The following is a 55,688-nucleotide window of genomic DNA, read 5'->3' as shown; positions in this document are numbered from 1 at the left end:
GTACCCGCCGCCACCCCTACGGGTGCGCGAGATCAGGAGGGGACATGGCGAGGGGCACCACCCACCAGGTCGAACTGCTACGCGCAGAAGTCGGGACGGCCCTTCAGGCCGGCCTGGAGGAGATCCGCAACCACACCGACAACCTGCGAGCCGAACTCACCGCGACGCTGGCGGCCGGCCTGAGCGAACACCGCGACGAGTTCTTCGAGGCGATCGCCAGAGGGCAGCAGGAAACCAACCGCGCCCACCAGGACAACCGCAGCCTCCACCGCCAGTTGGGCAACCTGCGCAACGAACTCAGCACTCGGCAGAACAGTGGCCGCGCTCCCCTGGACGGCGGTCCCGCCGAGGCGCCCCGGCCCGCCGTCGACTCCCCCGAGGCCGTGGGCCAGTCGGTGGAAGTTGCTCCGGAGATCGAGGGCCCGGACGAAGCCGCTCACCTGCCCGGCAGTGATGCCGGCAACAGCAATTTCGCCGGTGTCAACGAACTTCCCGACGCCGAGCCCCCGGCATCCGAGCAGGCCGCACAGCGGGCCGCAGAGCCGGCCACCCCCTCCGTGGCCGGCGAGGCCGCGGAATCCGACAGCGAGGAGACAACCGTGTCCGAGACCACCCCTGCCGACGACGCGCCGACCGCCCCGCACGTCCTCGCCGAGGACCAGCTCAGCCAGATCGCGGCCGAGGTCGCCGCCCGACTCGCAGACCTGTTCCGCCCCTCCGGCCCCACGGAGCACGACACGAAGGTCGATCTGGAGGGCACGGAAGCAGTCGCGCCGGACCAAGCCGTCATCGACGACCTCCCGAGCGGCCGCGCCGACGACGTGTCCGGTCTCATCCCGGAGCCCTTCGTCTGGGAGAACCACGTCAACACCCTCCTCAAGGCCGCAGCCGTGAAGACCGTCGCGATCTCCTGCCACCCCGAGACCTGGGACTTCCTGGCCGCCCAGGCCGAGGGCGGCGACCACTTCTCGAAGCCGGTCAACGACGGCAACGAGGACACGATCCTGTCCGGCCCCAGCACCATCGCCCTCCTCAACGCCCTCCGGGAAACCGCCTACAGCGGAGTCGGCAACGGCAACGGCACCAGCATCGGAACGTGGGCCCTCGCCGTCACCAGCTACGAGCGCATCGCCGCCGTCATCAACAGCACCCGCCCCGCCGACGAACAGGCCGGCAACGACCGCCTGCACCAGCCGCACATCGTCCTCGACGACCGCAGCACCGACAACTCACCCCCCACCGGCTGACCCGCCGACACAGCGGCGGCCCCGGCCTCAGCGGACGGCGCTGGAGACCGATGCGGAGACGACGAGGGCACATCCACGGCGCATGAGGGCCGAGAACGCCGCTGACCAGCGTCAACCACCGAAGGCCAGTTCCGCTGGCCAGTTCCGCTTCGAGCGCCAAGAGCAGAAGGTCACGGGGCTCGCACGGAGGGATCAGCTCGCTGCGCACCCGGGCGCACGAGGCGTTGTCATAGGGGCTTGGCAGGATGCTCCCATGCTCGCCATCCGTCCTGACCAACACCGCGACGACCGGTCCGGTCCTCCCGACCTCCGGGGTGACTTCGAGGTGCACCTGACCGTGGAGCCCGGCGCCACCGAGGCGCTGGCCGGGTGGGCCGACGGTCATGGCCTGAAGTTCACCCACATCCTGCTGGCGCGCGGTGCGGCGCCATCGCAGCCGATGCTCACCCTGCGCGCCAACGGCTCGTTGGACGAGGTCGCTGCGGCGACGTCCCGCACCACGGGCCGGCTGGTTCGGGCCGGGTTCACGGTCCTGCGGACGAAGATCGAGGCCACGCCGTGGGCGGAGGGCGTTCCGGTCTCGGACGAGGACGCCGTGCCGCACGGGGCGCGCCGGTACTTCGAGCACCACGTCAAGCTGCTGCTTCCGGGCCCGCTTCCCACGGCCGGCCTCGCCGACCCCGCCCGCCTCGCGGACCTCGCCGAGTTGGCCGTCCGCCACGGTGCGCACCTGTCGCACAACCCGCGCCGGATACGCGACGACGGCCGGCGCGAGTGGTTCGTGACCCAGCGGTGCCGCCTGGTCGGCCTGAGCACCGCGGGCCGTCGGCTGGAGGCGCTGCTCCGCGGCCTTGCCGCCGGCGGTCGCGAGATGGTGTCGGTGGAGCGCGAGTTCGTCGCCGTGGACAGCGCCGAGGCCCTGGACGAGGGATGGATCAGCGAGCACGAGCAGAAGCACGAACGCGAACACGAACAGAGGCACGAGCACGAGCACCGTGCCGGACCGTACGGAGAGGGAGACCCGCGATGACCGAGGACCAGCCCCAGTCACCAGTGGCCTGGGAGGAACTGACATACGGGCCGTGGCAGGGCGTCCTGCTTCCCCGGCAGCCACCGCCGGAGGACGTCCGCGAGGACCGGGGCCTGCCCAGGAGCGTCCGGCCGATCGACGACGAGGCGGTGAGCCAGCAGCCGGTCTTCGACCCCGCCCTCGCCGGGTACACCCGGGCCCTGCGGCCCAGTGAACCCGCCTTCACCGACCCTCAGCTCGCCCAACCGTGGCTCGCCGCGCGGCGCGAGGCGCTCAACACCGTGCTGTCCGCCGTCGCCGGCTCGCAGTGGGCCGAGCACCTGGTCCTGCGCGGGAGCGTCCTGCTGCGGGCCTGGTACGGCGAGCAGGCGCGGGAGCCGGGAGACCTTGACTTCGTGGTCCGCCCGACGGACTGGCAGCTGGAGGACGAGCGCACGGACCGCATGTTCGAGGAGCTCGCCGCCGACGCAGAACGGCTCTCGGGCGCGGTGCGGCTGCACGCGGACCAGGCGGTCAGCGACGAGATCTGGACGTACAGCAGGATTCCCGGGCGTCGGCTCGTCCTGCCGTGGTCGGCACCCGGCGTCCCGGGTGGGACCGTCCAGTTGGACTTCGTCTTCACCGAACACCTGCCCGTCCCACCGGAGTCCTACCAGCTCCCCGGCGTCACGGGCCGGTTGTTCGCCGCCACGCCACAGCTCTCCCTCGCGTGGAAGATCCTCTGGCTGGCCTCGGACAACCACCCCCAGGGCAAGGACCTCTACGACGCGATCCTGCTCTCGCGCACCGACGAGGTGCCCTACGACCTGCTGCGGCAGGTCTTCACCCAGTCCGACGAGACCTGGTCGCGCTGCCCGCTCCTCCCGGAGCAGATCGCCGGACTCTACGTCGACTGGGACGAATTCGCCAAGGACTACCCGCAGTTCGCCGGACCCCTGGAGGAGTACCCTGCGCAGCTGCTCGCCGGGCTCCACGCGACCTTCGCCGACCACGGCGAGTACGCACTGCGCGCCCAGTGGCTGGCCCCGCTGATCGAGGAACTGCGGGAGGTGCTGGCGCGCGAGGGCATGGACGAGGTCCAGCAACGGATGTCCCGGCGGTACATGGCCCCGGACGACTCCCTGGTGATCATCCGCGAACTGCTCGGCGGCGGCCTCGGGGGCAACCTCGGCGGCAACCTCGAAGACGCCCGCCGCGCCGTCGCCGCCCGCCTCGGCGACAAACCGGACCGGATGACCCGCATGCTGGCGGAGGCCGCCGCCCGCTACGCCGCCGAGCTCGCCGACGACCAACCGGCGGACGGCACCCACAACTGACACCGACCCGGGCAGTACCCGGCGCCGGAAGAGGAACCCGACCACCGAAAACCCAACTCGCCGACCGACCGTGGCCCGGTCGGTCGGTCAGTCAGTCGGTCAGTCAGTCGGCCAATCGGCGAGCCGGGGAACGGGAGGTTCAACGCGCCAGCAGCTCCCGGATCGCCTCCGCGATCTCGTCGGGCGCCTCCTCGGCCATGAAGTGCCCCGCTCGGGTCAGCCGGTGGTCGAGGTCCGGCGCCCACGCCTTCCACACCGCGGCCGCGTCGTAGCCCAGCTGCGCGCCCCAGTCCTGCTGGACGACCGTCACGGGCATGGCCAGCTGCGACCCCGCGTCCAGGTCCGCTCGGTCGTGCGTGACGTCGATGCCCGCCGAGGCCCGGTAGTCCGCGACGATCGACGTCACCGCCGCCGCGCTCGCCCGCAGGTACTCGGCACGGACATCCTCGGGAACGGCGGTCGCGTCATTGGCCCAGGAGTCGAGGAACGAGCCGAAGAACGCGTCCGCGCTGTTGGCGATCATCGCCTCCGGCAGGCCCGGCGGCTGCGCCATCAGGAAGAGGTGGTAGCCGACCGCCGCCGGGACGCCGTGCAGGACGTTCCACATGTCGAGGGTCGGCACGACGTCGAGGATGCCCAGGTGCGTGACGGTCTCAGGGTGGTCCAGCCCCGCCCGGAAGGCGACTAGGGCGCCCCGGTCGTGGCCGACGAGGGCGAAGCGCTCGTGGCCGAGGGCGGCCGCCAAGTTCACGACGTCGGCGGCCATGGTGCGCTTGGCGTACACCTCGGGGTCGGTGGCCGCCGGCTTGTCGCTGGCGCCGTAGCCCCGCAGGTCAGGGCAGATCACCGTGTGTTCGTCGGCGAGCCGCTCGGCAACGTGCCGCCACATCAGGTGGGTCTGGGGGAAACCGTGCAACAGCACGACCGGGCTCCCGCTGCCGCCGACGGCGGCAGCCAGCTCCACCCCGTCCGCGCCGGGCAGGCGGACGTGATCGAAGCCGGGAATGGTGAGCGTCATGAAGGGCCATCCTTGTCGGTCGGGGGCTGACCGGACCAGCCTGGGCGACGGCGATCAGCAACGGATCAGTACCGGCCGCCAGTACCGGCCGCCAGTACGTGCCGGTCACTACGGACCGGTCGCTACAGACCGGTCGCTACGGCCCGATCAGCAGCCGATCAGTTCGGTCAAGCGCAGCCGACCCCCGACACGGAGGATGGGGGCATGCGAATCGACGTGCTCGGTGCCGTGCGGGCCCTCCCCGACGACGGCAGCCCGATCGACCTGGGCGGCCCCCGCCATCGTGAGGTGCTCGCCCGGCTCGTCGCCGCCGAGGGGCGGATGGTCACCACCGACACCCTCGTCGACGACCTGTGGACCGATCCACCGGCCCGCGCCGTGGGCGCTCTGCGTACGTTCGTCGCCGCGCTGCGCCGTGCCCTCGAACCCGACCGGCCGCCGCGCGATCCGCCGCGCGTCATCATCACCGAAGGGCCCGGCTACGCGTTGCGCCTGCCGCGCGAGGACGTGGACGTCCACCGGTTCCAGGACACCCTGGCCCGAGCCCGGCGTCGCCCTGACACGGTGACCGGCCCCGACGCGATGCCCGGTCTCGACACGGTGGCCCACCCTGACACGGTGGCCGACCTCAGCGCGGCGCTCAAGGACTGGCGCGGACCCGCGTACGCCGATGTGACCGGCGCCGCATGGGCGCAGCGCGAGCGGACCCGGCTGGAGGAATTGCGGCTGGAGGGGGTGGAACTGCGCGCCCGCCTCCTCCTCGACTCCGGTGAAGGGGCCGGACTCGTCGCCGAACTGGGCGCCCACGTCGCCGAACAGCCGTGGCGCGAGCCGGCCTGGGGGCTGCTGGCCCGCGCGCTGTACCGCGCGGGCCGCCAGGCCGACGCGCTGGCCACCCTCCGCCGAGCCCGCGCGATGCTCGTCGATCAACTCGGACTCGACCCTGGCGCCGAACTCCGGCGTCTGGAGACGGACATCCTCAACGGGGCCGCGCCCCTCGAAGGCGCCCGTACCGGGTGGAGCGGCCCCGGCGTCCGACTCGGCCCGCGCACCACCGTGGATCTGGCCCGCACCCTCGCACTGGCGGGTGGCGACGCGCTCGTCCACTCGCGACGCGACCGCCTCGCCGCCGTTCAGGCCGCGGAACGCACGGGAGACCTCTTCCTGACCGCCCGGATCATCGGCGCCTACGACGTGCCCGCCGTCTGGAGCCGGGCCGACGACCCCGAGCAGTCCCGCGCGGTCGTCGCGGCTGCCGAACGCACGCTCACCGCGCTCGGCCCCGACGGCCCCGCCGACTTGTCGGCCCGCCTCCTGGCCACGGTCGCCGTCGAGAGCCGCAGCGCCCACCTGTCCGCGGCCGAGTTGGGCCGCGCCCAGCAGGCGGCACAACAGGCGGAGGCGCTGGCGCGGGGCCTGGCCGATCCCGCCCTGCTGGTCTTCGCCCTCAACGGGGTGTTCCTGCAGTCCTTCACCCGCCCCGGGCTCGCGGCGGTACGGGACGGGATCGGCGCCGAGATCCTCGACCTGGCCGCCCGGCACGAGCTGCCGAACTTCGGCGTACTCGGCCGACTCGTCCGCCTCCAGTCCGCCTCGGCCCTCGGAGACCTCGACGCCGCGGCCTCGCACGCCGAAGCTGCCAACCGACTCGCCGCCACCACCGAGGCGCCCCTCGTCCCCGTCCTCACCGGGTGGTTCCGGGCCCGGGCCACGGCCGCCCGCAGCACCGAACCCGGCGGGCCGACCGCCGCCACGGCCGCAGCGCACTGCCGGGCCGCCGAGAACGCCCTCCAGTGGGCCGGAATGCCGGGGCTGCACCGCGGCCTGTTCGCGCTCGCCCTCCTCGGACTGCGCCTGCTGCACGACCGGCCCGCGCCCACCGACCCGCACCTCGACTGGGGCCCGTACCGGGCTTGGGCGCGCCCCCTCGTGCTGCTCGCCCAGGACCGGGTCGAGGAGGCCCGTACCGCGCTCGCCGCGGTGCCCGAGCCGGCGCGCGACCACATGCAGGAGGCCATGTGGTGCCTGACCGCCCGCGCCGCCGTTCGCCTCGGCGAGCCCGGTATCGCCGCACGCGCCGGGGCTTCCCTGCGCGGTGCCCGTGCGGAGCATGCCGGCGCCGCCAGTGGAATGCTGACGCTGGGCCCGGTGGCGCGGTACCTGGCGGAGGCGGAGGCTTGCGCCGGAGCGGGGTAGGCGATGGTGCCCGGGTACACCGCGCCCCCGGCCGGCACCTCGCCGTCTACCGGGCCGGGCCCGGCGCCGCCCGGCCTACCGCGCGGTCCTGATCACGCACAGGCGGCGGGTGGCACGGGTGAGGGCGACGTACAGGTCGCGTTCGCCGGCCGGGCGGGCGGCGGTGATCTGGTCGGGGTCGACGACGAGGACGGCGTCGAACTCCAGGCCGCGCGCCTCGGAGGCGGGGACGAGGCGGACGTGTCCGGGCAGGCCGGCGGCCTCCAGCTCCGGCAGGCGGGCGTCCGCGCAGACCACGGCGAGGAGGTCGCCCGGGTGGGCGGCCGTCTGGGCGCGCAGTTCGGCCAGGACGGCGGCGGCGAGGCCGTGGGCCGGGGCGGTGAGGGTGCGCGGGGGTTCGCCGTGGCGGATGGCGCGGGCGCGGGCCTGGCCGGGGGCGATGCGGGCGAGCAGGTCGGTGGTGGCGGCGAGGATCTCCTGCGTGGTGCGGTAGCTGACGGTCAGGGTGTGCAGGTCGAAGCGGCTCCCGGTGTGCGGGTGGAGGGCCTCGTGCCAGTCGCGGGCCTGGGCGGCGGGGCCGGCCTGGGCGAAGTCGCCGACGACGGTCATCGATCGGGTGGGGCAGCGGCGCAGCACGGCGCGCCACTGCATCGCGGTGAGTTCCTGGGCCTCGTCGACGACGACGTGGCCCCAACTGCGCTGCGGGGGGCCGTCGAGCAGGGCGGCGGCCTCGTCCAGCAGCGGCAGGTCGGCGTCGGTCCACGGGGCGTCGGGGGCGCGCAGCAGGCGGGCGCGCTGGTCGTCGGAGAGGTGGGGCAGGTGGGCGGTGAGGGCGGCGGGGTCGGTGAGCAGGGCGCGGACGGCGTCGTGCGGGGTGAGGGCGGGCCAGTGGGTGTCGAGGACGCGGTCGAGGTGCGGGTCGTCCAGCAGGGCCGCGCGGACGGCCTCGGCATCGAAGGTGCCGTCGGTACCCGCGGTGTCGCCGGTACCCACGGTGCCGCCGATACCCGGGGCGTCGCCGGTACCCGCGGCGTCGTGGGCACGTGAGCCGTCGAGACCGAGCCGGCGCAGATCGGCGGCGGCGACGCGGTCGAGGTTGAGGCCGGTGAGCTGGGCGACCTCGGCGTCGAGCTGGTCGAGGGTGTCGGCGGTGTCGCGTTCGAGGGCGCGGGTGAGGGCGTCGGCCAGCAGGTCCTTGAACAGGTCGCGGGCCCGGTTGTGGGCGAGGCCGTCGGCAGTGGCTGCGCGGGCGGCGGCGGCGAGGTCGGACTGCGGCAGGTGCACCTCCTCCTGGCCGACCCGTATGGCCAGGCCGTCCTCCGCCGGGGCCTGGTGGGCGCGGACCACGGCGGCCAGGGCGTCGGCGAGGGCGGGGTCGCCCTTGAGGCGGGCGGTCTGCGGCTCCTCGGGCGCCGCCGGGCCGGGGGTGGCGGGGGCGAGGTCGGCGCAGGTCGCCAGGGCGACGTCGTTCTCGCCGAGCGAGGGCAGCACCTGACAGATGTAGTCCAGGAAGCGGGTGTTGGGGCCCAGGACGAGGACACCGCGTTCGGCGGCGCGCGGGAAGGCGTACAGCACGTAGGCGGCGCGGTGCAGGGCCACCACCGTCTTGCCGGTGCCGGGGCCGCCCTGTACGACCGTCACCCCCCGGTGGCGGGAGCGGACGATCGCGTCCTGCTCGGCCTGGAGGGTGGCGACCGCGGCGCCCATGCGTCCGGTGCGCCGGGCCGACAGTGCCTCCAGCAGCGGGCCGTCGCCGATCACGTCCTCACGGGTGGGGTCGGAGCCGTCCAGCAGTTCGTCGCTGACGGCGGCGACGGTGCGGCCGTCCAGACGCAGGTGGCGCCGGCGTCGCAGGCCCATCGGGTGGACGGGCGTGGCCTCGTAGAAGGGCCTGGCGGCCTCGGCCCGCCAGTCCACCAGCAGCGGCAGTTCGTCCGCCTCGGTGTGCAGGCCCAGGCGCCCGATCCGCAGCGTGGTGCCGTCGGCGGTGTCGAGACGGCCGAACACCAGCCCGTGGCCGGCGCCTTCCAGGCGGCGTACTTCCCCGGCCCACCGCGCGGCCGCCACGTCCCGCTCGTACACGGCCCCGGCGCCGTCGGCGGGCGCGGCGAGGGTACGGGCCAGTTCGACGCGCGTCTGCTCCAGGCGCCGGTCGTACTCGGCGCACACGGCCCCCACCTGCACGTTTTCCGCCTGCACCTGGCACTCGGCACGGTCATCGCTGTACGGCACGACGGGCCTCCTCTCGGGTTCGGGCCGTCACTATGCGGGGGCGGGCGGGGGAAAGTAAAAGTTGACGAACGTACCGCCGTTGCGCCCTCCGCCTCACGCTTCCCCAACTCTCGTCCTGTGCACCGAATCTGACGAAACATCAGCCAGAGGCGTACGAGTGGTCGCTGAGGACGTCGAGGCCGCAGGTCAGCGGCCGGCGGCGGCGCACGACGGAACCGGCACGCCATAGGCCTTCCCTATAGCGTCTGCTGACACTTCGTCTTTGCCTCTCGCTCTTTTCCGGCCGTACCGTGAAACAGCTCGACGAGGCACCCACCACGATTTCCCTGAAGTATTCGCGCTCCCTGAGGAATTCGCACCCTGCGCGCCTGGTCGATTCCCATTCCGTCGAGCGGACGAACACCCGGACGAACACCCGGACGAACACGCGATCGAGAGGACCAAGGAAATGACCACGACCCAAAACGGACCAGGCACGCAGGAACTCGCAGGCAAGCGGGCCCTGGTCACGGGTGGTTCTCGCGGAATCGGAGCAGCCATCGTGCGCCAACTCCTGGACGCGGGCGCCAAGGTGCTCACGACCGCCAGGTCGGCGACGGGCACCGTCCCGGAGGAGGCCGCCTTCGTGGCGGCCGACGTGCGAACGCGGGCCGGCGCGGAGGCGCTCGCCACGGCCGCGCAGGAGGTGCTCGGCGGGGTGGACATCCTGGTCCACAACGTGGGCGGGGCGCAGCCGCACCACGGCGCCCTGGCCATCCCCGACGAGGAGTGGCAGAACGCGCTGGACCTGAACTTCCTGGCGTCGGTGCGGCTGGACGCGCTGCTGGCACCGGGGATGCGGGAACGGCGTTCGGGGGCGATCGTGCACGTCTCCTCGGCCGCCGTCCCCACCGTGGCACCGCCGTTCCTGCACTACGTGGCCGCGAAGGCGGCGCTGGAGGCCTACAGCCGGGGGCTGGCCGCCGAGCTGGCCCCGCACGGGATCCGGGTCAACACCGTGTCTCCCGGCCGAACCGCCACCCCCGGCGGCGAAGCGACGCGCGAGCAGTGGGCACGCCTGGACGCGGGGCCGGGCCAGGACACCACGACTCCCCCGCTGGGACGCGACGGCCGACCCGACGACATCGCCCACGCGGTCCTGTTCCTCCTGTCCGGCCGGGCGAGCTGGCTGACGGGGAGCAACCTCGTCGTGGACGGCGGCGAATTCCCCAGGGGCTGACGGCAACGCACAGCGGCCCCGGCTGGCGGCCTCGTCCGGCCGGCACGGCTACCTTGATCACATCGGCGGCCGACAGCAGGGCGTCCGATGCCGACCAGGTCGGCGAGCCCGGAAGAATCCAGATCCGAGACACCGAGGAACCAGAGATGCGTACCCTGATCAGCACCGCCTTCATCTCGCTCGACGGCGTTGTGGAAGGCCCGGGCGGGGAGCCCGGCTACCGGAACTCCGGCTGGACCTTCAAGGACATCGAGTTCCTTCCCGAGGCCTTCGAGATCAAGGGGCGGGAGCAGCAGGAGGCCACCGCGATGCTGCTGGGGCGGGTCAGCTACGAGGCGTTCAGCCAGGTGTGGCCCGACATGGCGGACTTCGCCGACTACAAGGTGATGCCGAAGTACGTCGTCTCCAGCACCCTCACCGAGGACGACCTGGTGTCGAACTGGGGCGAGACCACGATCCTGCGCTCACTCGACGAGGTTGCCGCGCTGAAGCGGACCGAGGGCGGCCCGATCATCGTGCACGGCAGTGCGACCCTGAACCAGGCCCTCTCCGACGCCGGTCTGGTCGACCGCTACCACCTGCTCGTCTTCCCGCTCCTGCTCGGCGCGGGCAAGCGCCTGTTCAGCACCACGGACAAGGACACCCAGAAGCTGACGCTCGTCGAGCACGAGGTCTACCCCAACGGTCTGCAGAAGCAGGTCTTCGACGTCGTCCGCTGACGTTCCCCGCAGACCCGGAAAGCCCTCGCGCCAACGACTGCGCGGGGGCTACAGGTCCGCGAGCCAGGGATGCCCCGGGTGTACGCAGGCGAGCAGTTCGGCCAGGGTCCCGCGCTGGGCCGGGGTCATCAGCGGAACGGTCGTGTCGAAGTCCGCCTGGTCCTTCCGGCGGAGGTGCTTGGCCTTGAACAGCAGGACCAGCTCGGGCGCCAGGTACGGGATGCCGCCTGCCGTGTGGCGGATGATGTCGCCGTAGGGAAAGCGGATCCTCTCATCGCGCCGGCAGATCCAGACGTCGCCGTCGTGCGGTTCGCGGAACACATCGAGCAGGTAGTCACCGGTGGCCGGATCGCGCAGCCAGGTCTGATGGGTGGCGGCCAGCACCCCCGGTGCGGCGTCCTCCCAGATCCGGCCGCTGCCCGCCGCGTCGAAGACGTACCCGGGGAAGCGACTGCGGACCTCGGGAAGGCTCGCGGCCGGAATCGCGATCTCGATGTCCCCGTGCGCACGCGCCTGCCCGCCCCGGAAGAGGTCCAGCGCCCATCCCGCGGCCACACACCACGGCGTGCCGACCCCCGCCAACCGCCGCGCGACCTCGTCCGGCCTCCAGCACGACGACCACCTGTCGTCGAGGGCCGCGACCTCGTCGGCCGACAGCTCGATCCCACCGCCGGGCAGTTGCTCGCTCACGCGAGGAATCTACCAACAGGCCCGCAGGGCCGTGGCCGAGATCGGTACGCCCGGGCACGCCTCAGGGGACGGCCTCCACGGACTCGCCCGGCGGGTGGTGCAACCGGTGCAGGCCGGCGTAGGCGGAGCTGCGGAGGAGGAGCTCGGTGTGGGTGCCGTGGGCGACGATCCGGCCCTGGTCGAGCAGGACGATCTGGTCGGCGTCGCGGACGGTCAGCAGATTGTGCGAAATGATGATCGTCGTGCGATCGGCCATGAGCAGGCGCAACGGGCCCATGATCCGTTGGCTCGACTCCGCGTCCAGGGCCGTGGTGGGCTCGTCGAGGATGAGGACGGGGGCGTCCCGGACCATCGCGCGGGCGATCGCGAGGCGCTGACGCTGGCCGCCGGAGAGCAGCCGGCCGCGCTGGCCGACCAGGGTGTCGTAGCCGTCCGGGAGCCGGGTGATGAACTCGTGGGCGTCCGCCGCCCGGGCCGCCGCCAGGATCTCGGCCTCACTCGCCTCGGGGCGCCCGTAGGCGATGTTCTCCCGGACGGTGCCGTGGAAGACCAGGGTCTCCTGGAGCACCACCGCGACGTTCTCGCGCAGGTCGGTGAGGGCGAGGTCGCGCAGGTCGAGGCCGTCGAGCCGCACCGCGCCGTCGTCCGGGTCGTAGAAGCGCAACAGCAGCTTGGCGACGGTGGACTTGCCCGCGCCGCTGGCGCCGACCAGGGCCAGCGTCTCCCCCGGCGCCACCTCGAAGGACACCTCCGACAGTGCGGGCGCCTCCACGTCCGGGTAACGGAAGGTGACGTCGTCGAACTCGATCCCGCCCCGGGCGCGGCCGAGCGGCCGGGGGGTGGCGGGATCGGTCACCTGTGGACGCTGGTCGAGCAGTTCGATGATCCGCTCGGCGGCGGCGGAGGCCGCGTAGAAGGTGTTGCCGAGCCCGGACATGCTCTGGATCGGGCCGTAGAGCCTGCTCAGCAGGGTGAGGAAGACGATGAGGCCACCGAAGGTGAGCCGGCCGTGCACGAGTTCCCAGGCCCCGAGGCCCATCACCACCAGGCCGCCGAGCAGTTCGACGAAGTCGACCGTCGGCCCGTAGAGCGCTCCGATCCTGGTCGAGGCCATCGCCGCGTGGTACCGGCCGATGCTCTCGCGCTGGAATCGGGCGTGCTCCCAGTCCTGGCGGTTGTACGCCTGGACGAGCGCGATGTTGCCGAGCGACTCCTCGGCGACCGCGCTGATCGAGCCGCTGCGCCGGCGGCGTTCGCGCGAGGCCGCCCGGATCAGCTTCGCGAAGCGGCGGGCGGTGAGGAAGAACAGCGGCGCGGCGACCAGCGCGACCAGGGTCAGGTCCCAGCGCAGCACCAGCAGCAGGCCGACGTAGATGCCGAGCCGCGCCACCTGGCCGAGCGCGTTGACGATGCCGGAGAGCAGGAAGGTCTCGACCGCGTCCACGTCGCCGGTCACCCGGGACAGCACGTCGCCGAGCCGCCGGCGCTCGAAGAAGCCCAGCGACAGGCCCTGGATGTGCCGGAACACGTCCGACCGCAGGATGAGCAGGAAGCGTTCGCTGACCCAGGTGGAGATCACCCGGCGGGCGAAGCCCAGTACTCCGGAGAGCAGGGTCAGCCCCGCATAGGCGAGGGCGATCGGCAGGAACAGGTTCAGCCGGTGCGGAATGAGCATGTCGTCGATGACGATCTTGAACAGCCAGATCTCCATCGCCTCGATCGCCGGGCCCACCGCGACCAGGGCCAGCAGCACCACCAGCCACCGGCGGCCACCCTTGGTGTAGGGCCAGAAGCGCCGGAAGATCGCCATGAGCGGGACCGGCGGTGCCGCGGCGACCACATCGGAGGTCTCGGCGACCGTGAGCAAGCGTCGCAGAGCCGACCGAAGGCTGTGTTTCCTCGTCATCTCACGGTCTTCTCGCTCGTCCCCGAGCCCAGATCACTTCCGGATTGAGAGGAACTCCCGATCAAAGAGGCCCTGCTCCGGGAATGGAAGGTCTCCACACGCACGGCCGGCGCGGGCCCGCGTGGGGTCGCTCCCGGCCGACACGGCAAAGCCGGGCACACGTGCCCGGCCCGCTCTCACAGGGAAGCGATCCTTACCACCGGCCTCCGTAGCCGCCTCCGTAGCCGCCGCGGTCGCCTCCGTAGCCGCCGTAGCCGCCACGGTCGCCGCCGAAGTCGTCACGGAAGTCGTCGTAGCCGCCACGGTCGTCACCGAAGTCGCCGTAGTCGCCACCGCGACCACCGCCGCCCCAGTCGTCACGGAACCGACCGAAGGACTGGAACTGTCCGAGGAATGACATGAGCAACCTTCTTTCGAAGTCCCCCTCGCTCCATCGTCATCCTCACCTCCGCAATGCACAAGCATCGAGTGCGCTAAATGTGAAAATTTGATGATTTTTCCGGATTGTCCAAATCGGCAGCCGCCTGCTTCGATTTCCTGGTCAAGAATCCCCCAAGAAACCGTGTGTGACGAGCCGCCACCCGATCTGCCGATTTCAGGGTGAACCATTGCTCCCGAGCAATCATTCACCTCAGGCAATAGCCATACAGCCATGCCGGGAGCGACCAGTTAGCGCAGCCCCAGGGCAGTAGCGGTACCACCGGTGTCGGACAGTCCGCGCCATAGCCTTCGCGCCACCCGAGGTACGCCTGCAGTACGGGCGGTTCGTCACGGTACTCGGTGAGGGACAGGGCACCGCCCCAGCGGCTGAACCCGCCATCGGCGACCTCGAGATAGATCCGTCTGAGCAAAGGCGGCATGGGGTGCCCCACAACTGCTTCGAGCCCGGACACAGCCTCCGGAAGCGCAGGCGAAGGACGCCCTCCGGCATTCTGCTCGATGAGCCGCTTGATGATCTCGTCCTCCGTCACAGGGCCTTCGTATCAGACACCACCGACACTGCGGTGCCCTGGCCCGAGCCCGCGGACGGATCGCTGACGGTACGGCTCGGGGCCCTCGAAGCTCGGTGGACGTCACCGTGACCGTGGCCGTGTTCGAGACCAGCGGCGGCCGCGTCAGCCGCATCTGGGCCGTCCGCGACCCGGAAACTCCGCGCGTGGACCGGGAACGAACAGACCTGACCGCACGCCACGGCGGAACGCACCAGCCGACACATCGTCAAATCGCCTTCCCCATGCGAACTTTCGGGCGGCCGAAACCATTCTCCGTCACCACCCGAGTCCGCGACGAGGCCTCCTCCGGGAGCACCGTCGTGGGTTATGGTCGGTCCCATGCTGACGGAGTGGGCCTGGATAGCAGCGAAGCTGGTGACGACTCCCGAGACGAAGATCAAGGTCGTCGACTACGGATACCGTCCGTTCGGAACGTACGCCGAGGCACGTCGCAACCTCCTGGAGCACCTTGAGGACGAGAAGTCCTGCCAGGACTTCAAGGACGCCGCGCGCCTCCTGCGGGCGAACCGGAAAGCGACCAGCGTGGTGTACAGCCCGCTCATCTGGCTGATCCACGATCTCCCCCAGGGAGATGACAGCAAGAGAGCGAGCTACCAACTCATCAAGCGGCTCGAGCCGAGCCTGACCGAGCAACTCCTGCCCGGTCTGGCGACCTCACAGGTCAGCCGGCACGCCCGCCTGGGCGTCGCCCTGCGGGTGCTCAGCGTCGAAGAGGTTTGCGTTCTGATGCGCTGCAAGCCGCAGAAGGCGAGGGCCCATACGGAGATCTGGCTGTCCGGTCGACTCAAGATGCGCACCCAGCACGTTGCCCGCGGCACGGTGTGCCGCAGCCACCGGGACGCCGCCTGCACCGCCTGCCGCGGTGGCACCCAGTGGGAGTGGGCGAAGCCGTTCCTGGCGAGCGACCTCGTACAGCACCTGCTGTCGTACCGCATGAGGTGCTATCTCCCGTACGACGGGACGCCTGTGCCGCCCGGGACGTACGAAGCCGGACTATGAGCGACGCCGTTCGGACGGCCGGGGAGGTCCACGTCTCCCTCCCGCACGCACCGGCGAGGGATGCCGATCCGGTGCCCGCCCCGTGCGAACGACGGGGCGGGCACCGGAGGTCGCGTCAGCTGTTGGTCGTCAGCAGACGGTTGGCCAGGGCGTCGGCGAGGCGGTAGGCCTCGTCGGCCGAGAGGGTGCGGCAGATGGCGTCGGCGAGTTCCTCGACGTCATGCCAGTCGACATCGCCGAGCTCCGCGGACGGCGTGGCCGACGGCTGCTCGGCCGGGGAGGCCTCGGCTCGCTGTTCCGGCATCGGAAGAGGCTCGGAATTTTCCGCGGAAAATCGCTCGGCGCTCGGAGCGGACTCCGCACTCGGAGCGGGCTCGGTGCTCGGAGCGGACTCGGTGCTCTCCCCCGTGCCGGCACTGGCGGGCTTCGACCGGGTAGCCGAAGCCGACGGTTCCACCGGCGACGGATCCACCGGCGACGGTTCCACCGGCGACGGCGTGACGGTGGCCGTGGACGCAGCCGTGGACGCAGCCGTGGTCGCGCTCTCCGCAGGCCCACTCGCGGATGCGACGGGTCGCTGCGGCGCGGCCTGAGGAGTCACCCCGTCAGCGGAGGCCTGAACCGCCGCCGCTCGGGCCCCCAGCTTCGCCGCCCGCTTGGCCGCGACGGCGTCGGCGTCGGCCTGGAGCAGCTGCTCCAGCTGCTCCGTCTGCTCGGCCAGGGCCATCGCCTCGATGCCCTTGACCGATCCCAGACGGCGGGCGACGTTGATGGAGATGCCCTCCTCGCCCCGCGCCTTGGCCCGCACCTGCCGCTGTAGCTCGGGGTGGAGCTTCAGCAGGTTCTTGCGGTGCGAGATCCAGCTCTGGGACCAGCCCTCCGACTCGGCGGCCTCCTTGGCGGTGGCGTACTGCGCCACGATGAGCAGGACCGCGTTGGCCTCCTCGATCGGGTCGAAGTCCTTGCGCGCCATGTTCTCGTCGAGCGCCGCGCGCAGCAGGGTCGCCTTGGAGTCCGCCACCGAGTCGTCGACGACGACGAGCAGTTGCTCGCGCCCGTACAGCGCGGCAGCGGCCCGGCGCCGGTTGCCGTTGACGATCACCACGTCCTGAGGGCCCGCACCGAGCAGGCCCTCGTCCTCCGGCCAGAGCCGGAGGTACGCGTCCGGGGTGACGGCGAGGCAGCTCTGCAGCTGGCGGTCCTTGATGCTCGCCAGGTCCGACAGGTCGCCCAGGTCATCGCGCGGGTTGCGCGGGTTGGGGAGGCAGTTGGCGGTGGGGACCCACCGGGCCGGAGAGTCCGGCCCCGTGGGGACCCACCGGGCCGGGGTCTCCTGGTTGCTGACCACCCCGGGGGCGTCGACGACCGGGTCGGCCGCCATCGAGGCGAAGGAAACACGACGGCCGGCCATCAGCGACCCCCGTACCCGAGTTCGAGGGACAGCCGGAAGAAGTCCTCGCGGGCCCGGTAGGCGGTGCCGCTCTCCTTGTACTGGGTGACGACCGTTCCCTCGGCCACCGCCCGGGAGTGGATCTTGTAACGCCTCAGGACCGTCTTGGCCCGCGGCCACCCCTTCGCGGCGATGTACGCCTCGGTGTCCTCCAGGTCGGCGCGGCCGTCCCGGGGGTCCCAGTTGTTGATGACGACCCGGAAGGGGATGTCCATCGGCTCGATGACCTTCTGGATCGTCCGCGCCGTCGGGTCGAAGCACAACGGCTCGGTGATCATCGGGACCAGGACGTCATCCGCTATCTCCAGAGCACTGCGCAGGATCTCCTCGTCGGCCAGGGTGCCCGGCGTGTCGATGAAGATGTGCTCGTACTCGTCCTTCTCGCCGAGGACGTCGAAGGTGCACGCCGCGAGGTTCACCGTGGTCGTGGTCTTGCCGACGCCGCCCTTCTGGTTGGCGATGACGTGGACCTTGGCACCGGTCTTCTTGAGGTGGAGCAGCTGATCGGCCTGGTCGTGCGCCGCCATGAAATCGAAGGGCAGGTTGTCCCCCACCCGCTCCGCCCAGACGACGGCCGATCCCTGAGGGTCAGTGGACACGACAAGTACAGATGGCTTCATGATGTTCCGTTCTCTCCGTGGGCTTCCCGGGCCGCTTGCCCGGTACTGCGGATGCCCGCCGATCAAAGCCGGTGACGGCGGACTGGAACAGCATTCCAGATGATCAGGCCTGATGCCGACACGACCCGCGTGTCATGAAGCACAATGTCCGTTTCGCTGAGCCCCTGATTTCCGAGAACCTCCCGGATATCCCCGGCGACCCGGCCCCGAATCCCGCCATCTCAAGAGAGCGTGACGCACGGACAGCGGCATCGGGACTGCGCCGCTGCCGGGGACGCATTCGCCTTCACCGGCCGCCCCGAACAGCCGTGCGCCCACGCGCAGCCCTGGCGCATTGGAACACCGCGCCGCCGTTTCCTGACAGTTCAACAGATCACCGCAGTTCACTATCCGGCACCGCGGGCCCTGGTCAAGAAACGGCAAAGGGCATCACCGCTCCGCCGCGGGCCGGAAAGAAGCTCCTCCCCCGCAAGCACGGGGTCAGTCGGAAGAGAGCGGTCAGTGGTCACAGCGGTCAGCATCCGACGCCTGCCGACGGGCGTTCGAGACGGGCCGGGCATCGATCGTCATGGCCGTGTACGCGGCGTCGACCTCACCGGTGGGGGTGGTGGGGCCGACGCGTGCCGTGGGGGCGCCCTGGGCGCCCGCCCCGTCCCGGTACGGGGCCAGGAACGCGGTCAGGGCGGTCAGCATCGCCTGCGGGGCCTCCTCGGCCGGGTAGTGGCCGCAGTCGGGGAGGACGAGGCCCTGCACGTCGTCGGCGGCGAGCTCCATCGTCTCGCTGACGGAGGCGCCCAGGTTCTCCGCTCCTCCGATCGCCAGGACGGGCAGGGTCAGCCGTCGAGTCCTGCGCTCCTGGTTCTGGGCGATGGTCGTGTCGAGTGCGCGGTAGAACTCGAAGCCGGCTCGCAGGGCTTCCGGCTCGGCGGCGAGGGTGTCGACGTAGTGCTGGACGGCGTAGTCGGGCAGTGCCTTCGCGGACTTCGTGGCGAACTGGTGGCCGAAGTAGAGGTGTTCGCGTCCGCTGACCAACTGTTCGTTGACGTCGGTGAGGCGGTTGAAGGCGAAGTGCCAGAGGCGGTCGTTGGCCTCCCGGCTGCCGAGGAGAGGCAGCGAGGGCGACAACCCCGGGATCGCGGCCTCGGCGACGGCCAGGCGGTCGAGCCGGTCAGGATGGTCCGCAGCCAGGGCGTAACCGGTCCACATCCCGACGTCGTGGCCGACCAGGGCGAACCGCCGGTGCCCGAGCGCGTCCATCAGCGCCACCAGGTCGCGGGCGAGCGTGCCGGTGTCGTACCCGCCCGGGGGTTTGTCGGACAGTCCGACGCCGCGCGGGTCGACCGCGACGACCCGGAAGTCCTGTGCCAGCGCCGGCATCAGGAGGCGCCAGGCGTACCACGTCTGGGGCCAGCCGGCGACCAGCAGCAGCGCAGGCCCTTCGCCGCCGGTGACGGCGTGCAGGCGCAGTTCGCCGGTGTCGACGTAGCGGCTGGTGAAGGTGTCGGCGAAGCCGGCCGGGAGGTTCGGCACCTGGGAGACGGAACCGCGGCCTTCGGGCGTGGGCGGGCGGGTCGGCGACAGACTCATGATCATCCTTCGGAGGCACGGGGTTGACGGGTTCGCCGAGACGGCGGGAACCGCCCGGTCCGGCCGGCGGCTGACGGCCGGTGGCCAGCGGCTGGCCCCGGCAAGTCTTCGGATCCGGGAACCGCCTGCCTGCACGCTAGCCATCTTGGACTGATCAGTCAAAGATGACTGACCGATCGGTCCAAGATGCGGGTAGGCTCGTCGCGACGACGTGGGACAGCGGAGAAGCAGGAGAGGTGCACACCGTGTCCGGCCGGAAGCAGTTCGACATCAACGCGGCACTGGACCAGGCCATGCAGGTGTTCTGGCAGCGCGGGTACGCCGACGCCTCACTCGATGCCCTCGGTTCGGCCACCGGCCTGGGCCGCGGCTCCCTCTACGGCGCCTTCGGCAACAAGGACGCCCTGTTCGGCCAGTGCCTCGACCGCTACGCGTCGATCTACGGCACGCAGTACGAGCAGGCGCTCGCGGCGCACCCCGGTGATCCGGTGCGCGCGGTCGAGGCGTTCTTCGGCGTCGTCCTGGGCCGCATCGCCGACCCGTCGGTCCCCTCCGGGTGCCTCATCGCCCAGTCCGCCGCGCAGTCGCCGACGCTCAAGGAGGAGAACGGCGCACAGGTGCGCGGCCTGCTCGACGTACAGCGTCAACGGGTACGCACGGCCCTGGCGGACTCCTCGGCCGACATCCGGACGCTCGACGAGCTCGCCGTATTCGTCGTCGCCGTCAACCAGTCGCTGGCCGTACTGAGCCGGGCCGGCACCTCCGACGCCGAGCTGCGCTCCGTGGCCCGGCTCGCCTGCACAACGGTGGCCGACACCCTCGCCCGGGCAGTGCCCGAGGACCTCACCCGCGACTGACGAGCGCGCAGGACGAATGCAACAGCCACCCCGCCATCGACTTCCCGACGCTACGACGGCCCGGGCACGGACCGGACCGCAGGCAAGCACGACGTCGAACTGACCGAGCTCTACCGGGCATTGGAGAAGCACCATGCACCCCTGCGCAACGCCTGAGGCCCGGACGAGGCAGGCGGTGTGGGCGGCGTGGGCGGCCCCGGTGCTGGTCAACGTCGCGCTGGGGTTCGCCGCCATGGTCCCGCTGATGTTCACGCTGGTGTTCTTCCTCAACTACCCGCTGGTCTGGCTCGGGCTCGGGCAGCGCGAACCCACCGAGAACGACGGCCCGATGGTGTGGGTGGTGGCCGGCGTCGTCGTCTGGACGGTCTTCGGCCTGCTGTGGTGGCTGGTCAACCTCGGGCTCCGCAAGCTGGCCGGCCTACGGGGCCGCCGTTACTGGTGGGTGAGTGCCGGACTGCTCCTGGTGCCCACGCTCGTCTTCTCACCGTTGCCCGCCGGCCCCTGGACCGTGCTGCGCTGGCTGGCCTGACCGAGCCGTCCCCGGCCCCTCCCCCAACCGCACCGGTACCCGTGCCCGTACCCGGGCCCGTGCCGCAGCCGACGGCCCGTAACACCCGGACGTCCGCTGGCAGCCGATAGCGGACACCGTCGATGACAGCGGCGCGATCTGAACCAAGCCGGTGCCCTGCACCACCCCCCGCCCCCGTCCGCGTCGGCCGGATCGAGAGCGTCCGGATCCAGGCCGCGCGGCGCTTCCACTACGACATCGCCGCATGCTCTACCGGCTGCTGTACGCCGCGGGCGCCGCGACCGCCTCCAGCTCGCCGAACAGGTCGACGCGGCCCCGTCGTTGGTCAGCTACCACCTGCGCAAGCTGGCCGAGCACGGCTTCGTGTCCGAGGCGAGCGGCCGCAGTGCGGACGGCCGCGAGCCGTGGTGGCAGATGGCTTCCGAGGAGGGCTGGGGCTTTGGGGACTCGGACTTCGCGGGCACGCCCGAGGGGGCCGCCGCAGTCGGCGCGGTCACCCGCGGCATCGTCGAGACCCGGACCTCCCCGTACCGCGCGTACCTGGACCAGGGCGCCGCCTGGGGCAAGGTGTGGACGGACTCCACGTTCAGCTCCGAGTGGGATGATCGACCCGACCCCGGCCGAACTCGCCGAGCTGAACGGCGAACTCGAGGCGCTGGGACGACGCTGGCGGAAGCGCGGCAAGGCCGCCAAGGCAGACGGCGACACCGAGGGCCGCGAGCACGTGTCCGTGCACCTCTACGGCTTCCCCTTCCGCCCCTGACGCCACTGTCGTGTCGCGCCCGATGCCCAGACACCCGCAACTGGCCGTCACGGCGGGCCTCGTGCGAGATGTGATGACACACCGCATCGGGGCTCTTCAACCAGATCATGGGCAACACCGAAGACCAGCCTGCCCAGTTCAGGTGTTGCGTCCCCGATGCCCGAACAGGACTCCCGCAAAGGGCTTGCCACTCAACCGAGTTCCGCTCTTTCGGTGAGATCTATCATTCAACTACCTTGACACAAAAGCGAATTGGCGACTTAGCCGGCTCGACGTGGTCGCGGCCACCGTGGTGCAGCATCGCCTGGGCGACGGCATGGAGCCAGGGTGGCCAGGCTCGGCCAGCCGGCGGAGTAGGCCGAGCCGTCATGGGCAGCCCTCCCGAGGTGGTTGTGCCACAGGCCGGGCCCGGCGTCGATGAAGTGCTCGTCGCCGTAACGGCCGGCGAACGGGGCCCACCGCGCTCCCCACCACGGGGCGTCCCGCTGGTCCGGATCATCGGCGTCCCAGATCCTCATCCGCATGGTGCGGATCTCGACGATCCTTTCCGTGGAGTACAGGGGGCCGCGCGGAAGGACAGCGAGGTAGGCGTCGTCTCCGCCATGGCACAGCAGCGACTCGCACAGATCAGCGGGGATCTCGAACCCGAGCCGCTCCTCGGTGCGCCCGACGGCTTCGGGCGATGCGGGCGGGTGACGCTCGGCCAGGCTGGCCGATGCGTTCTTCGCCGGCCAGACGTCAATGAGGTTCCAGGGCTCGGTCACCGAATCCCAGAGTCTCATGCCACCACGGCGGGCGGGAGTCATCCCCGCGCACCGGGCTCCCCTCCCCGCGAGGCGCCCAGCTCTGGTGGACGACGCTCCGCTACGCCCCCAGGCCACGTCCCGCCCTCTCCCCCACATCCGGAACTTCGGGTCGATCACCCGACACGTCGCGAAGGCTCGACCGTCGACGTGGCTCACCTCGGCCACCGAATCCGAACCGCCTCATCTCTTATTCATACGAACTAAATACCGAAGGGCCCGGCCGCTGCGGGAAGGCTACGGGGGGACGTGCCCAGCACCACGTCATCCGAAAACAGCGCCGTACCGAGATTTGTTTATTACTGGTCTTCCGATGTCTTTTGTGTTCAGTCCCTTGAACGTGAAGTGGCCTGCGACGTGCAAATCGCCTCTGACCGCTGAGGAGTCGGCTCCCGAGGCCTCGAAGAAGCCACTCGCGCTCACACCCACGCCGGACGGGTGCCGAACATCGCACCCGCTTCTCCTTCCGCCGGAAGCTCGTCCCCGGCTCCGCCACCTCCTGGCCGGCCAGCTCGACCTCAGGCGTACCGCAGCTCGCTGCGGCCGCTTGGCAAGTTGGACCTTCACCCGCCGCTCCCCTTCCCCTCCGGTCCTCTGCCTCATGGTCGGCCCGGGTTCGTGGCAGCGCCGAGGTACCGACCGTCGGCGCCACCGCCAGACTGACCGCGGCTGCGGCCGCCGTCGGAAAGCCCGTCACGAGACATCGCTTCAGCGACTACGACGATGACGAGCACTACTTCGTCGAGGAGCTGACCTTCGCCGATGCGGATGCGATCCTCGCCATGCTGAGGGCGCTGTGCCCGCGGCCAGCTGACGGGGCTGCCTGCCGATGCAGATACGGAGCCTGGCGTACCGGCTCGTGCCTCTGCCACGACCGGGCGAGCCGGCACTGATGCGGGAAGGCGGTACAGAACCTGTGGCTGCACGGCCCGGATTGGGACGACGTCGAGACGAACCTGACCGGACGAGGCGGCGCCCGGGAATCGAACCGACCCACGACCTGGGCCGCAGTCGGATCGAGGACGCCGAGCCGATTTGACCGCGCGCTCGACCTCGTTCCGACGCTTGTACATCTTCATGTCGGAGCCCGCAGGCCGGCCTCCTCGGCTGACTCGTCGCCGACGGTTGGCCCGCTGATCCTTCTCCTCCGGGACGGTGTGCTTGAATCTGGCGCCTTCGCAGGTAACGACAGTTGCGGCGGAAGCCGTACGCCCTTGGCGCCGCCAAGGCAGTCCGAGGTGTGCGCGAACGACCACACCGGAGCCCTTGACCCCGATGCGTTGGAGGACCGACATCAGCTGTGGCATGCCGCCCCACTGGCCGGGTCCTCTCCGAGGTATGAGCCGTACGGTCGAGATCGGGAGGTGGCGGTCCTGCCCCGGTGAGCACTTTCGGGGGGCCATCGGTCCGGTCGGATACGAGCTGCTGGTTCGATCGTGAAAGCAGAGGCGCCGTAAAGCAGGTCAAGCGGCGGACGTAGTGATGGCGAACTCGACGCCGCTGTGGATGTCCAGAGCATCGCTTTGGCCGATGGCGCATCGGATTTTCCGCGGAAAATTCAGAGTCCCTCGACGAAGCCCACGGATCGGCCGTCCCCTGCATCGTCCGTTGCTGGCATCGTCCATTGCCGTTGCCGTGGGCACGATGGATGTCCGTCGAGAACTCTGACCGGCCTCCGCGGAGAAGCTCGGAGAGAGCCAACCCGGACGGCATGGGTCAGTGGTACGGAAGCCCCTTGAATGAGCCGGAACCCGAGTCCGAGCCGTGGCTGTGCAGCGCGTGAGCGTGCGCTTGCCAGTCGGCTGGTCCGGATGCTGATGCTGCTCCCCCATCGAAGCCCTCGCATTTTCTGCGGAAAATTCCTCGACTGAGCGGTAGACAGATCGGGCTCCGCGATCGCTGTGTCCCGGTTCCCAGCAATCGGCCCACCCTCGCGACACAGGAATTGCCGACGGCTTCGACTCCCCTGCGGCCTCCTACGGGGGAGCGCCTATCACGACAAGTGGGGGTCCTCTCCCCCACTGAGGCACGCTGTGAAAGTGATCAAGCCGATCGCCTGATACGTCACAACCCCTGGATGGCTTCGCCCAAGTCGGAACCGTAGGCGGCCCAACAGATGACCGAGCCGTCGAAGTCGAGCTCGCCCATGTACCAGTCGTCGTCCGCTCGTACGAGACACAGGCCGTGGAAGGCCAGGATGACGTCGGGCCGGAGTGAGACGTAGTCCGCGCGGCCGTGCTCCTCCACCACGACCAGTCGTTCGAGGGTGAGCAGGGCGGCTTCAGGATCCCCTGATGCGGAACACACTCGCTCGATCGTCCAGCCGTCCGGCAGTCCATCGTTCACCGCCACATGATCGCAGCGGGTGGCGTTTCGCAGCTACTCGTATGAGGCGGCGATCACCACGGTTGCCTCGTAGCGGACAGCCGACTCGTGGTACCCCGTCGCCACCGCACGCGGTGTTGCTTGAGCGCGGTAATCATCCTCGTCGGACCTGGGCGACGTCCGTCGCCGGCGCCGAGCTTCGTTCGGCTACAGATCCGGTAGGTCTCCTCCAGGATGGTGCGACGGATGCCGCGCCTACACAGGTAGGCGCGGTTCGCCCGGGAGCCACAGAGCCTGTCGACGCGGGCCGTGACAGGACGCGTACGCGGTCATCCGTCACCGAGGCGAAGACCAACAGCGGCTTTGCCCCTGCCCGACCGCCGACGAATTTTCTGCGGAAAATCGCCGGGCCGCGCCCCCTGGCCCCGGACGCAGTCGTGCTGTCCGGAGCTCACCGCGCGACGACTACCCATCTGCTTATGCCGGTCGCAGGAGCGCCCACCGCACCGGTTCTGGTAGGCGACGCCGATGGACACTGCCACGATGACGAACATTCATCGTGGGCCACACCCATCCAGTCCGAGGTAGACGCGCCGTTTCCTCCATGCTGGATCAGCCACCTCAACGGCTCCCCCACATAAAACTGAGCTCCCGTCACAACCGCAGGCCAATGATGCGGCTCCGCTGGCCCGCCCCCACGGTCCGGCCGGGCAAGCCCACAGGGTCGTTCGCCAGCCGGCCGAGTGCCGCTCTCTTCGGATCGCGGTGGACCAGGAAGCCAGGCTGCTGAACCGAGTCGCGAAATTTTCCGCAGAAAATTCGGGGGCCTCAAGGGAACACCGGGACGGCTCGGGGGATTGATCGGCTCCCCTAGATGACGTCACACGCCGTCCGGACCCGCTCCAACGGCGTGCGTTCGCCATGCTGTGCCAGCGGCAGATCGCGCGAATCCATGAGCCCGATGCCAGCCAGCGCACACAGCTGCACTGCCGACCATCCCCCGGCGCGGCAAGAAGTGGCAGACGCTGCTGCCCCATAGCTGTCCTGCGCGTGGAGAATTTTCTGCGGAAAATCGCTCAGCCGCGGTCCCTTGGCCGGGACACCATTGTGCCCGTGCCGAACACAGGAGCGCCCACCGCACTGGTTCTGGTAGGCGACGACGGCGGGCGCTGCCAGGATGACGACCATCCATCCTCAACCACGCCCGTCCAGGTCGGGACAGAATCCCGCTTCCTCCCCCCCGCCAAACCGACAGCTTCGACAGCTCCCCCACCCACCGCTGAGCCCCACCACAACCGCAAGCCGATGCTGGAGCCCTCAGCCGGAATGGACCGACGCGTTCTGCCCGAGCTCGCCCGCAGGATCGTTCGCCAGTCGGCTGAGTGACGATCCCTTCAGACCGCCATGGACCAGACAGCCGGAGTGCTGAACCACGCCGCGAAATTTTCCGCAGAAAATTCGATGGCCCTCAGAAAGCACACCGGGACGGCCCGCCGGTTGCTCAGCTGACATACCGCCTGCGCCGGTAGCAAGCGACGGCACAGCGCGGCCCGAACCGGGGGAGGATCGCGGGGGAGTCGCGGAGAACCCGGCTCACCGCGAGCCCCCGCCTCGCCCGCGACGTCGAGAACGACCGCCCCAGGCCGTGTCAGTCGACCTGATCCACTGCGGCCCAAGCACGACCGAAGGTCCGCCAGCGGGCCGCCGCTTCCGCAGCGCCCAGTCCGAAGGCGCAGAATTTTCTGCGGAAAATTCAGAGGGATAGCTGAGCCAGCGGGGGAGCGGCAGCCCGATCCAGATGACGCGTCGGCCCCACTCGCTCACTGCCTCCTGAATTTTCCGCAGAAAATTCAGGAGGCAGCAAATGGTCGATCAAAGTCGGCAGCTTCGGTTCGGTGGGCCGTCAGGTTCGACGAACCCTGTCGACGCGGCGTCGTATCCACTGCCACGATGTCCCGATGTCCTCCTCTCTTCTCGCGGAACCGTGGCTGCGAGGCGTCGCGGCCAACCGGGCTGCGCCGTCCGAGGTTCTGCTGCGTCTACTGGCCCCGCAGGGGCGCGTTGCCTGGACGGCCCTCTGCCAGGAACGCGCTCTTCCCCCCGAGGTCGTCGAGGCGGTGCTCGCACACCCTGAGCAGACGGTCCGCCGCGCCTTCGCCCGCAACCGGCACGCCGTTCCCGAACAGCGCGGCCGACTGGTCGACGACCCCGATGCCTTCGTCCGCGCAAGCCTTGCCGCAGGTCCGCGCCCACGTCTGAACAGGGCCGAGCCGCTGCCCGACGACGTCCTGGAAATCCTGCTGACCACCCGCGACGAACACCGCCGGGAGCAGTTGCTCAGCGCGGACGAGATCCGGCAGGAGCTGGCGTTCTCCGGGCAGATCCGTGCATCGTTCCGCCGTAGGATGCTCGACCACCCGAACCCCGTGCTTCGGGCCCAGGCCGCCAGCCTGTGGCTGTGGCTGACTCCCGGCCAGCGCGACGCGCTCCTGGCCGACCCGGATCCCACCGTCTCGGAGACCGCCCGTGACCGCCGCCGGATCCTGGACCCGGCGGCGATGGAAGCGGAGCTGCCGGAACGCGCCTGTCACTCCCGGAATCTTCTGCTCATCAGCTACGCCGTCTCCCACGCCGTGGCCGAGCAGTGCCTCGCCGAACGGCGCGACCTGTGGTCGCTTGCCCGCAACCCCCATACGCCCGGCGACATCGTCGCCCGCCTCGCCCACGACCCCGATCCGGACGTGCGCAAGCAGGTGGCCGCCAGAGCCGACCTGGACCCGCCGCTCCTGACGGAACTGGCCCAGGACCCGGACAGCGCCGTACGGGCCCGGGCCCTGCTGCACCCGTTGCCGCGGACCTGGCCGCAGCGCGCCGCCATCGACCGGGTCTTCGGGCACGCCGTCGAGGACATCGGCGCTGTCGGCGAGATGTTCGTCGAGCCGGGGACGAGCTGGTACGAGGCGTGCGCCGCGTCTGCGGATCCTCGGCTGCGCCGAGTCGCCGCGACCTGCCCCCTGCTGTCGGCGGAGCTGGTGCACCGTCTGGCCGAGGACCCCGACGCGGACGTGCGCCACCTGCTGTCCTTCAACCACCCGCTGGCACCGCCCGCACTCGTTCTCGACGCCTTCATCGCCGCACCGCGCCAGCGGCCCTATCTGCTCACGCTGCCCCGCCTGCCCCGCACCGGCCTGGACCACCTGCTCGACCACGACGACCCGGACGTCCGCGCCCTGGCCGCCTCCGACGCCGGCCTGGACCAGCTGCCCGTCCATCTGCTCGCCGACCCCGAACCCCGCGTCCGTCAAGCCGCGGCAGCCAATCCGCGCCTTCCTCTCGACCTGCTCTCGGCTCTGCTGAACGATCCGGAGCACGCGGAAGGAGCCGCAGCCAACCCGAACCTGGCAGCTGACCGCCTCCACGAGTTGCTCGACCTCTGCGGACTGCCCGGAGCCGCAACCCGGTGAGGCCCCGACGGCCGCGAGGTTTCAGCGGCCGCTCCCGATGCCCAGGAGACGGAGCAACAGCATCGCGGCAGCGTCCGAACTACGTGCCGTCGCCTTGACGAACGTGTGGTCGTCGAACGAACTGGCGTGCCCGTGGCCAAGTCCGTAGCCGGAGGCGACGGCCCGGGAGCGCCCGGTTAGGCTGAAGCGGCACGTCAACGGCCGTGGGAGGCCGGGGACGGTCCTGAACGAGGGGGAGCATGAGCGAGCTCGACGACCTGCGGATGCGCCTGGCGGCACTGGAGACGGAGGTCGACCGGCTTCGGAAGGAGTCCGCCGCGTCGCGCACGGGGGCGGCGATGGCCGGCCGGGGCGGTGCGAAGGCAGCGAGAGCCGCGAAGGCGCGTACGTCGCCGCGCGGCCGCGCCCAGGGGGAGGACGAGACCGGCACGGGGGAGAGGCCGGGGGAGAGGGAGGCCGAGCCCGGTCAGGCGATGACCTGCCTCGCCGAGGCACTCGGTGTCCTGGGCGCCGGACGGGTCCGCCAGGTCGAAGTCCCGCAGACCCAAGTCCTCCGGGCCCGAGTCCTCCAGAGCGAAACCCTACGGATCCAAACGCTGCAAGCCGAAAAGCCCCGGGCCGAAGACCCGCAGACCGAGGTTCCGCAGGCCCTCACCCCAGCCCTGGAACACCCGGACCGCACGCCCCCGCAGCACGGCCGGTTCCTGGACAGCCTCCTGGCGGGGCAGTCGGCCCTCTTCGAGGAGAAGCGCCGCCCGGACGCCGAGCCGTAACCGCCGGACGAAAAGCAGCCGTCTGAGCAGAACGGCGTGGGTGCGAGTGCACCCACGCCGATACGGTCACGCCTTCGGAAGCGTTATCCCCAGTTCGAGCATCGCCGGCGAGGCCGGGCCGCCCTCGGAGCGCTCGGTCTTGTACCCCTTGACGCCGGGGGCGACGGTGCGCGGGTCGACGGCCTCGGAGGGGGCGCCGGTGGAGTAGAGGCCCTCGGGGTCCTGGTCGCGGTCGTGCGGCAGGAGCCAGAAGACGCGGCGGCGGAAGGTGCCGGAGGCCCGGGAGGACCTGGCGTCGGGACCGAGGATGGCATAGCCGACCATGCGGCCGTCGCGGTGGTAGGCGGGGCGGCCGCGGCGGGTGGTGAGGCGGTCCAGGGACTGGCGCACGTAGTCGAGGTCGGTGGTGTCCTCAAGCCAGACGAGATCGGTTTCGTGGGCGAGCTCGGCCGGGTCGATCAGCGCGCTCACGCGTTCTGCTCCTCTGTGTCGTCGGTGATCAGGCCGATGCCCGGGTAGTACTTGCGACTGTTGGACAGGACCATCTCCTTGGGGGAGGTCATACCCAGTGTCTCGCGAACTCGTGCAGCGAACGCACGACCGGATACGGGATTGGCGCCTTCGAATCCGCACCAGCGGGTGTACGCGCCGAAGAGCTGGGACTGTTCGGCGCGCATGCCCTCGCCTGTGATGCAGGCCTCCTTGAGGAAGCGGCCCACGTGATCCTCGGTCTCGGCGTAGGCGGTGGTGGCGACCTGGACGCGCTGGGGGCCGGCGAGGTCCTTCTCGCCGGCGAAGTAGCGGCGGGCGCCGTCGATGAGCCAGGCGAGGATGCCGGGGCCCTCCTCGGCGACGAGGACGTGGGCCAGGTTGTCGATCTTACGTTCCTCGGGGACGACCCGTTCGAACGGGATCAGGCGCATGCGGCGCCAGAAGGCGAAGCCGCCGGTGCCGACCTCGGGGCGGTGGTTGCCGAGCAGCCAGAGCTTGTGGGTCGGTTCGAAGGAGAAGAAGTCCTGGCGCATCCGGCGGGCCTTGATCTTGTCGCCGCCGGTGAGGAGCTTCACCCGGGCCTCGTCGAAGCGGTCGCCGGGCTTGAGCTCGGAGCAGACGATGATGCGTCGGCCGTGGAGTTCGGCGAGGTCGGTGGGGTGCCCATCGAAGGTCTTGGCCATCAGGAAGCCGGGCGGGGCGGCGTCCGCGTAGTCGCCGAGGAGCTGGATCATGACGTCCAGCAGGACGCTCTTGCCGTTCTTGCCCTGGCCGTAGAGGAACGGCATGACCTGGGCGCCGACATCGCCGCTGATCGAGTAGCCGAGCAGCAGGTGGAGGAAGTCGCGGGTCTGCCGGCCTTCCTTGTCGTCGCCGAAGGTGTCGGTGAGGAAGCGGTCCCAGCGCGGGGTCCGCATCCGGGCGGGGGCCAGGGTGGTGGAGCGGGAGTGGTGGTGGACCTTCGGGTCGGGCGGGACGATGGCGCCGGTGCGCAGGTCGACCACGCCGCCGGGGGTGCACAGGGCGTAGGCGTCGGCGTCCAGGAGAGCGGCGTTGAGGACCATGCCCGGAGCGGACTTCGCCTGGGCGAGCATGGCGTTCATGCCCGAGGTGGAGAGGGCCCGGCGGCGGTGCCGACGCAGATCGGTGTTGGTGTAGACGCCGCGGGAGTCGTGGGTGGCGATGCTCTCGGCCATCTCGCCGGCGGCCCACAGGACGGTGTCGTCCTCGTCGAGCTGCCAGCGGTGCGCCGCCCAGCGATACCAGCCGAGGCCGGGGACGTGGCGGTAGTCGCCTCCGTAGAGGTGGACGAAGAGCTTGGCGTTGCCCCGGTCGGACAGCGAGTCGGGCAGGAGACCGTGCGCGCTCGCCTCCGGCCCCGCCGGGGCCTGCTTGCTCTCCTGAACAGGCTCGGGGGCCGGCGCAGGTTCGGCGGACGGGGTGTCGAGAAGGCTCTCCTGGACGGGGGTGCCGTGCCAGGGGGGCGGGGAGGCTGGGCCGGGGACCGGCGGGTACTCCAGGATCTGCTGGGCCGTGGCCACGGGATCGAAGACCGTCCTCTTGCGGGTGCTGTCGTTCATCCGCGTGCCTTCCCGACGTGCAGGGGCTGTCGGGCGCCGGCGGCGAGGCCGGAGCGGATGACGGCGGAGCTTTGCCTGTCCTGGCTGGGGCGGGCGGTGCGGGCCGCGTCCAGCAGGAGCCGCTCGGCGGCGGTGTGGGTCAGGTGACCGGCGGAGACCAGGCCTCCCATCGTGTAGGCGGCGCGGTTGAGTTTGCCGGTGAAACCGGCCCCCTCGGGGGTGGTGGCGCAGTCGGTGACGTCCTGGAGGACGGTGTCGAGGACTCGCTCGGCCCCGCGCTTGCCGCCGCCTGCCGCGACGACGGCCGCGCGGCCGCGGTCGGGGACGGACGGCTGGGAGGGGCGCGGGGTACTGGGCTGGTCCTTGAGGTGGCCGGTGCGGACGAGTTCGTCGCTGAGCCACTGGGGCAGGGGCGCGGGGGTCCTTGCCCCGGGGAGCGCGGTGTAGGTACCGGCGGTGGTCACGGTGCCGGGGGCGACGATGTATCCGCCGTGGGCGCGCACGTCGACCTGCCAGGCCAGGGCCCGGCCGTTGGAGGAGCCGGTGGAGCAGGCGAACCTGCGGGGGGAGTCCTCCTGGTACCAGATGTGCAGCCCACCGGAGGGGGTGCGCACGCGCAGGGTCTCCGTGTCCGTCGCAGGGTCAGGAGCCTGGCGCAGGGCCGCGAGCAGAGCGAGGGTGTGGTAGCCGTTCTCGAGGCCGTCGAGGTTGACGTTCTCGTGGATCGGAATCCCGGGCAGGATCCGGTCCCGGGCGGGGACGGTGCTGGGGTGGCTGTCGACGTCGATGACGACGAGACCCGCCGGGCCACAGGCGACCCCGGTACCGAAGTCCGGGTTGACGCGCCACCAAGCGGTGAGGACGTCCTGGTCGAGAGTGGCCGCGTGGAAGCCGTGGCACCAGCGACCGGCCGCAGGGCACGGGCAGTCGGCGGGACTGTGAGCCGGCTCCTGGCAGGGTTGGCAGTTGGCAGGCGGGGTCTTGCGACCTGGTGCGAGCGGGTGGACGGGCCAACCCTGGACGGCGCACCAGCGCGCGACGGCCAGCGCATCCGGCTGGCGAAACGCTCGGTCGCTCCCCACGGCCTTAGGCGCCGTCACGCTGGTCCCTCTCCCCATGGTTGGTAGCTGCTCGGACTTGAGTCGCTCGTTCAGTCGCTGAGGGCAAATAGCCAGGTCAGGGCACTGGTGGGCGCCGGATCAGCGACTGAAGCGACCGAAGTCCAGAAGATAGCTCACACAGACTATCCGAGCGAGGACGTGGGGACGCGAACTGCCGGAGTCTGCGGCGAAACTCAGCTACCGAAACCCGGGTCAGCGACCGACCCCGTTCAGTCGCTGGTTTCGGTCTCCCGGCATTTTCGCAGGTCAAAGCCGCTTTTAACAGCAAACAGCGACTGAAGCGACTGTAGCCCGGGTCTATAACGCGCACACGCACAGGGGAATGTCTTCATATACCTGACCTTGAGTCGCTTCGGTCGCTGACGGGGTGGGTGAACCTGCCCTGACCTGGGGTTTTTCCCAGCGACTGAACCCCAGCGACTGAAAGCGACTGAGTCTCTCGGGCACTGGTCCCCGGCGTGTCGCCGGACCAGGTTCTCGTGGAAGTCCCCAACTTGGGTCGCTTGGGTCGCTTCAGTAGCTCCGCCGCAGGGCCGGGAGAGTCGCTTCGATGCTGTGACCTGGGACTATGTCCGCAGGAGCGATCAGTGCCTGAACACCTCCAGCACCGAGTCGCTGAGTCGCTTGGGTCGCCCCTGCCCTCCGAGGACAGTGCCGTTGCCCTGCTGTCCCGGTACGCACGGCCTGTTTGTGGCACCGGATCCGGTTCGGTCGCTGGGGGCCTGAGCCGGCGGAGGGCCCGTAGCCCCAGGATGTGACCCGGCAGGGCAGCTACTGAAGCGACCCAAGCGACCGAGTTCCCGACTTGGTGGAGAAAGCAACGGGCCCGCGGTTCCGTCGGCGGACGGCCGAGTTCGTTGCTGAGGACGTGCTTGGAGTCCGCCGGGGCGGTCCGTGTTGCCCGACACGCCGTCCTCAGACTTGTAGCGGGGTGTACGCCGAACTACGATTCGCCGGTATGAAGCAGCTGAACGTGCGACTGGACGACGCCGTGCACGAGGCGCTGGAGCAGCGGGCGGAGGCCGCCGGGCTGAGCCTGACGGACTATGCGCGCAAGGTGCTGGCCGAGGAGGCGGACGAGCGGCGCGAACGGTTCCTGACAGCCGCGGCGCACTTCGCGCCGACGTGGGCGCCGACGTTCGAGGCCGAGTTCGGGCCCTACCCGCAGAGCACCCGTGGCGCCGCGGCGGACGCCGCGTGATCCTCCAGATAGACCGGGCGTGGCTGCTTGACATCGCCCACCAGTTCCTGCCCGCCGATCCGGACGTCACCGACTACGGCACCCTGGCCGCCGCGGTCGCCCGCCACCTCGACGAGGTCATGGACGTGCCGGTGTACGGCGAGGTGCACCAGCGGGCCGCGGCCCTCATGCACCAGCTGATCCGCGTCCCGGCCCTGGAGTTCGCCAACGAGCACTTCGCCGCTGTCGTGACCGCCTCCTACCTCAGCGCCTCCGGGGTCATCGTCACCGCGGAGCCCAAGCAGGCCGCCGACCTGGCCGCCCGCATCCGCGCCGGGGACGCGGACGTCCGCGAGACGGCGGACGCCGTCCGCACCTGGTACCGCTGACCCCGGTCGACGACCGGTCAGCCGGCATCTGGAAGGCGCCGGGCTCCCGGCACGGTCCTGCGGTCCGCGTTTCCGGAGCACGACGGTCGGGCAGCCGGGGGAGCCCCGCGGCGCTGTCCGGTGACGAGTGGCGGTCATCGAGGGCACGGCCCCAGCAGCTACCGAAGGCACCGGACAGCGACTGTCAGACCGGCATGCAATCGTGTGTGGACGGGTGGCGCTCGCGGAGGGCCAGGCCGCGCTGACGACGAACGAACGGGGGGCCGCGATGACGGGCTGGGACGGTGTGACCTGGAACAGCTGGCGGGACCACGACGACATCCGTGCGCGGCTCGACGCAGGAGCCGACCCGGACGTGTGGGGCGGGGGTCTCCGCCCCCTGCACCAGGCCGCGGGGTTCGGCTCGTCCGAGGTGGTGGCCGAACTGACGCGCCGGGTGTCGGACGTGGACGCGCTGGAGAACGGGACGACGGCCCTGTGGGAGGCCGTCATGGAGAACCGGCCGGACAACGCCCGGGCCCTCGTGGCCGCAGGCGCCGACCCGTGGCGGCCCCAGCTCGGAGGCTGGTCGCCCGGCCGCATAGCTCTGGCCGGGCCAGTCCCCGATCTGTTCCCCGTGCCGGACGGACAAGCCGGCCTGACAGCGACCGAGCAGGCCACCGTCCAGCGCGGGCGGCAACTCGTCCAGGGCCTGGGCCGTTTCCCCTTCGAGGGCACCGGCCTCGCCTGCGTCGCCGCCATCGACGCCGCCGAAGCGGTCCGTCGGCTGGACGCGACTCCGTTGGACGAGGAGTTCATGGAGGACTTCCTCGACGACCCGAACGAGTACGACATGGACGAGGGCCTGCTCATCGCCGGTGTCACGACCGTGCCCGGTGGATGCGTCGTCACCCAGCCCTGGGGCTACACGCCGTCCACCCCGGGAGCGATGGCCCGGCTGACCGCCGGCACGGTCGGCTACGGCCTGTACGCCAACCCCAAGAGCGGCAACCAGGGCAGCATCGTCCGCGACGGCACCGTCGAAGCCTGGGACCTCCACCCCGGTGGCGCCCCCCTCCCGAACCACACCCCGGACGAGGTCCTGACCGGTTACCTCTACCACCACCACGCCGTCGCCCAGGCCTGCGCCTTCGCGGGCCTGCGCCCCGCCGACGCCCGCGCCGTCACCGGCCCCGCCGACAGCTGGATACGGCTGCCCGACGTCGACTACTGGGAGCGGTGAGGGCACTGACCCGTCCGTAGGCCCGGGCTGGGCTGGGCGGGTGGCGTCCGAGGGCCCACCGGTGTGGTGACAAGCCGTGGCGGTAGGCGGTGGCGGGAGGCTGGTGCCCCGTTGGCGGACGAGGAGAGCCTGTGAGTGGGCGCAGCCCTGGCGGTGACGACGACGCGTTGGCTGCCGGTGTACGCGCTGGGGGCGGCCCTGCTGGTAGGCGCGGGTTCGTGGGCTTGGGCGCGGTTCCGGGCGCGGAGCACGGCGTTGGGGGTCGGCTGAGCCGGTTCCGGGCTCAGGCGCCGGGGGTGAGGAGGGCCAGTAGCTGGTTCGCCACCGCGTCCGCGTCCGGCCCGGCCGCGTAGACGTAGTTGTCGGGGCGCACGGCGGCAGCGGCGGCGCCGAGGTCGGACAGCCAGCGACGGTGGGTGCCGTCCGGGTCGGCGACGACGGCTCCGGCGGCAGCGCCTGTGGGGGTGGGGCCGAAGCCGACGACAGTGACGCCCAGGTCGCTGAGCCGGGCCAGGTTCAGCCGGGGGAGGGCCTGTTCGGCGACCAGCAGCCGGAAGCCTCCGCCGACGATGTCGTCGAGCAGGCCCGTCCGTCGGCCGTCGCTCACCCGGCCCTGGACGGACAGTCGGCCTCCGCCGGAGGCGAACAGGCCGGGGCCGAGGTCGGGCAGCCGGATCCGGTCCGGCTCCCGGAGCGCGCGTCGGTGGGCCATCAGCGTGCGGTCGCGCTCGCGGGCGAGCACCGGGTCCCGCAGGGTGTGCTGGCGGCCGAGTTCCATGCTCGTGGCCGTCACGCCGCGCACATGCGGCTCCCGCTCGCTCTGGTAGGTGTCGAGCACCTCGGCGCCCCGGATGCCGCGCAGCACGAGATCCATCTTGAAGGCGGTGTTGAGTGCGTCCCGTATCCCCGAGCAGAGGCCTTGCCCCAGAAAGGGCGGCATCTGGTGTGCGGCGTCTCCCGCGAGCAGGACCCGGCCGTCCCGCCAGCGCCTCGCGACCAGCGACTGGAAGGTGTAGGTGGCAGTACGGGCGATGTCGGCGTCGTCGCGGGACAGGTAGCGGCCCACGCGGGACCACACGCCGTCCGCCGCACGTTCCCGCCCGAAGTCGTCGTCATCGTCGAGCAGGAAGCAGAACCGCTGCCGTTCGGCACCGGTGGTGATGACGGTGGTCGGTCCCTCGGGATCGCCGATCTGCAGCATCGACGGCAGCCCCAGGTCGGCCGCGGGGCGCCGGAGGGCGAAGTCGCAGACCAGCCAGGGTTCGGAGAAGCCGAGGTCGTCCTGTTCGATGCCGAGGGCGTTCCGCACGAAGCTGTTCCCGCCGTCGCAGCCGATCACGTAGCGTGCCGCGAGGGTCGCACCGTCCGACGTGTTCAGGGTGACCTGGTCACGGTCCTGGGACAGGCCGGTGACCGTCGTGCCGAAACGGAGGTCGACGTTCGGCAGCGAGGTGCACAACGAGTGCAGCGCCGTCTCCAGGTCGGGCTGGTGGAACTGGTAGAGGTCGGCCCAACCGCTGGCGCCGACGTTGCGGAACACCTGTCGGATGAGGAGGTCACCCGCTCCGTTGCGCCACTCGTACGCGTCCTGTGTGCGCAGGGTGGGCGCCAGTTCGTCGACGAGTCCGAGCCCTTGGAGCGCGCGCATGATCTCGCCGTCGAAGCTGGCGGCCCGCGGGAGGCCGTACAGGCCGGGGTAGCGTTCGAGCACCACGACCGAGTGCCCGGCCTTGCCCAGCAGGGCCGCGAGCGTCATGCCGACCGGCCCGCAGCCGACTACGGCGATTTCGGCGGCTTCGGCGGCTTCGGTGAATGCGGTGACTTCGGTAGGGGACGGCGTCCGGTTCTCAGGGTGCCTGTCGTTCGGCATGTCCGCAGCTCCTCAGGGGTGGGACGGAGGGTGTGGTGGCCACGACGTCAGTCTCGAACGCTCCTGACGCGATGTCTAATGCATGCTTTGCACAGGGAGTTTGCGTCAGACGCAAACGAAGGGGGCGTCCGTGGCCGACCAGTTGGACCTCAACCTCTTGCGCGTGTTCGACGCGTTGATGGACACCGGCAGCGTGTCCGCGGCCGCGATGCGTCTTCATCTGTCCATTCCGGCCACCAGCAGGGCCCTGGGCCGGCTGCGACGGGCGATGAACGACCAGATCCTGGTGCGCGCCGGCCGGGGCCTCGTACCCACCCCGTTCGCCCAGCGGTCGGCCGCCAGGGTCAAGGCGCTGCTGGAGGCCGCGGCCGAACTCCGGGTGGACGCAGCGGGAAGCGACCCGCGATCGTGGCGGCGTACCTTCGCCATCCGGGTCAACGACGGACTCAGCCCCGTCCTCGCGCCCCGCCTCACCCACCGGATCGCCGCCGAGGCACCCGAGGTCCGCCTGCGGTTCGTCGCCCAGGACTCCAAGGAACCCGATCGGCTACGCGACGGCTCGCTCGACCTCGACATCGGCGTCGCCGACCCGCCCCCTCCGGACGTGCGCGCGCGAACGCTGTTCTCCGACCACTTCGTCGCCGTGGTGGCGGCACACTCCGATCTGGGAAAGGCCGCACGGCTGACGGTGGACGACCTGTGCGCCCACCCGCACATCTCCGCCTCCCGCCGGGGCCTCGCGCACGGGCCGCTGGACGAGGCCTTGCACCGCCTGGGCCGCTCCCGCCGCGTCGTCGCGGTGGTGCCCTCCTTCGCCGTGGCAGCCTTGATGGCGCTGGAGGGAGACGTCATCTGCCTCGGCCCCCGGGTGGTGGTGGAGCACCTCGTCGAGCGACAGGTGCCCCTCCGGTGGCACAAGGTGCCACTGGAAATGCCGGCGGCTGACATCGAACTGCGCTGGCACCGCCGACTCGACGACGATCCCGCGTCCCGGTGGCTCCGCCGCCACGTGCTGGAAGCCGTCGGACCGCTCGCCGCCACGCTGCGCTGAACCGGACGTGAGAACCGCCGGGACCCCCCGTCAACGCACCCGTCAACGCACCCGTCAACGCCCGTTCTGTGATCGCCGCCGCGGGTGCGATCCCCGCGATGCCGTCAGGAGAAGTCCAGTACCAGCCGGCCGCGCAGGCCGCCGGCCTCCAGCAGACGGTGGGCCTGGGCCGCCTTCTCGGCCGGCAGCACGTCGGCGACGTGCAGGGTCAGGGTGCCGTCCTCGACCTGGCGGCGCAGCGTGTTCAGCCGCTCGGTGTCGGTGATGCCGTCCGTCACCATCACCGGGCGTACGCGGATGCCGCGTTCGGCGGGGCCGGACCAGCCCCGCAGTTCGGCCAGCGTTCCGCCGTCGGCGATGGCGGGCACCGTCTCGGTGGTCTGTATCGAGCCGTCCACCAGACCGGGAACTCCCTCGGGTACCAGTGCGCGGATGCGGGCGGCGACCTCGGGTCCGCGTTCGACGACGTGGTCAGCGCCGAACCCGCGCACCCGGTCGGTGTCGTGCGGGGCGGCGTCCGCGATGACGGTCAGCCCGTCGGCCTTGGCCAGTTCGACCGCGTATCCGCCGACGGCACCGGCCGCGCCGGTCACGGCGACGGTTCCGTCCGGCGGTACGGCCAGCGCGTCCAGGGCGAGGCGCGCGGTCATGGCGTTCATGAGCAGGGTGGACGCGGCAGCGAGGTCCACCCCCTCGGGGGCCGGCACCACCGAGGCGGCGGGTACGACAATCTGCTCGGCGTAGGCTCCGCCGTGCGCGCTGGTGAACAGCACGATGGCGACCACCCGTTGGCCCACGGCAAGCCGTTCGTCGGCCCCGGGGCCGAGCTGGTCGATCACGCCTGCGGCGTCCATGCCGGGCACGAACGGGGGCCGGCGCCCGGGCATGCGCGAGGCGTGACCGCCGCTCCGCAGCATGATGTCGGTCGGGTTCACGGCCGCCGCGTGCACCCGGATACGGACCTCGCCGGGGCCCGCCTGAGGTTCGGGCAACCGCAGGACGCGCAGCACGTCCGGACCGCCGAAGTCGTAGACACCAATGGCCTTCATACCCCGTGCAATGCGTCTGTTCAGCGCCGTATTCCCGCTCAACGAGGCCGGAGCGCAGCGCACTTCGCGTCGCCGCCCGGAGACCGGCGCATCGTCCCGGCCATCAACGAACGGCTGTGACCAGCTACTGCGGGGCAGCCGGCCGTTGCGCGGGGGAGCCGCAGGAGGACATCGCCGCGCGGTCGGCCGCACTGCGGAGAACACAGAATTCATTGCCCTCAGGGTCCGCGAGGACGGCCCAGCCGGCACCATCGGGTTCCCGGCGGTCGTCGACGAGGGTGGCCCCGAGGTTCAGCAGCCGCTCGACCTCCGCCTCGCGGGTGGTCTCCGGACGCAGGCACAGGTGGACCCTGTTCTTGATCGTCTTCGGTTCCGGCACCTGGTGGAAGTACAGCAGCTGGCCCTCCGGCAGCATCACCGCAGTCTCCGGATCACCCGGGCCGTCCTCCGGGTGCAGCGGACGACCGAGCACCTCACTCCAGAACCGAGCCAGCCCGTAGGCATCCGCACAGTCGATCGCCACGTTCTGCAACACCGAGACCATGCGCGCGAGCCTGCCCGAAGCACCGCTCGGTCCGCTACCGAATTGCGGCCGGGCAGCAGACAGCGCCGGCACTTTCGCCACGGACCCCGGCTCGACCTACCCCGGCGGGGCCTACCCCGGCGGGGCCTCCACCGGGAAGTGGATCGGACTCAGCAGGTGCTGCGCCCGCTCGGGGCTCGGCCGGTTGGCCAGTCTGGGCACGATGGCCGTGCGCAGCTCGCCGATCAGCTCGGTCAGTTCCTCCGGGCTGAGCCAGAGTGCGTGCTGCCGGTAGCCCACCTGGTCGGCCATCGGGTCGGCCTGCTCGCGGTCGAGGTAGGCGTTGAACTCGGCCAGCAGGGCGGTCATCGCGGTGGCGAAGGCCTGCCGGTGATCTTCAGGGGTGAGCGAGCGGACCATCTCGGAGCCGACCACGGCTCGGTCCTGGCGCAGCCGGTAGTGCCGTTCTACCGCGCCCCTCACCCGCCGTTCCTCGGTGACCTCCAGGATTCCGCCGGCGACGAGTAGGTCGATGTGCCGGTAGACGGTGGTCTTGGAGGCTTCGGGGATGCGGTGGCGGCGCTGGTCCGGCAGGCCGCGCTGGTGGCCGGCCCCGAACTCATGCCCGACACGCCGTCGGAGCTGCTGCCGTTCGGACTCTCCGCCGCCTACTGGCTCGACCTGCGCGCGTACGACCCGGTGGCCACGGCGACCGCACTCGCGCGCCCAATGCTGATCCTCCAGGGCGGCCGGGACTACCAGGTCACCGTCGCCGACGACCTGACACGCTGGCAGGCCGCCCTGCGCTTCCGGACCCGTACGTTCGACCGGTCCGGGTGCTCGACGGTCTTCCGCGCCCCCCGAACGTACCGGGTCCGGAGGCGCCGTGCCCTCGCTGGCCGTTGAGGGGGACCGTCGGGTCCGACTGTCGTGTCCGTAGAACAGGAAGCGCCAATTCCGCCCGTGTGCTTGGGTGTTGGGAACTCCGGGGCATCGCCGACCGTTACAAGGCGGTGACGATCCGCTCACAACCGAAGCGTGGAGCGTGGCGTCCCTACAGATGACAGAGCCCGAATCGCGCCGACCGTGCTCTTCGGGCCGAGCAATCACCTCCCCTTGAAAGGGGTGCACCCGTGATCGTCTCCAAGCGGAACTCCCTGCGCCTGGCCGCCGTGACCACCGTCGCCGTGCTCTCCCTCGGGCTGGCGGGCACCGCCGCCATGGCGGCCGCCCCGGCCGCCTACCCCACGTCCACCACGCAGCAGGCCGCGGCGCAGCAGGCCGCCGCGCACGCCGGCATCACCGCCAAGCCGTCCGTCACGACCGTCCAGGCCTGGCAGCTGTTCCGGGTCACCGGCACCACCACCGGGCTCAAGGCGGGCACCGAGGTGACCCTGCAGCAGAAGCAGCACGGCAAGTGGGTCACCCTGCCGGCCTCCGTCCGCACCAACCACAACGGCTCCTACTCGCTCGGCGTGAAGCTCGGCATCAAGGGCCTGAACGAGCTGCGCATCGTCAGCGGAGACGTCGCCTCCCCCGTGTTCACCGTCACCGTGCGCTGACCCACGGCCTACGGCCCCCGCCGTCGGGCGGTGCGGTGCCCGCTCCCGAGCGGCCACCGCACCGCCCGACGCCGCACGTGGGAACCAACTTCGGTGCCGGGTTCGTGGTTGTGGCCGTCGTCCGGGTCTGCTGGAGTTTGACCGCTTGTCCCTTCCGCCGGGCCCTGCCTGCGTTCAGCTGAGGCAGGTGGTCGAGCGCTGTGACCACGGTGAACGACACGTCCGGCCACGGCAGGGCCGAGCTCCGCGCGTGGGGCCAGGCCAATCCCAGGCCAGAGGCCGAGGACCAAGCTGATTGCGGGCGCGCGGTGGCGTTCAGCGTGGAAGGACCCAGTCCGGTGTCCAGGTGCCGGGGGCGTCGTGGCCGGTCGTGGTGGCGGCGAGGTGGGCGCGGAGGGTGGCCAGTGCTGGGTGGGGGTTGTCGCGGTGCCAGAGGAGTGAGTGCGGGTAGACGGGCGTCGGGTCGGTCACCGGGATGCGGCGCAGGCCGTGGTCGGCGGGCCAGACGAGGCGGGTGTGCTCGCCCATGAAGGTGGCCAGGGCCGGAGTGTCGGCGATGGTGTCGAGGAGCGCGTCGGAGCCGAAGTTGGGGCCGGTCGCCTCGATGGTGAGGCCGAACTCGGCGACGAGGTCGTCGTAGTAGGCGCCCCACTCGGTACCAGGGACGATGCCGGGCATCCAGATCCGGTGCCCGGCGAGCTGGGCGACGGTCACCGACCGGGCGCCCGCCAGCGCGTGGGCGGGACCGGTGAGGAGCTGGAGCGGTTCGTCGATCACCCGGACGGACTCGATGTCCTCGGGAAGGGGCCGGCCGGGCGCGACGACGGCGCGGAAGGACGCGTCGATCGCACCGGAGCGGATGGCGTTGACGGCCGTCTCGATCTCGAACAGCATCATCACGTCGAGATCGATCTCGGGGTGCGCGCGGTGGAAGCCGCGCATCAGGCCAGACGCCGAGCCGCGAAGGTTGATCACGTCGATGCGCAGCGGACGGCGGCCGGGGCGCACGGACTCGACCGCGCGCTCGGCGGCGCGCAGCAGCTCGCGCGCGTGGGGCAGGAAGGCCTGCCCGTCGATGGTGAGCTCGGCCCCGCGTGCGGTGCGGGTGAACAACCGCACGCCGAGGTTGCGTTCCAGCGCGGCGATGCGCTTGGAGACGGCCTGCTGGGTGACGGCCAGCTCGGCGGCGGCCTCCTGGAACTGCCCGGCGTCGGCGGCGGCGACGAAGGTCCGAACGGTGTCGAGGTCCATGGCGGCACTCTATAGGTACAACTGGTGGTTGTGGCTTGGCGGTCCTGTGGTTGTTTGATCCCTGAGGATGAGGCGCGCTTTGATGCTTCCGATCGCTGATCGGTTGTGCGGATGGGAGCGGCCGTCGGTCCGCCGAATCGTCTCCCCGCGCCGACCGGGTGCCGCCAAGTAAGGAGAGAACTCGCGTGAGTACTGCCCCTGCGTCTGCCCCCGCGCTTGACCCCGCGCTTGACCCCGAGCACACCGCTCTGCTCGTCCTGGACTGCCAGCCCGCGATCCTGGCCGTTCTGCCCGAGGGCGGGGGCCGGGAAGCCCTGCTCGACCGCGTGGAAGCGGCGATCGCCGACGTCCGCACCAGCGGCGCCACCGTCGCCCACGTACGCGTCGGCTTCACCGAGGCCGACTGGGACGCGATCCCGGCCACCAACAAGTCCTTCGCCCCGCTGGCCCGACACCGCGTCATGCACCACGAGGACCCTGCCACGGCCGTCCACGAGCGCCTGGCCCCCCGGGACGGCGACCTCGTCGTGCGCAAGACCCGCTACGGCGGCATGTCCACCACCGACCTCGACCGGCAGCTGCGCGAGCGCGGCATCACCACGCTGGTCGTCTCCGGCATCAGCACCAGCGGCGTCGTCCTGTCCACCGTCCTCGACGCGGCCGACCGCGACTACCGGCTCTACGTCCTGTCCGACGGCGTCGCCGACCCGGACACCGAAGTCCATGACGTCCTGCTCCAGAAGGTCCTCCCCTCGCGGGCCCACATCATCGACACCGCCGAGCTGCGCACCCTGCTCCGGGCCGACTGACTCGAACCGCCGAACCGCCGAACCGCCGAACCGCCGAACCGCCGAGCCGCCGAGCCGGAGACGGGAGCGGTGTCAGCCGGACACCGCGCGCGCCCGGCGAGCACACTTCCACCGTGCCCCCGTGCCCGAGGGTCGTGGTACTCGGCCGGCTGCGGGCTCTCCCCGGTCCCGGCGGCCGCCGCGGATCCGCAGGTGTTCATGTGGGCCCTCGGGAAGGAGGACGCGAGCGCTGCCGAGACGGCGCTGATCCGTTTGGCGGCGATGACCGGCGGCACGCGGCCCGCCCAGGGAGCCGGCTGGGGCTGGGGCCGTGGAGACCGGGCGGGGAGTCCGGACCCGGTTCACCAGCTGTTGAGCCGCTGGTTCGAGGGCGATCACATGGTGCGTCAGATCGCAGAGCCCGACGCTTGACTCGCCGGGCAGGTCGGGTCCGCCGACCGGGTCGCTCCGGTACGGCCGGGTCACTCCGTTACGGGCAGGCATTCGGTGAGCAGGCCGACGATGTCGCGCCAGGCGCGCTGAGCGTGCCGGGGGTGGTGGCCGACGCCGGGGAGCACGGTGTGGCCGACCGTCGGGTGGTGGAAGGCGTGCAAGGCGCCGCCGTAGACCACGAGGCGCCAGTCGACGCCCGCGGCCTGCATCTCGGCGGCGAACGCGTCCCGTTGTGCGGGCGGCATGATCGGGTCTTCCGATCCGACCCCGGCCCACACCGGGCAGCGGATGCGCGCCGCCTCGCCGGGTCGGCCCGTGGTCAGGGCGTTGACCGTCCCGATCGCCCGCAGGTCGACGCCGTCGCGCCCGAGTTCCAGTGCGATCGCGCCGCCGGTGCCGTAGCCGATGGCGGCGATCCGGTCGGGGTCGGTCCGCGGTTCGGCGCGCAGTACGTCGAGCGCCGCGTGGCCGATGCCCCGCATCCGGTCGGGGTCGGCGAGCAGGGGAGTGACGTGCGCCAGCATCTCCTGCGGGTCGGTGAACCAGCGCCCGCCGTTGATGTCGAAGGCCATTGCCACGTAGCCGAGTTCGGCGAGGGCGTCGGCCCGGCGGCGCTGGAAGTCGTTGAGCCCGGGCCCCTCGGGCCCGACCAGGACCGCGGGTCGGCGGCCGGTACCGGCCGGGAGCGCGAGGTGCCCGATCATCGTGAGGCCGTCGGCCGGGTACTCGACCGTGTGCGTGGTAACCGTCGTCATGGGACCGGACTGTAGTGAGCGTCGAGCCCGGGCGGGCCGGTTTTTCGCCGGCGGCAGAACGGCGCGGGTGTGCCTCGGACGATGCGGCGATGGCCGTGGTGGGACCGGCTCGGGGGCCGGTCCCACCACGGACCGCGGTCGGCGGGAGGCGGATCGGCGGGTTCGTCTCACGCGACGTCGTCGGCCGCCCGCGCTTGCACCGTCCGCTCCGTCATCCGTTCCAGACTCGTGTCAGTATCCGGCCGGGGCGTCCTCGATGTCCGAGATGAGCTTGGTGCTCAGGTCGCTCTGCACGGCCAGCTTGGTGTGCGTGGCGTTGGGGCCGGTGCCCCAGGTGAGCGTGACGGTGGTGAACAGGTGGCCGGCTCCGGAGTCGTGGTACCGCACCTCCCAGTGGGTGGGCACGTCCTGGGCGCGGAGGACGCCGTCGGCGTGGTTGGCCTGCTCCCAGGCGGCCAGTCGCTGCTGGAAGTCCTCCGTGAGGTAGTGGGCGCGCAGGCCGTCCGACAGGTTGTCGGTGCCGTCGGAGACGGCGTCGATGTAGGCGCCGTAGAAGTCGGCGACCCGGTCGACCGCGGAGTCCGGGCTCCCGTCGCGGACCGGGTCCCCCGGCGCCACCCGCTGCCCGCCCGCCTGCTCGGTACGGGTCGTGGAGGCGGGGTGCTGCGGGCCGGCCGCCGTGGCCTGCGGCGCGGCCGCCGCCAGGATCAGACCGACCGTGGCGGCCGCCGCCAGCAGTCCGCGTCGAACACTCAGCTTCATCGTCAGTCTCCCTCGTCATGCCAATGGGTCGAGCCCTGGGCGGGTCACCTGGCAATGCGCGGACCGTCCGGGCCGGATCACACCAATCACCTGCTCAACGACGCCCGGCCCGGAAGGGAACGGGCCGCGCGAAATTCCGGCGCAGATCCGACCCTTCGGGCCGTCATGGTGTGATCAGTCCGGTCACCGGGTGCCGCGGCCGGGGGCGGGTCGGTGCGGGGGTCGGCGTTCGTCGCGTTGGCGGTGCGGCTGCCCGTGGTGTGCCGTCGGGGGGCTGGTTCGTGGGCCCGGGCGGGGTGGTGGGTCGTGGTCGCGGAGTTCGCAGATCACCGCCCAGGCGACCGACACCACCGGCACCGCGACCACTGCGCCGAGGACACCGGCCAGCACGGCGCCGCCGATCACCGACAGCGCGACCGCCACCGGGTGGATCCGGACGGACCAGCCCATGACCAGCGGGTGCAGCAGATGGCCCTCGATCTGGCCGATGACCACGATCAGCCCGAGCACCAGCAGCGCGACCACCGGGCCGCGGGCCGCCAGGGCGACCAGCGCGGCGACGGCCAGCGCGATGGGGGAGCCGATCAGCGGGACGAGCGCCGCGACGAACTCCAGCATGATCAGTGGCAGCACTAGCGGCACCCGTAGGGCGGCCAGCGCGACGCCGACCAGCACAGCGTTGGTCGCCGCCACGATCAGCACACCCCGGGTGTAGCCGGCGAAGGTGCGCCACGCGGCGTGCCCCGCGCGGTCCCAGGCAGATCGTGACCGGGCCGGGAGCTGGTGCTGCGCCCAGCACCACATCCGGTCGCCGGAGTGGAGGAAGAACACCGAGCAGAACACCGCGAGCGCCAGCCCGGTGAGCATTTCGACGACCCGGCTCGCCCCGCTGAGCGCGGTGCTGAGCAGCGCCGAGCGGTGGGCGGTGACGAACTCGCCGAGCTTCGCGCGCAGGTCGGTGACGGTGCCGGCCCGCAGGTGGAAGGGGGCGCCGGTGAGCAGGCGGTCGATCCGCCCGAGGCCGCCGCGCAGTTCGGTGCCCAGCCGGCCCCACTCGCCGACGACGGTCGTCCCCACCAGGGCGAGAACGCCGCCCACGACCACGATGGCGCACACGAGGACCAGCAGGACGGCGATCGAGCGGGGCAGCGCCCGTGCCAGCAGGTCGACGAGCGGCCGCAGGACCGAGGTGATGACCAGCGCCAGGAACACGGCGATGACCGGCAACTGGAGCCGGCCGAGGACGGAGACGGCCAGGTAGGCGGCCACCCCGAGCAGGAGCAGCCGCCAGGTGTACCCGGCGGCGGTCCGCAGCCCGGCCGGCACGCGGCCTCCGGACCCGTCGGACACGACGGGGCGCGCCCGGGGCAGGACCACCCGGGTCGGGTGGCGCCGCCGGGCCGGTCTCGCGCCGTTCACTCGCACGGGCGGCCTCCCTGGCGTCTGCCGGGCTTCGTCCGGCGTCGCGCGGCTACCCGGGCCGACGGGCCGGAAACGGGAGAGGGTCCGGAAACGGGAGAGGGTCCGGAAACGGGAGAGGGTCCGGAAACGATCGACGGGCCAGAAGCGGTCGGCGGGCCGGAAACGCTCGCGTCCACAGCTGCGCCGTGAGCGCGACCAGCAGCGCGCTGCGTGGCCCGCCACGTACACCGCCGCGGCGGTCAGGAACAGGCCGACGTGCCCGACGGTGGAGAACGCCGGCACACGTGTAGCCACCGTGGCTGCGGGCACACGCGGGGCATGGATGAGGAGCGGGTGGTGAGCCCGGCCCTGCCCGGGGCGGCGGTCCTGCCCGGGGCGGCGGTCCGTCCGGCCCAGGTCGTCCGCGCGACCCGAACCGCCGCGCGGGACGGCGGCCGGGACGGCAGGACTCCGCCGCGAACGGACCGGGAGCCCGCCGTGTCACGGCCGGCCGAGCAGCCCGGCGGGGGTGAGGGGGAGCAGCAAGTCGGCGGCCTGCGCGTCGCGGTGCGCCGGGAGGGCCGCGCGCGGGTGGTCTCCCTCGGAGGTGAACTGGACCACGGCAGCGCGAACGGTCTGTGGACGGCGCTGTCCCGTCCGGTGGCCGGGGGCGAGGAACGGATCGTCGTCGACCTCACCGGCCTGCGGTTCTGCGACTCCACCGGGCTGAACCTGCTGCTGCGCTCACGCCTGGACGCCGAGGCGGCCGGCCTGCGGCTGGGACTCGCCGGTCCGGGGCCCGTGGTGGCGAGGCTGTTCGCGATCACGGAAGCCGACACGGCGCTGCGCATCCACCCCGACCTCGACGCCGCTCTGAAGACCGCGGACCCGCCGCAGCGCGGCTGCGACGACGTGGAGTGAGGAGAACCCGGCATGAAGAGCCCCGGGGAGGGAGCGTTGCCGAAGGACTCCGGCCGGAGGGCGACGGCTTCCGGCCGGCGGCCGAGTGGCTCCGACCGGACCAGGCGGCTCGTGCTGGTCGGCAGTGAGAGCGCGGTCCAGCGGTCCCGGGACTTCAGCCGTGCGGCGCTGCTCGCCTGGCACTGGCTGCCCGCGCCGGATGCCGGGCGGCTGGCGGCGGCCGAGGACGTCCTGCTGATGGTGTCGGAGCTGGTCACCAATGCGTGCCTGCACGCGCCCGGCGGCCCCCGGGAGCTGCGGCTGGGCTGGGACGGCGAGCGGCTGCGGGTGGAGGTCTCGGACGCCAGCCCGGCCGCGCCGCGGCTGCGCCCGTTCGCGGACCCGGGCCGTCCCGGCGGCCACGGCCTGCGGGTGGTGGACCGGCTGGCGCGCGACTGGGGCTGCCTGCCCGAGGGCGAGGGGAAGCTGGTCTGGCTGGAGGTCGCGTCCCCGGTGGACCCTGGTGCCCTCCAGGGCTGAGCGGGGTCTCAGGCCTGACCGGGGTGCGGCTGGGGCGGCGGTGCCGGATCGGGGTCGGAACCGGGGCCCGGGAACGGGTCGGGAGTGGGGAAGGGCGGGATCGGCGGCGGTGCCGGGTCGGGGTCCTCGCCCGGCTTCGGGGCGGGGTTCGGGTGGGGGACCGGCTCGGTGTCCGGGCCGGGGGGAGCCGGGACGGTCATCATCACCGGCGTGGTTGTCATCAGCGGCATGGTCATCCTGACCGGCGTGGTGGTTCTGACCGGCGTGGTCGTCATGACGCCCTCCTCAACGGCCCAGCGCGTGCGACAGCTCGCGCTTGTTCATCTTCGAACGGCCCTTGACGCCGCGCTGCCTGGCCTCGTTGTAGAGCTGGTCGTAGGTCGGGCCCCGGGCCCCCGTGTGCGAGCGCTGCCCGCCGCGGCGGCCGGAGGAGATGTCGTGGAGCGAACTGCGGCTCGCGGTCTTCGACTCGCCGTGCCGGGCGCGTTCCTTGTTCACCGTGCGGGCGGCGATCTCCTCGGCCCGCTTCTCTGTCTCGCCCCGATCGAGCGCGCTCTCCTTGATGTGCTCGTACTGGCGCTCCCGTTTGGGGCTGGATCCTCGGGGCATGGCGGCGCTCCTTTTCGTGACGGCAGGGCGTTGCCCGAGCGCGTGTACCCGTAGGCAAGGTAATAAACCGCCCAAAACATGAATCGGAAGTCGTGTGTCGGGTAGAGAACGCATGACGCGGCCGTGGATCGCAGCCAGTCGCGTCCGCACCCTCACCGGGTGCCACCGGGACCGTCGCCCGACGACACCGGGCCCAGGTCCTCCGGAAAAGCAGCCCCGTCGCGTTCGGCGCGAGCCGCTCGCGGCGCCGGGCGTTCGCCCCGATGCCCCAGGAGAGAGCCACCGTGTCCACCACGCTGGAAACCGGTCGCCCCACCGACCGGACGGCCGCCCCGCCGTCCGGCCTTCCGCCCGACGTGCCACCCCGCCCGACGGACGCGCAACTGCGCGCGATGGGCAAGTACGAGGCACGCGAACTCAGCGACGCGCTGTTCGAGCGCCTGGCCGCACTCGCCCGCGAAACGCATGCGTACAGCTACGTGCGCGGCACGATCATCGAACTCAACATGCCGCTGGTGCGCTTCATCGCCGCCCGCTTCCGCCACCGCGCCGAGGACATGGACGATATCCTCCAGGTCGGCACGATCGGCCTGATCAAGGCGGTCGACGGCTACGACCCGCACCGCGGCGTCGAGTTCGTCACCTACGCCATCCCCACCATCGCCGGTGAGATCAAGCGCTTCTTCCGTGACACCTCCTGGCCGGTCCGGGTCCCGCGCGGCATGCAGGAGCTGTACCTGACCGTCGCCCGCGGATCCGACCGGCTGGAGCAGGAACTCGGCCGCCTCCCGCACCCCGACGAGATCGCCGAGGACCTCCACATCACCGTCGAGCAGGCCGCCGAGGGCTTAGTCGCAGGCCGCGTCTACCGGCCCGACTCGCTGGACGCTGCGCGCGAGCAGGACCTCGACGAGAGCGGCAGCGCCATGCTGGACCGCATGGGGGCCTGTGACCCCGGCATCGAACTCGCGGATTTCCGCACCGCCGTGCGCCCCCTGCTCGCCCGGCTGTCGTGCCGCGATCAGACGGTGCTCAAGCTGCGCTTCTGGGACGGCTGGACCCAGTCCCAGATCGCCGAGCGCATCGGCGTCTCCCAGATGCACGTCTCCCGCCTGCTCACCGCCACCCTCACCAGCCTGCGCGAGCAGCTGGAGGACCGCGACGCCCCCGGCTGGGCGGACGAACCCGCAGGTCCGGCCGAACCCAGGGGAGCGGAGGACGGGGGAGCGGAGGACGGGAGAGCGGACGACGGCGGAATGACCGACCAGGGAGCCGCCGAACCCGAGGCGCCACGCTGATTTCTTTCCCTCCCGGGCGTTTCCGGCCCCCCGCAGCGGATAGCCGCGCTGCGGGGGGGGCGTCCTGGACGAAGCGTGATGAAGCGTGACGAAGGAGGAACACCGTGTCCCCGAAGGTTTCCGACCACGTCCGGATCGAGCGGCCGCTCTTCGACGGCACCCGCGATCCGGCGGGCGGCACCGTCACCCCCGGCGCGGACGGCGCCCCCGGCCACGGGCTGCGCCTCGCACCCGCCCGAGCGGATGCGTAGCGCACGGCGTGAACCGACCGGCCGGCCGGTGACGGAAGGAGCCGACACCATGACCCGCCGACCACCGACCGGCCGTGCCCCGGGGCCGGGCGGGTTCACCGCACGGGCCCGGCCGTGGGCCGGCGGCACCGTCCTCGCGCTGTACGGCGAACTCGACCTCGACTCGGTCGGCGCCCTGCACACGGCCCTCGACGCGGCCCTGGCCGCGCCCCTCACCGTCATCGTGCTCGACTGCGCCGACCTGGAGTTCTGCGACTCCACGGGGCTCAACTCGATGCTCCGGGCCCACGCCCGCGCGGCCGCCGAGGGCAGCCGGATCGAACTGGCCCGCCCCCGCCCGCTGGTCCTGCGGATGCTCGAACTGACCGGGGCCGTCGAGGTCTTCGCGCTGCGGGACGTGCCACCGGAGTGAACGCGCGGCCTGCCGCCCCGGGCCGCGCGGGCGCGGGCCCCGGGCCCTGGGCCCCTCCCCGCCGGACCGACACCTGTCCTGCCTGTCGCCCTCCGGTGGCACAGTGGAAACAGGGCGGCGGCCCGCCGCCCCGGGGTCGGGGCGTCCGGTCGGGCACCCCGGCCGTGCGGCGGACCCGGGCGGTGGAACGGATGGACGAGCGGCCGGCCCCCGACGCCGACCCGGCCGAGCAGGCCCCGCGGCACCTGCTCGCCGGGCTGACCACCGTGCGCGACGGGGACTTCGCCACCCGGCTCGCGCCCGAGCAGCCCGGCATGCTCGGGGAGATCGCGACGGTCTTCAACAGCATGGTCGACCAGCTGTCCGCGTTCGCCGGTGAGGTGCCCAGGGGCGCCCGCGAGGTCGGCACCGCCGGCAACCTGGGCGGCCAGATCACCGTCAAGGGCGTCACCGGGCAGGGAGTGACCGGGCAGGGAGTGACCGTGCTGCACGCCCCCGACGGCCGCGCCGGACTCGACCTGCTGCGCACCCACCCCGAGACCGACCTCGTGCTGATGGACGTGATGATGCCCGGCCTCGACGGCTACGCCGCGATCGCCGCCGGCCGCGCCGAGGAGCGCTTCGCCCGCCTGCCGGTCATCGCCGTCACCGCCAAGGCCATGCCGGGGGACCAGGACAAGAGCCTCGCCGGCGGCGCCGACGACCACGTCACCGAACCCGTCGACACCCGCCACCTGCTCGGCCGGATGCAGTACTGGCTGGACACGCCATGACCGCCGGGCACGAGCCCTCGGACACCACGGCCCGGGCCCTCGCCGAGACCGTGCGCCGGCTCCAGAGCGCCGCCGCCCGGGTGCAAGCCGACGCCCGCGCCCGCGCCGTCGTCGACCTGGCCACCGGGATCCTGGCCGAACGCCTCGGCCTGCTTCCCGCCGAAGCCGCCGCCTGCCTCGCCGGGCTCGCCCGGGAGGCCGCCGTGCCCGTGGCGGCCCTGGCCGCCGACATCGCCGGGGTGTCCGGGCAGGCACCCGGCCAGGCACCCGGCCAGGCACCCGGACCGCTCGCGGGCACAGCCGACCCTGCGTCGCCCGACCCCGTGACGCCCGCTCTGGCCGCCGTCCCCGATCTGCAAGGCGCCGCCGAAGCCGTCCTGGAGCAGACGGCGGACGCGCTCGGCGCGCACGCCGTCGCGCTGTGGCTGCGGCTGCCGGGCGGTGTGCTCGCCCTCGCCGCGCACGCCGGGCTGCCCGCCGCCGAGGCCGACGCCTGGAGCCGGGTGCCACCCGGCGTCCCCACCCCGGCCCAGCACGTCGTGGTCGGCGGCGTGGAGCTGTGGCCCGGCGATCCGGAGGCCGCAGGCCCGTCGGTGGGAGCCGGCTCGGCCCGGGCCGTCCTCCCGCTGATCGACGCGGGCCGCCGCCGGGGCGCGCTGGAGGTCCTGTGGCCCGCACCCGGCCCCGCCCCCGCGCTCGGCGCGCCCCAACGCCGCCGGCTCCACGCCCTCGCCGACCTCTGCGCGACCCTCCTGGCCGACGTCCGCACTCCCGCTCCCGCTCCCGCTCCCGCTCCCGCTCCCGCTCCCGCTCCCGCTCCCGCTCCCGCCCCGCCCGGCGACGACACCGCGCTCCTGGAGGGCCTGCCCATCCCGGCCCTGCTGCTGGAGCCGGTCGTCCGCCGAGGAGAGATCGCCGACTTCACGCTCCTGCGGACCAACGCGCACTTCCGCGATCCGCTGGGCCGCCCCCGGGACACGCTGGAGGGCACCTCGCTCCTGGAGGTCTACCCCACCGCGTGCGCCACCGGCCTCTTCGAACGGCTGATCCGGGTGCACGAGACCGGGGTCCCGTTGCCCGGCGAGCGGGTCCGGCTGGTCTTCCAGCAGGGCGGACTCGCGCTTCCCACCACCGTCCTGCTCGCGGCGGCCCCCGTCGGCGGCCGCGTGCTGGTCGGCTGGCAGACGGAGACCGCGCGGGCCGGTGAGGCCGAGCAGAGTGCCCTGCTGCGCCAGGCCCAGCGGCTGGCCCGGGTGGCCGGGTTCGAGGAGCACCCAGCCGAGGGCCGGATCCGCTGGAGCGACGGCCTGCACGAGATCTACGGGCTGCCGCCCGACACCGACCCGGTGCCGCTGGCCCAGCTCGCCCGGCACGCCCACCCCGACGACGAGCCCGCGATCCGGCGCCTGCTGGACACCGTCCAGCGCCGGCACCGGACGGCCTCCGCCGTCGTCCGCCTGGTCCACCAGGACGGCACCCACGGGTACACCCGGGTGATCGCCGAGCCCGTCCTCGACGACCACGGGCGGCTCACCGGTGTGCGCGGCGCCTTCCACGACGTGTCCGCCCAGCACCGCACGGAGGTCGCACTCGGTGCCACCCGGGCACGCCTCGCCGACAGCGAGCAGGAGACCGCCGACAGCGAGCGACTGGCACTGCGGCTCCAGCAGGCCATCCTGCCCGCCGCTCCGCCCCCGCTCGGCCCGGCCGGCCTGCGGGCCGCCGTCCGCTACCGCCCCGCCGCCCAGCACGACCGGGTCGGCGGCGACTGGTACGACGTGCTGCTGCTGCCCGACAAGCGGGTGCTGCTCACCGTCGGGGACGTCGCCGGGCACGGCGTCGGCGCGGCCACCGGCATGGTCGCCCTGCGGCACGCGCTGCGTGCTCTCGCCGTCACCGGGGCCGGCCCGGCCCGGATGCTGGAGTGGGCCAACATCGTCGCCCTGCGCGAACCCGGCCAGATCACCGCGACGGCCGTCTGCGTGCTCGTCGACCCGGCCGGCGGCGAACTGCGCTGGGCGCGGGCCGGGCACCTGCCCCCGATCCTGGTCGGAGCGGACGGCGCCCACGTGCTGCCGCTGCCGCACGGCGTGCTCCTCGGCGCCCTGGACGACGCCCGGTACGAGGAGCACACCGCTCACCTGCCGCCGGGCGACGTCCTGGTCCTCTACACCGACGGCCTGGTCGAACGCCGGGACCGCCCGGTCGAGGAGTCCGTCGACCAGCTGATCCGCGTCGCCGGAGCCCCCGGCCCCGACCTGGAGCGCTACCTCGACCGGCTGCTGGAGCTCAGCCCCGCCGACACCGACGACGACACCTGCCTGATCGCCGTCCAGAGCCGGTAGCCCTCTGCCGCGTGAACCCCGGTCCCCTCGTCCTGAGCGGGCCTGCGAAGCGCGGCGTTAGGCCCGGGCCCGCCCGGGTAGGCGCGGCCCTGCGGGGGCGACCGGAACCGAACGACGGAGAGGACTCCCCATGTTGCTGCTAGGACTCCTGCTGATGGCGGCGGCCGGTGCCTTCGCCGGACTGCTGATCGCGGACAACCTCTCCGGCGGGCCCGACTACCAGGCGACGGTGCTGGGCATCCGCCTGCCGGCGCTCGACAGCCTGGGCATCTTCCTCGCCGGGCTGGCCCTCGCCCTGCTCTTCTGCCTGGGCCTGGCCCTGATGGTCCTGACGGCCCGGCGGGCCCGGCGGACCCGACGCCCCGTCCGGCTGTCCGCGCACCGGGCGGCCCACCAGCGGTCCCAACCGGTGGTGCGGCCGGACCCGCCCGAACGATCCCTCCCGCCCGAACGATCCCTCCCGCCCGACGAGGGCGAGCAGCCCGCGCCGCCGGAGGAACGCCCCGCCCAGCAGGGCGGCCGGGACGTCGGCCTACCGGCCGAGCCCCCACGCGGCGGCCGGACCCGCCACCTGTTCGGCCACTGAGGCGCCGCGACGCCCCCCGGAGCCGATCCTCCGACGACCACGGGCCCCTCACCGGGCCGGGAAGGACGCGACCGCATGACCGGACCACGGCCTTCCCTCGGACGCCCGTTCCCCACGAGGCCGTGGGCGCAGCGGCTGCCGCTCCAGGCCGACCTCAGGGCGGCCGCCGACGCCCGGGCCTTCACCGCCGAGTTCCTGGCCGACGTCGCCGACCCGCTGCTGGTCGCCGACGCCGTCCTGCTGGTCTCCGAACTCGTCGGCAACGCCCTGCGCCACGGCGGCGAGCCCGGGACGCTGCTCCTGATCCGCGCCACCGGCCGGCTGCGGATCGAGGTCAGCGACGCCAGCCCGCGCCCGCCGCTGCCCCGGCCCCCGCACCCCCCGGACGAACCGGGAGGCCTCGGCCTGTTCCTGCTGAGCCGGCTCACCCTGCGCTGGGGCTGGCACCCGTCGGGGCCGGGCAAGACGGTGTGGTGTGACCTACGGCTGCCCGCGAGCTGACGGCCCGCCCGGCGCCTGCCGGGCGGGTGTTCTGCGTCCGGGAGGAGCGGTGTCCGTGCGCGGCCACCCGGCGGCGCCGGACGCCGGTCGCGACGCCGGAGCGCCGGACGCGCCCCGCGCGGTGGCATCCTGACGGGGCAGGTCCGTCCGTGGGCGTCGAACACAGCGAGGATCCAGTGGCCGTGAACCGACCGTCGTCGTCCCCGTCGCCGCCGTCGTCGTCCCCGTCGCCGTCGCCGCCGTCCCCGTCCCCGTCCCCGTCCCCGTCGCCGTCGCCGTCGCCGCCGTCGCTGTGCGGCGTCCTGGGTTGAGCGGCGTGCGCCGCCGCGGCCGGTTGACGGCGATCGCCCGCAGCTGGTGGCAGGTCCTGCGGGCGGCCGTCGTCGGCGTGTGGGAACACGGCCGCACCATCGAACTGCTCCAGCGCTCGATGGCCTTCGCGGCGCTCTTCTTCGTGACCCTCGTGCCGCTGCTGATCGTCATTGCGGCGGCCTTCCCCGCGCGCGGCAGCGGGATCTCCGAGTGGATCACCGACGGCCTCGGCCTGAGCGGGCCGGGCGCCGACGCCGTCCACCGGCTCTTCGCCTCCCGGGGCCAGGTGCTCAGCACGACCACGGGCTTCGGCCTGGCCGCGCTGGCGGTCTTCGGGGTCTCGTTGATGGCGTCTGTCCAGGGCGTCTACGAGCGGGTGTGGGAGCTCGACCGCGGCCCGTGGCACGCGGTCTGGCGCCAGACCCTCGGCCTGGCCGGGCTGACCGGGTACATCGTGCTGGCCGCCTCCAGCGGCGCGCCCTGGCGCCACTCGGCCGTCCAGCCCTCCTTCCGCATCGCCGTCACGACCGTCGGCGGCCTCCTGCTGTTCTGGTGGCTCCAGCACCTGCTGCTCGCCGGACGCGTCCCGCCGAGGCAGCTGCTGCCCGGAGCCGTCGCGACCATGGTGGCGCTGGCGGGCCTGCGGCTCTTCTCGCGGCTGGTCTTCGCGCCGCTGCTGGTGTCCAACGCGGTCTCCTACGGGACGGTCGGGACGGTGCTGATCGTCCAGTCCTGGCTGATCGGCGTCGGCTACACCGTCTACGGCGGCGCGCTCGCCGGGCGCGCCGTGGTCCGGGCCCGCCGCACGCCGTAGCGCCGGCGCCAGGCCGGGGCGGCCGGTGCTGCGGCACGCGGGTGGGTTAGGTTCTGTCCGCGCGATCATGAGCGGAGCCAGATGGCCAGTGCGGCGACCGTGACTGTGCCGAGAAAGACGTACACGCGTTTGTCGTACCTGG

Annotated in this window: 51 protein-coding genes and 4 pseudogenes; 29 read left to right on the top strand and 26 right to left on the bottom strand. The window is 72.0% G+C overall.

Features of this window, described 5'->3' with window-relative positions:
- The first annotated feature begins 44 nt into the window (after positions 1-44).
- From AB0O82_RS16845 to AB0O82_RS16835, 3 genes are all read left to right on the top strand, one after another.
- Entirely contained in the window at positions 45-1,247 is a 1,203-nt protein-coding gene (locus AB0O82_RS16845; RefSeq protein WP_363584304.1) for a hypothetical protein, read from the top strand.
- 253 nt (positions 1,248-1,500) lie between these two features.
- Positions 1,501-2,277, top strand: a complete 777-nt coding sequence (locus AB0O82_RS16840; protein WP_363584302.1) for a hypothetical protein — start codon at positions 1,501-1,503, stop codon at positions 2,275-2,277.
- Entirely contained in the window at positions 2,274-3,593 is a 1,320-nt protein-coding gene (locus AB0O82_RS16835; RefSeq protein WP_363584300.1) for a nucleotidyl transferase AbiEii/AbiGii toxin family protein, read from the top strand. The genes AB0O82_RS16840 and AB0O82_RS16835 overlap by 4 nt, the downstream gene beginning before the upstream one ends.
- A gap of 139 nt (positions 3,594-3,732) precedes the next feature.
- Here AB0O82_RS16835 and AB0O82_RS16830 read toward each other — a convergent pair whose 3' ends face one another.
- The gene (locus AB0O82_RS16830) at positions 3,733-4,611 is read right to left on the bottom strand and encodes an alpha/beta hydrolase (RefSeq protein WP_363584298.1); all 879 of its coding nucleotides are present in this window, start codon (positions 4,609-4,611) and stop codon (positions 3,733-3,735) included.
- Positions 4,612-4,815: 204 nt separating this feature from the next.
- Between AB0O82_RS16830 and AB0O82_RS16825 the strand changes: the two genes are divergently transcribed.
- The gene (locus AB0O82_RS16825) at positions 4,816-6,807 is read left to right on the top strand and encodes an AfsR/SARP family transcriptional regulator (protein WP_363584296.1); all 1,992 of its coding nucleotides are present in this window, start codon (positions 4,816-4,818) and stop codon (positions 6,805-6,807) included.
- Positions 6,808-6,882: 75 nt separating this feature from the next.
- Here AB0O82_RS16825 and AB0O82_RS16820 read toward each other — a convergent pair whose 3' ends face one another.
- Positions 6,883-9,039 (bottom strand): ATP-binding domain-containing protein, encoded by a 2,157-nt coding sequence (locus AB0O82_RS16820; RefSeq protein ID WP_363584294.1) that lies wholly within the window; start codon positions 9,037-9,039, stop codon positions 6,883-6,885.
- Between the two features lie 448 nt (positions 9,040-9,487).
- Here AB0O82_RS16820 and AB0O82_RS16815 point away from each other — a divergent pair, with 448 nt between their 5' ends.
- Positions 9,488-10,258: an oxidoreductase gene (locus AB0O82_RS16815; protein WP_363584292.1), complete on the top strand. Its 771-nt coding sequence runs from the start codon at positions 9,488-9,490 to the stop codon at positions 10,256-10,258.
- Positions 10,259-10,404: 146 nt separating this feature from the next.
- Positions 10,405-10,977 carry a dihydrofolate reductase family protein gene (locus tag AB0O82_RS16810; protein WP_363584290.1) on the top strand — a complete coding sequence of 191 codons (573 nt, stop codon included), beginning with the start codon at positions 10,405-10,407 and terminating at the stop codon, positions 10,975-10,977.
- A gap of 48 nt (positions 10,978-11,025) precedes the next feature.
- On the opposite strand, the gene AB0O82_RS16805 is transcribed toward AB0O82_RS16810, so the two are convergent.
- The 4 genes from AB0O82_RS16805 to AB0O82_RS16790 form a co-directional block, all read right to left on the bottom strand.
- Positions 11,026-11,667, bottom strand: a complete 642-nt coding sequence (locus AB0O82_RS16805) for a hypothetical protein (RefSeq protein ID WP_363584288.1) — start codon at positions 11,665-11,667, stop codon at positions 11,026-11,028.
- Between the two features lie 61 nt (positions 11,668-11,728).
- Complete coding sequence (locus AB0O82_RS16800; RefSeq protein WP_363584286.1) at positions 11,729-13,477, bottom strand: ABC transporter ATP-binding protein; 1,749 nt, start codon at positions 13,475-13,477, stop codon at positions 11,729-11,731.
- Positions 13,478-13,766: 289 nt separating this feature from the next.
- Positions 13,767-13,973, bottom strand: a complete 207-nt coding sequence (locus AB0O82_RS16795; RefSeq protein ID WP_363584284.1) for a hypothetical protein — start codon at positions 13,971-13,973, stop codon at positions 13,767-13,769.
- 226 nt (positions 13,974-14,199) lie between these two features.
- The gene (locus AB0O82_RS16790; RefSeq protein ID WP_363584283.1) at positions 14,200-14,544 is read right to left on the bottom strand and encodes a hypothetical protein; all 345 of its coding nucleotides are present in this window, start codon (positions 14,542-14,544) and stop codon (positions 14,200-14,202) included.
- Positions 14,545-14,904: 360 nt separating this feature from the next.
- Here AB0O82_RS16790 and AB0O82_RS16785 point away from each other — a divergent pair, with 360 nt between their 5' ends.
- Positions 14,905-15,585 (top strand): hypothetical protein, encoded by a 681-nt coding sequence (locus AB0O82_RS16785; RefSeq protein WP_363584281.1) that lies wholly within the window; start codon positions 14,905-14,907, stop codon positions 15,583-15,585.
- A 115-nt stretch (positions 15,586-15,700) separates the two neighbouring features.
- Here the strand turns inward: AB0O82_RS16785 and AB0O82_RS16780 are convergent, their stop codons facing one another.
- From AB0O82_RS16780 to AB0O82_RS16770, 3 genes and pseudogenes are all read right to left on the bottom strand, one after another.
- On the bottom strand, positions 15,701-16,996 hold the full coding sequence (locus AB0O82_RS16780; protein WP_363584279.1) for a ParB N-terminal domain-containing protein: 1,296 nt from the start codon (positions 16,994-16,996) through the stop codon (positions 15,701-15,703).
- Positions 16,996-17,508: pseudogene (locus AB0O82_RS16775) on the bottom strand (ParA family protein); the annotation flags it as partial. The pseudogene AB0O82_RS16775 and the gene AB0O82_RS16780, both read right to left, overlap by 1 nt.
- 645 nt (positions 17,509-18,153) lie before the next feature.
- Positions 18,154-19,242 carry an alpha/beta hydrolase gene (locus tag AB0O82_RS16770; protein ID WP_363584278.1) on the bottom strand — a complete coding sequence of 363 codons (1,089 nt, stop codon included), beginning with the start codon at positions 19,240-19,242 and terminating at the stop codon, positions 18,154-18,156.
- A gap of 245 nt (positions 19,243-19,487) precedes the next feature.
- On the opposite strand from AB0O82_RS16770, the gene AB0O82_RS16765 reads away from it, so the two are divergent.
- The 3 genes and pseudogenes from AB0O82_RS16765 to AB0O82_RS16755 all read left to right on the top strand — a co-directional run bounded on the left by AB0O82_RS16765 (position 19,488) and on the right by AB0O82_RS16755 (position 21,391).
- A complete protein-coding gene (locus AB0O82_RS16765) occupies positions 19,488-20,099 on the top strand; it encodes a TetR/AcrR family transcriptional regulator (protein ID WP_363584277.1) in 612 nt (203 codons plus the stop codon).
- Between the two features lie 133 nt (positions 20,100-20,232).
- Positions 20,233-20,628, top strand: a complete 396-nt coding sequence (locus AB0O82_RS16760) for a hypothetical protein (RefSeq protein ID WP_363584275.1) — start codon at positions 20,233-20,235, stop codon at positions 20,626-20,628.
- 244 nt (positions 20,629-20,872) lie between these two features.
- A pseudogene (locus AB0O82_RS16755) lies at positions 20,873-21,391 on the top strand (helix-turn-helix domain-containing protein).
- A 260-nt stretch (positions 21,392-21,651) separates the two neighbouring features.
- On the opposite strand, the gene AB0O82_RS16750 reads toward AB0O82_RS16755, so the two are convergent.
- The 4 genes and pseudogenes from AB0O82_RS16750 to AB0O82_RS16735 all read right to left on the bottom strand — a co-directional run bounded on the left by AB0O82_RS16750 (position 21,652) and on the right by AB0O82_RS16735 (position 25,707).
- Positions 21,652-22,155, bottom strand: coding sequence for an SMI1/KNR4 family protein (locus AB0O82_RS16750; protein WP_363584273.1), 504 nt, complete (start codon positions 22,153-22,155; stop codon positions 21,652-21,654).
- A 1,076-nt stretch (positions 22,156-23,231) separates the two neighbouring features.
- Positions 23,232-23,519 (bottom strand): annotated as a pseudogene (locus AB0O82_RS16745) (IS5/IS1182 family transposase); the annotation flags it as partial.
- A 739-nt stretch (positions 23,520-24,258) separates the two neighbouring features.
- A complete protein-coding gene (locus AB0O82_RS16740; protein ID WP_363584271.1) occupies positions 24,259-24,540 on the bottom strand; it encodes a hypothetical protein in 282 nt (93 codons plus the stop codon).
- A gap of 849 nt (positions 24,541-25,389) precedes the next feature.
- Positions 25,390-25,707 carry a hypothetical protein gene (locus AB0O82_RS16735; RefSeq protein WP_363584269.1) on the bottom strand — a complete coding sequence of 106 codons (318 nt, stop codon included), beginning with the start codon at positions 25,705-25,707 and terminating at the stop codon, positions 25,390-25,392.
- 770 nt (positions 25,708-26,477) lie between these two features.
- Here AB0O82_RS16735 and AB0O82_RS16730 point away from each other — a divergent pair.
- Positions 26,478-27,983: a hypothetical protein gene (locus AB0O82_RS16730; protein WP_363584267.1), complete on the top strand. Its 1,506-nt coding sequence runs from the start codon at positions 26,478-26,480 to the stop codon at positions 27,981-27,983.
- A 239-nt stretch (positions 27,984-28,222) separates the two neighbouring features.
- Positions 28,223-28,756 carry a hypothetical protein gene (locus tag AB0O82_RS16725; protein WP_363584265.1) on the top strand — a complete coding sequence of 178 codons (534 nt, stop codon included), beginning with the start codon at positions 28,223-28,225 and terminating at the stop codon, positions 28,754-28,756.
- A 66-nt stretch (positions 28,757-28,822) separates the two neighbouring features.
- Here AB0O82_RS16725 and AB0O82_RS16720 read toward each other — a convergent pair whose 3' ends face one another.
- Genes AB0O82_RS16720 through AB0O82_RS16710 form a run of 3 tightly spaced genes read right to left on the bottom strand, consistent with a single transcriptional unit; the run spans position 28,823 to position 31,910 of the window.
- Positions 28,823-29,227 (bottom strand): DUF6009 family protein, encoded by a 405-nt coding sequence (locus tag AB0O82_RS16720; RefSeq protein ID WP_063352543.1) that lies wholly within the window; start codon positions 29,225-29,227, stop codon positions 28,823-28,825.
- Positions 29,224-30,828, bottom strand: a complete 1,605-nt coding sequence (locus tag AB0O82_RS16715; protein WP_363584263.1) for a phage/plasmid primase, P4 family — start codon at positions 30,826-30,828, stop codon at positions 29,224-29,226. The genes AB0O82_RS16720 and AB0O82_RS16715 overlap by 4 nt, the downstream gene beginning before the upstream one ends.
- Positions 30,825-31,910, bottom strand: coding sequence for a bifunctional DNA primase/polymerase (locus AB0O82_RS16710; protein ID WP_363584261.1), 1,086 nt, complete (start codon positions 31,908-31,910; stop codon positions 30,825-30,827). Before AB0O82_RS16710 ends, AB0O82_RS16715 begins: the two co-directional genes overlap by 4 nt.
- Before the next feature lie 997 nt (positions 31,911-32,907).
- Here AB0O82_RS16710 and AB0O82_RS16705 point away from each other — a divergent pair.
- The 3 genes from AB0O82_RS16705 to AB0O82_RS16695 all read left to right on the top strand — a co-directional run bounded on the left by AB0O82_RS16705 (position 32,908) and on the right by AB0O82_RS16695 (position 34,740).
- Positions 32,908-33,150, top strand: coding sequence for a toxin-antitoxin system HicB family antitoxin (locus AB0O82_RS16705; protein WP_363584259.1), 243 nt, complete (start codon positions 32,908-32,910; stop codon positions 33,148-33,150).
- Positions 33,147-33,518 (top strand): fic family toxin-antitoxin system, toxin component, encoded by a 372-nt coding sequence (locus tag AB0O82_RS16700; protein ID WP_363584257.1) that lies wholly within the window; start codon positions 33,147-33,149, stop codon positions 33,516-33,518. The genes AB0O82_RS16705 and AB0O82_RS16700 overlap by 4 nt, the downstream gene beginning before the upstream one ends.
- A 214-nt stretch (positions 33,519-33,732) precedes the next feature.
- A complete protein-coding gene (locus AB0O82_RS16695; protein ID WP_363584255.1) occupies positions 33,733-34,740 on the top strand; it encodes an ankyrin repeat domain-containing protein in 1,008 nt (335 codons plus the stop codon).
- 283 nt (positions 34,741-35,023) lie between these two features.
- Here the strand turns inward: AB0O82_RS16695 and AB0O82_RS16690 are convergent, their stop codons facing one another.
- Positions 35,024-36,610 (bottom strand): bifunctional 3-(3-hydroxy-phenyl)propionate/3-hydroxycinnamic acid hydroxylase, encoded by a 1,587-nt coding sequence (locus tag AB0O82_RS16690; protein WP_363584253.1) that lies wholly within the window; start codon positions 36,608-36,610, stop codon positions 35,024-35,026.
- A gap of 130 nt (positions 36,611-36,740) precedes the next feature.
- Here AB0O82_RS16690 and AB0O82_RS16685 point away from each other — a divergent pair, with 130 nt between their 5' ends.
- The gene (locus AB0O82_RS16685) at positions 36,741-37,661 is read left to right on the top strand and encodes a LysR family transcriptional regulator (protein ID WP_363584251.1); all 921 of its coding nucleotides are present in this window, start codon (positions 36,741-36,743) and stop codon (positions 37,659-37,661) included.
- A 104-nt stretch (positions 37,662-37,765) separates the two neighbouring features.
- Here the strand turns inward: AB0O82_RS16685 and AB0O82_RS16680 are convergent, their stop codons facing one another.
- The 3 genes from AB0O82_RS16680 to AB0O82_RS16670 all read right to left on the bottom strand — a co-directional run bounded on the left by AB0O82_RS16680 (position 37,766) and on the right by AB0O82_RS16670 (position 39,716).
- The gene (locus tag AB0O82_RS16680) at positions 37,766-38,710 is read right to left on the bottom strand and encodes an NADP-dependent oxidoreductase (protein WP_363584249.1); all 945 of its coding nucleotides are present in this window, start codon (positions 38,708-38,710) and stop codon (positions 37,766-37,768) included.
- Between the two features lie 124 nt (positions 38,711-38,834).
- Positions 38,835-39,254, bottom strand: coding sequence for a VOC family protein (locus tag AB0O82_RS16675; RefSeq protein ID WP_363584449.1), 420 nt, complete (start codon positions 39,252-39,254; stop codon positions 38,835-38,837).
- 111 nt (positions 39,255-39,365) lie between these two features.
- A complete protein-coding gene (locus AB0O82_RS16670) occupies positions 39,366-39,716 on the bottom strand; it encodes a hypothetical protein (protein ID WP_363584247.1) in 351 nt (116 codons plus the stop codon).
- A gap of 90 nt (positions 39,717-39,806) precedes the next feature.
- Between AB0O82_RS16670 and AB0O82_RS16665 the strand changes: the two genes are divergently transcribed.
- Positions 39,807-40,139 carry a hypothetical protein gene (locus AB0O82_RS16665; protein WP_363584246.1) on the top strand — a complete coding sequence of 111 codons (333 nt, stop codon included), beginning with the start codon at positions 39,807-39,809 and terminating at the stop codon, positions 40,137-40,139.
- A 227-nt stretch (positions 40,140-40,366) separates the two neighbouring features.
- A complete protein-coding gene (locus AB0O82_RS16660; protein WP_363584244.1) occupies positions 40,367-40,795 on the top strand; it encodes a hypothetical protein in 429 nt (142 codons plus the stop codon).
- 315 nt (positions 40,796-41,110) lie between these two features.
- Here AB0O82_RS16660 and AB0O82_RS16655 read toward each other — a convergent pair whose 3' ends face one another.
- Entirely contained in the window at positions 41,111-42,046 is a 936-nt protein-coding gene (locus AB0O82_RS16655; protein ID WP_363584242.1) for a LysR family transcriptional regulator, read from the bottom strand.
- A gap of 185 nt (positions 42,047-42,231) precedes the next feature.
- Here AB0O82_RS16655 and AB0O82_RS16650 point away from each other — a divergent pair, with 185 nt between their 5' ends.
- The gene (locus AB0O82_RS16650) at positions 42,232-42,855 is read left to right on the top strand and encodes a cysteine hydrolase (protein ID WP_363584240.1); all 624 of its coding nucleotides are present in this window, start codon (positions 42,232-42,234) and stop codon (positions 42,853-42,855) included.
- 461 nt (positions 42,856-43,316) lie between these two features.
- On the opposite strand, the gene AB0O82_RS16645 is transcribed toward AB0O82_RS16650, so the two are convergent.
- The 3 genes from AB0O82_RS16645 to AB0O82_RS16635 form a co-directional block, all read right to left on the bottom strand.
- Positions 43,317-44,042 (bottom strand): dienelactone hydrolase family protein, encoded by a 726-nt coding sequence (locus AB0O82_RS16645; RefSeq protein WP_363584238.1) that lies wholly within the window; start codon positions 44,040-44,042, stop codon positions 43,317-43,319.
- Positions 44,043-44,273: 231 nt separating this feature from the next.
- The gene (locus tag AB0O82_RS16640) at positions 44,274-44,804 is read right to left on the bottom strand and encodes a hypothetical protein (RefSeq protein ID WP_363584236.1); all 531 of its coding nucleotides are present in this window, start codon (positions 44,802-44,804) and stop codon (positions 44,274-44,276) included.
- A 183-nt stretch (positions 44,805-44,987) separates the two neighbouring features.
- Complete coding sequence (locus tag AB0O82_RS16635) at positions 44,988-46,130, bottom strand: AI-2E family transporter (protein WP_363584234.1); 1,143 nt, start codon at positions 46,128-46,130, stop codon at positions 44,988-44,990.
- A 414-nt stretch (positions 46,131-46,544) separates the two neighbouring features.
- Between AB0O82_RS16635 and AB0O82_RS16630 the strand changes: the two genes are divergently transcribed.
- Positions 46,545-47,126: an STAS domain-containing protein gene (locus AB0O82_RS16630; RefSeq protein WP_363584232.1), complete on the top strand. Its 582-nt coding sequence runs from the start codon at positions 46,545-46,547 to the stop codon at positions 47,124-47,126.
- A gap of 12 nt (positions 47,127-47,138) precedes the next feature.
- The gene (locus tag AB0O82_RS16625; RefSeq protein ID WP_363584230.1) at positions 47,139-47,645 is read left to right on the top strand and encodes an ATP-binding protein; all 507 of its coding nucleotides are present in this window, start codon (positions 47,139-47,141) and stop codon (positions 47,643-47,645) included.
- A gap of 8 nt (positions 47,646-47,653) precedes the next feature.
- Here AB0O82_RS16625 and AB0O82_RS16620 read toward each other — a convergent pair whose 3' ends face one another.
- Complete coding sequence (locus AB0O82_RS16620) at positions 47,654-47,920, bottom strand: hypothetical protein (protein ID WP_363584228.1); 267 nt, start codon at positions 47,918-47,920, stop codon at positions 47,654-47,656.
- Positions 47,921-47,930: 10 nt separating this feature from the next.
- Positions 47,931-48,254 (bottom strand): plasmid stabilization protein, encoded by a 324-nt coding sequence (locus tag AB0O82_RS16615; RefSeq protein WP_363584226.1) that lies wholly within the window; start codon positions 48,252-48,254, stop codon positions 47,931-47,933.
- A gap of 284 nt (positions 48,255-48,538) precedes the next feature.
- Between AB0O82_RS16615 and AB0O82_RS16610 the strand changes: the two genes are divergently transcribed.
- From AB0O82_RS16610 to AB0O82_RS16575, 8 genes and pseudogenes are all read left to right on the top strand, one after another.
- On the top strand, positions 48,539-49,552 hold the full coding sequence (locus tag AB0O82_RS16610; RefSeq protein ID WP_363584224.1) for a SigB/SigF/SigG family RNA polymerase sigma factor: 1,014 nt from the start codon (positions 48,539-48,541) through the stop codon (positions 49,550-49,552).
- 122 nt (positions 49,553-49,674) lie between these two features.
- Positions 49,675-49,803: pseudogene (locus AB0O82_RS16605) on the top strand (mandelate racemase); the annotation flags it as partial.
- Positions 49,804-49,852: 49 nt separating this feature from the next.
- Positions 49,853-50,215 (top strand): STAS domain-containing protein, encoded by a 363-nt coding sequence (locus tag AB0O82_RS16600; RefSeq protein ID WP_363584222.1) that lies wholly within the window; start codon positions 49,853-49,855, stop codon positions 50,213-50,215.
- Between the two features lie 191 nt (positions 50,216-50,406).
- Positions 50,407-50,988 carry a response regulator gene (locus AB0O82_RS16595; protein ID WP_363584220.1) on the top strand — a complete coding sequence of 194 codons (582 nt, stop codon included), beginning with the start codon at positions 50,407-50,409 and terminating at the stop codon, positions 50,986-50,988.
- On the top strand, positions 50,985-53,333 hold the full coding sequence (locus AB0O82_RS16590) for a SpoIIE family protein phosphatase (RefSeq protein ID WP_363584218.1): 2,349 nt from the start codon (positions 50,985-50,987) through the stop codon (positions 53,331-53,333). Before AB0O82_RS16595 ends, AB0O82_RS16590 begins: the two co-directional genes overlap by 4 nt.
- Positions 53,334-53,463: 130 nt before the next feature.
- The gene (locus AB0O82_RS16585) at positions 53,464-53,919 is read left to right on the top strand and encodes a hypothetical protein (protein ID WP_363584216.1); all 456 of its coding nucleotides are present in this window, start codon (positions 53,464-53,466) and stop codon (positions 53,917-53,919) included.
- Positions 53,920-53,994: 75 nt separating this feature from the next.
- The gene (locus AB0O82_RS16580) at positions 53,995-54,420 is read left to right on the top strand and encodes an ATP-binding protein (RefSeq protein WP_363584214.1); all 426 of its coding nucleotides are present in this window, start codon (positions 53,995-53,997) and stop codon (positions 54,418-54,420) included.
- A 316-nt stretch (positions 54,421-54,736) separates the two neighbouring features.
- Positions 54,737-55,546: a ribonuclease BN gene (locus AB0O82_RS16575; protein ID WP_363584447.1), complete on the top strand. Its 810-nt coding sequence runs from the start codon at positions 54,737-54,739 to the stop codon at positions 55,544-55,546.
- Positions 55,547-55,688 lie beyond the last annotated feature (142 nt).

Origin of the sequence: Kitasatospora sp. NPDC088264 (assembly GCF_040685715.1) — a bacterium.
In the GTDB taxonomy this organism is placed as follows: Bacteria; Actinomycetota; Actinomycetes; order Streptomycetales; family Streptomycetaceae; genus Kitasatospora.
The sequence above is the reverse complement of the archived record's forward strand: the minus strand, read 5'-3'. Positions and strand labels throughout refer to the sequence as shown.

What these genes read in the sequence shown, in the direction of transcription:
- AB0O82_RS16760 (WP_363584275.1), top strand. Translation starts at nt 20,233, where the DNA reads ATGCACCCCTGCGCAACGCCTGAGGCCCGGACGAGGCAGGCGGTGTGG.
- AB0O82_RS16645 (WP_363584238.1), bottom strand. Translation starts at nt 44,042, where the DNA reads ATGACGACGGTTACCACGCACACGGTCGAGTACCCGGCCGACGGCCTC.
- AB0O82_RS16680 (WP_363584249.1), bottom strand. Translation starts at nt 38,710, where the DNA reads ATGAAGGCCATTGGTGTCTACGACTTCGGCGGTCCGGACGTGCTGCGC.
- AB0O82_RS16845 (WP_363584304.1), top strand. Translation starts at nt 45, where the DNA reads ATGGCGAGGGGCACCACCCACCAGGTCGAACTGCTACGCGCAGAAGTC.
- AB0O82_RS16640 (WP_363584236.1), bottom strand. Translation starts at nt 44,804, where the DNA reads ATGAAGCTGAGTGTTCGACGCGGACTGCTGGCGGCGGCCGCCACGGTC.
- AB0O82_RS16830 (WP_363584298.1), bottom strand. Translation starts at nt 4,611, where the DNA reads ATGACGCTCACCATTCCCGGCTTCGATCACGTCCGCCTGCCCGGCGCG.
- AB0O82_RS16655 (WP_363584242.1), bottom strand. Translation starts at nt 42,046, where the DNA reads ATGGACCTCGACACCGTTCGGACCTTCGTCGCCGCCGCCGACGCCGGG.
- AB0O82_RS16725 (WP_363584265.1), top strand. Translation starts at nt 28,223, where the DNA reads ATGAGCGAGCTCGACGACCTGCGGATGCGCCTGGCGGCACTGGAGACG.
- AB0O82_RS16690 (WP_363584253.1), bottom strand. Translation starts at nt 36,610, where the DNA reads ATGCCGAACGACAGGCACCCTGAGAACCGGACGCCGTCCCCTACCGAA.
- AB0O82_RS16595 (WP_363584220.1), top strand. Translation starts at nt 50,407, where the DNA reads ATGGACGAGCGGCCGGCCCCCGACGCCGACCCGGCCGAGCAGGCCCCG.
- AB0O82_RS16715 (WP_363584263.1), bottom strand. Translation starts at nt 30,828, where the DNA reads ATGAACGACAGCACCCGCAAGAGGACGGTCTTCGATCCCGTGGCCACG.
- AB0O82_RS16825 (WP_363584296.1), top strand. Translation starts at nt 4,816, where the DNA reads ATGCGAATCGACGTGCTCGGTGCCGTGCGGGCCCTCCCCGACGACGGC.
- AB0O82_RS16675 (WP_363584449.1), bottom strand. Translation starts at nt 39,254, where the DNA reads ATGGTCTCGGTGTTGCAGAACGTGGCGATCGACTGTGCGGATGCCTAC.
- AB0O82_RS16620 (WP_363584228.1), bottom strand. Translation starts at nt 47,920, where the DNA reads ATGACGACCACGCCGGTCAGAACCACCACGCCGGTCAGGATGACCATG.
- AB0O82_RS16835 (WP_363584300.1), top strand. Translation starts at nt 2,274, where the DNA reads ATGACCGAGGACCAGCCCCAGTCACCAGTGGCCTGGGAGGAACTGACA.
- AB0O82_RS16795 (WP_363584284.1), bottom strand. Translation starts at nt 13,973, where the DNA reads ATGTCATTCCTCGGACAGTTCCAGTCCTTCGGTCGGTTCCGTGACGAC.
- AB0O82_RS16580 (WP_363584214.1), top strand. Translation starts at nt 53,995, where the DNA reads ATGACCGGACCACGGCCTTCCCTCGGACGCCCGTTCCCCACGAGGCCG.
- AB0O82_RS16815 (WP_363584292.1), top strand. Translation starts at nt 9,488, where the DNA reads ATGACCACGACCCAAAACGGACCAGGCACGCAGGAACTCGCAGGCAAG.
- AB0O82_RS16630 (WP_363584232.1), top strand. Translation starts at nt 46,545, where the DNA reads ATGGATGAGGAGCGGGTGGTGAGCCCGGCCCTGCCCGGGGCGGCGGTC.
- AB0O82_RS16625 (WP_363584230.1), top strand. Translation starts at nt 47,139, where the DNA reads ATGAAGAGCCCCGGGGAGGGAGCGTTGCCGAAGGACTCCGGCCGGAGG.
- AB0O82_RS16705 (WP_363584259.1), top strand. Translation starts at nt 32,908, where the DNA reads ATGAAGCAGCTGAACGTGCGACTGGACGACGCCGTGCACGAGGCGCTG.
- AB0O82_RS16785 (WP_363584281.1), top strand. Translation starts at nt 14,905, where the DNA reads ATGCTGACGGAGTGGGCCTGGATAGCAGCGAAGCTGGTGACGACTCCC.
- AB0O82_RS16730 (WP_363584267.1), top strand. Translation starts at nt 26,478, where the DNA reads ATGTCCTCCTCTCTTCTCGCGGAACCGTGGCTGCGAGGCGTCGCGGCC.
- AB0O82_RS16735 (WP_363584269.1), bottom strand. Translation starts at nt 25,707, where the DNA reads ATGGTCGTCATCCTGGCAGCGCCCGCCGTCGTCGCCTACCAGAACCAG.
- AB0O82_RS16585 (WP_363584216.1), top strand. Translation starts at nt 53,464, where the DNA reads ATGTTGCTGCTAGGACTCCTGCTGATGGCGGCGGCCGGTGCCTTCGCC.
- AB0O82_RS16810 (WP_363584290.1), top strand. Translation starts at nt 10,405, where the DNA reads ATGCGTACCCTGATCAGCACCGCCTTCATCTCGCTCGACGGCGTTGTG.
- AB0O82_RS16840 (WP_363584302.1), top strand. Translation starts at nt 1,501, where the DNA reads ATGCTCGCCATCCGTCCTGACCAACACCGCGACGACCGGTCCGGTCCT.
- AB0O82_RS16590 (WP_363584218.1), top strand. Translation starts at nt 50,985, where the DNA reads ATGACCGCCGGGCACGAGCCCTCGGACACCACGGCCCGGGCCCTCGCC.
- AB0O82_RS16600 (WP_363584222.1), top strand. Translation starts at nt 49,853, where the DNA reads ATGACCCGCCGACCACCGACCGGCCGTGCCCCGGGGCCGGGCGGGTTC.
- AB0O82_RS16615 (WP_363584226.1), bottom strand. Translation starts at nt 48,254, where the DNA reads ATGCCCCGAGGATCCAGCCCCAAACGGGAGCGCCAGTACGAGCACATC.
- AB0O82_RS16800 (WP_363584286.1), bottom strand. Translation starts at nt 13,477, where the DNA reads ATGGCGATCTTCCGGCGCTTCTGGCCCTACACCAAGGGTGGCCGCCGG.
- AB0O82_RS16770 (WP_363584278.1), bottom strand. Translation starts at nt 19,242, where the DNA reads ATGAGTCTGTCGCCGACCCGCCCGCCCACGCCCGAAGGCCGCGGTTCC.
- AB0O82_RS16780 (WP_363584279.1), bottom strand. Translation starts at nt 16,996, where the DNA reads ATGGCCGGCCGTCGTGTTTCCTTCGCCTCGATGGCGGCCGACCCGGTC.